Raw genomic sequence first — 56,396 nt, 5'->3', positions numbered from 1 at the left:
TGGCAGTACGTCACCCGCGGGACACCGTCGTAGTCGATCGGAACGACCTTCAGACCGGCCAGACGCTCCGCCACCAGGATGCCCTCGGCGAAGCCGACGTGCGCGAGCTGGAGGGTCGGGACGAGGTCACCGACGGCGGAGATGGTCGGGACGTTGGTCCGCATGTACTCGTCGACCAGGACGTAGCCCCGGTCCATGGCGACACCCTGCTCCTCGTAGCCGAGGCCCTGGGAGACCGGGCCGCGGCCGACGGCGACGAGGAGGACCTCGGCCTCGAACTCCTTGCCGTCGGCCAGGGTGACCTTGACGCCGTCCTGCGTGTACTCGGCCTTCTGGAAGAAGGTGCCGAGGTTGAACTTGATGCCGCGCTTGCGGAACGCGCGCTCAAGAAGCTTGGAGCTGTTCTCGTCCTCGACCGGGACGAGGTGCTTCAGGCCCTCGATGACGGTGACGTCGGCACCGAAGGACTTCCACACGGAGGCGAACTCGACGCCGATGACACCGCCGCCCAGGATGATCGCGGACTTCGGCACGCGGTCCAGGACGAGGGCGTGGTCGGAGGAGATGATCCGGTCGCCGTCGATCTCCAGGCCCGGCAGCGACTTCGGCACGGAGCCGGTCGCCAGCAGGACGTGGCGGCCCTGGATGCGCTGGCCGTTCACATCGACGGAGGTCGGGGAGGACAGCCGGCCCTCGCCCTCGATGTACGTCACCTTGCGGGACGCGATCAGACCCTGCAGACCCTTGTAGAGGCCGGCGACCACACCGTCCTTGTACTTGTGGACGGCCGGGACGTCGATGCCCTCGAGGGTGGCCTTGACGCCGAACTGCTCGCTCTCGCGGGCCTGGTCGGCGATCTCGCCCGCGTGCAGCAGGGCCTTGGTGGGGATGCAACCCCGGTGCAGGCAGGTGCCGCCGACCTTGTCCTTCTCGATCAGGGCGACGTCCAGGCCCAGCTGCGCCCCGCGCAGGGCCGCGGCGTAACCACCGCTACCACCGCCGAGGATCACTAGGTCGAAAACGGTGCTGGCGTCGTTCGCCACGTCACGTCCTCCATGCATGTGCGCCTTGCGCCGATCTCCGATGACCGGCGGGCGGCTGGTGTCCGGCCGCTTGATGCTTCGGCCCTTCGGTGGGGGCCCTGTCCTGCCGGGCTCCATCTTTGCACTTGTTGGAGGTGTACGAGTCGCCGGGCCGGTGTGTGAGACGTCCCACGTTCCCGGGAAACGTACGGGAACGCGTGGACGGAACGCGCACGGAAAGCGGACGGAAAAGGGGCGCGGGAGACCGCGTGGGCGGTCTCCCGCGCCCCTTTTGCCGGGGCCGCGAGCCGTGCGACCGGGCCGGTGGGCGGGCGTCAGCCCAGGTCACCCTCGGCCGTCAGCTCCGCGAGGCGGACCAGGGTGCGCACCGCGGTGCCCGTGCCGCCCTTCGGCGTGTAGCCGAAGGGGCCGCCCTCGTTGAACGCCGGGCCGGCGATGTCGAGGTGCGCCCAGGCGATGCCCTCGCCCACGAACTCGCGCAGGAAGACACCGGCGAGCAGTCCGCCGCCCCACCGCTCGCCGACGTTGGTCATGTCGGCGACCTGGGACTCCAGGCCCTTGGCCAGGTGCTCCGGCATCGGCATCGGCCACGCCGGCTCGCCGACCTCCTCGGCGGCCTCGTACACCGTGGTGCGGAACGCGTCGTCGTTGGCCATGACGCCCAGCGTCCGGGTGCCCAGCGCCACCATCATCGCGCCGGTCAGCGTGGCGACGTCCACGATCGCGTCCGGCTCCTCCAGGGAGGCCGCCCACAGCGCGTCCGCGAGCACCAGCCGGCCCTCGGCGTCGGTGTTGAGCACCTCCACCGTCTTGCCGCTGTACATGCGCAGCACGTCACCGGGGCGCACCGCCGAGCCGGACGGCATGTTCTCGGCCAGCGCCAGCCAGCCGGTGACGTTGGCCTCCAGGCCGAGCCGGGCCGCGGCGACGACGGCGGCGAACACGGCGGCGGCGCCGGCCATGTCGCACTTCATCGTCTCGTTGTGACCGGCCGGCTTCAGGGAGATGCCGCCCGAGTCGTAGGTGATGCCCTTGCCGACGAAGGCGAGGTGCCGCTCCGCGTTCGGGTGCGTGTAGGCCACCTTGACCAGGCGCGGAGCCGACGCGGAGCCGCCGCCGACGCCGAGGATGCCGCCGTAGCCGCCCTTGGTCAGCGCCTTCTCGTCGAGCACCTGCACCTTCAGGCCGTGCTCCTTGGCCGCGGCCTGCACGATCTGGGCGAAGGCCTGCGGGTTGAGGTCGTTCGGCGGGGTGTTGACCAGGTCGCGGGCGCGGTTCAGCTCCTCGGAGACCGCGACGGCGCGGGCGACGGCACCCTTGTGGGCGGCGTCGCGCGGCTTGCCGCCGAGCAGCGCGGCCTCGGCCAGCGGGGCCTTGCCGTTCCTGGCGCGGGCGCCCTTGGCCCCGCCGTTCTCCTTGTACGCGTCGAAGGAGTACGCGCCGAGGAGCGCGCCCTCGCCGATCGCCTCGATGGCACCGGGGCCGTCGACGGGCAGGGCGAACGCGGCCTTCTTGCGGCCGGCGAGCGCACGGGCGGCCGTACCGGCGGCCCTGCGCAGCGTCTCGGCGTCGAAGCCGGGCTCGTCGTCCTCGGCGTCCGGCTCCGCGCCCAGGCCCACCGCCACCAGGAGCGGGGCCTTGAAGCCCGCCGGGGCGGGCAGCTTCGTCAGCTCGCCCTCGGCACCCGAGGCGCCCAGGGTCTCCAGGACGCCGGCCAGCTTGCCGTCGTACGCCTGGTCCACGGCTTCGGCGCCCGGCGCGACGACGGGTCCCTTGGCGCCCTTGGCGACACCGATCACGATCGCGTCGGCCCGCAGGCCGGGCGCCGCGGCGGTGCTGAGAGTCAGAGCAGTCACGGTGGTGAATTCTCGCTTCCGATGTGAAGTTGCTGTGGCCGAAATGGTGTGGGTCGACCGGGCCCGAGAGCCGACCCTAGGTCCAGGCCTGGGGACACATGGCATCCGGGGTCTTCACCCTGTCGGCGAACACCCGGCACGAGGTTACGCGTGTGCGCCCGATTGCTCACGCCTGAGGGTGTTTCGGATGTCCGGCCGATGGCGTCGCCGAGCGGTCAGGGCGCGAAGGCCAGCACCACCAGTGCCGTCGTCGCGGCCGTCTCCGCGAGGGCGCCGAACACGTCTCCGGTGAGCCCGCCGAAACGCCGTACACAGCGGCGCAGCAGGAGTTCGGCGGCGGCGAGGGCGAGCAGCACGGCGGCCGCGGCGCGCCAGCCGCCGTGCGGGCCGAGGGCGGCCCCCCAGCCGGCCGCGGCGGCCGTGCACAGCGCCGTGAGCGCCAGCGCGCCCGGCACCGGCACCACCCCGGCGACCGCCGCGCCGAGCCCCTCCGGCCGGGCGGCCGGCACCCCGGTGCGGGCGGCCAGGGTGAGCGCGAGCCGGGCGGCCACCGCGGAGGTCACCGCGGCCGCCGCGCCCCGCGCCCACGAGTCGCCGAACAGCTGTGCCAGCACGGCGACTTGGGCGAGCAGCACCAGGACCAGGGTGAGCACCCCGAACGGGCCGATGTCCGACTGCTTCATGATGCGCAGCGCGTCCGCGGCGGGCTTGCCGCTGCCCAGCCCGTCGGCGGTGTCGGCGAGCCCGTCCAGGTGCAGTCCCCGGGTCAGCGCGGCGGGGACGGCGACCGAGCCGACGGCGGCGAGCAGCGGGCCCGCGCCGAGGAACAGCAGGACCAGTCCGAGGGCCGCCGCGAGGGCGCCCACGACCAGGCCGACGGCGGCGGCGGCGAGCATGCCCCCGCGTGCCGCCCCGCGGTCCCAGCGGTGCACCCGCACGGGGAGCACGGTCAGGGTGCCGAAGGCGAAACGGAGACCGTCGAACGGGGAGGACGTGCGCATCGGCGCAGGTTACCCGGCGGCCGCGGGCCGCCCGGGGCGAGGCACCGGGGATAAAGTGCGCACATGGGGCACTGGTGGGTGCGGAACATCGTCGAACCGGGCAAGCTTCCGCTGCTGCTCGCCCTCGCCGCCTTCGTCCTGACCTTCGCCGTCACCCGGGCGATCACCCGTCTGATCCGGGCGGGCAGGGGACCGTTCCGCAACGTCAGCGCGGGCGGCCTGCACATCCACCACGCCGTCTTCGGGGTGGTGCTCGTCGTCGTGGGCGGCTTCGGCGCGTTCGCCGGCGACCGGCACGGCGCGGGCGAGGCGATCGCCGCCGTGGTGTTCGGTGCCGGCGCGGGACTGGTCCTGGACGAGTTCGCGCTGATCCTGCACCTGGACGACGTGTACTGGACCGAGGAGGGCCGCAAGAGCGTCGAGGCGGTGGTGCTCACCGCGGCCCTCGTGGCCCTGCTGCTCGCCGGGTTCGCGCCGTTCGGCGTCAACGACCTCACCGCGCGGGAACTCGCCGACCGGGGCACCGTCATCGCCAACATCTGCGCCAACTTCGTGCTCTCGCTGATCGCCCTGAGCAAGGGCAAGGCCCGGCTCGCGGTGTTCGGCGCGATCGTCCCGCTGGTCGCGCTGTTCGGCGCGGTCCGGCTGGCCCGCCCGTACTCCCCGTGGGCCCGCCGCTGCTACGGCCGCCGCCCCCGCGCCCGTGCCCGCGCCACCCTGCGCGCCTACCGCCACGACCGCCGCTGGTCCCGCCCCGGCCGCGCCCTGGAGGACTGGATCGGCGGCCGCCCCGACCCGAAGACGCCCCGGCCGCCCGAAGAGCTCCGCTGAGGCCGTCGTACCCGCGCCGCTCAGGACCCGATCGGTGGCGGCCCGGCGTCGGCGCGGGGCCGGCCGGGCGGGGGCTGCCGCCTCGGCAGGCCGGGGCGGGCGCGGCGGGCCGCCACCGCCAGGCACAGCGAGCCCACGGCCATCAGGGCGGCCAGGTGCTCCTTGCCTGCCAGGTTCTCCTTCAGCAGCACCTCGGCGACCATCGCCACGGTCACCGCGCCCGCCGTGTGATAGGCGCCGTGGCGCCAGGCCACGAACACCGCGAGGCCCACCACGGCCGCCGACGGGCCGGTGTCCACCACCTGCGCGTCCGTCCACGGCAGCCCGAACGGGGCGTGCGCGCCCAGCGCGATGCCGATGCGCGCGTACAGGGTCCCGGCGAGCGTGGCGAGGTAGGCGATGACCAGCGTCCGCCACCAGCCCAGGCACAGCTCGGCGATCCCGAACACCAGCAGGATCTGCGCCAGCGCGCCCCACACCGGCAGGTCGAGGGCGGGCACGAACAGCGACAGCGGGGTGCGCAGCAGCCCCAGCCACAGCGGGTCCTCGGCCCGCACCGCGCCGAGGTCCTGCACCAGCCGGAACCCCCACGGCCGGTTCTGCGCGAACTGGAGCAGCGCCGTCAGCGACACCGCCGCGGCGGTCACCGGCATCGCCCGCGGGCGCGGCCCCGGCAGGGGCCCGCGTACGGTGCCGTACAGCGGTCCCCACTCGGCGCGGGCCCAGCGGGCGAACGATCCCATGCGGTCTTCCCTACCCCGGTACGGTCATCGACGGCCGCCCAGCTGCCTGCGGTGCAGCCACCTGGGCAGCCCCGGCGCCTCCAGGAAGCCCTCCGCGCGGGCCGAGGCGAGGCCGATGCGCGGCAGGTCCGCGCTCTTCTCGAAGAGCAGGAACCGCGGCTCCCAGATGGGCCGGTACTTGGCGTTGGCGCGGTACAGCGACTCGATCTGCCACCAGCGGGAGAAGAAGCTGAGCAGCGACCGCCACAGCCTGAGCACCGGTCCGGCACCCAGGCGCGCCCCCCGTTCGAAGACCGAGCGGAACATCGCGAAGTTCAGCGAGACCTGTGTGACCCCGATCTCCGGGGCGCGCCGCAGCAGTTCGATGACCATGAACTCCATCAGCCCGTTCTCGGCGTCCCGGTCGCGCCGCATCAGGTCCAGCGACAGCCCGTTCGGTCCCCAGGGCACGAACGACAGCAGCGCCCGCGGCCGGCCCCGGGCGTCCGTGCACTCCAGCATCACGCAGCGCCCGTCCTCGGGGTCCCCGAGCCGGCCGAGGGCCATGCTGAACCCGCGCTCGGTCGCGCCGTCCCGCCAGTCGTCCGCGCGCTGGACGAGCAGCGCCATCTCGTGCGCCGGGATGTCCTCGTGGCGCCGGACGCGCACCTCGTACCCCGCGCGCTTCACCCGGTTGTAGGCCTGCCGCACGGTGCGCATCGCCCGCCCCTCCAGGGTGAAGTCGGCGACCTCCACGATCGCCTCGTCCCCGAGTTCCAGCGCGTCCAGGCCGTGCCGGGCGTACACGGTGCCCGCCTCCTCGCTCGCCCCCATCACCGCCGGGATCCAGCCGTGCGCCCGCGCCTTCGCGAGCCACGGCACGATCGCCCCGGGCCAGGCCTCCGGATCGCCCAGCGGGTCCCCGGAGGCGAGGCTCACCCCGCCGACGACCCGGTAGGCGACGGCCGCCTTGCCGGTCGGCGACCACACCACGCTCTTCTCCCGGCGCAGCGCGAAGTAGCCCAGCGAGTCACGCTCGCCGTGCCGCTCCAGCAGCGCCCGCAGCCGTTTCTCGTCGTCCGCGGTGAGCGGGTCCACGGCCCGCCGGGAGCGGAAGGCGGCGTAGAAGACGGCGAGCACCAGGGCCGTACTGAGCACGTTGATCGCGACATTGGCCCAGTTGGGCGGGGCGATGCCGGGGAAGTGGTGCTCGTCGGCGGAGACCGAGACCAGCCGCAGGGCGCCGAAGTGCCAGCGCTCGAAGAAGGTCGAACGGGCCGCGTCCGGCGCCTCGTTGGTGACCGTCACCAGCAGCCCGGCCAGCAGGGAGGCGGCCGCCCCGCCGCAGACGGCGACCGTGGCCGCGAGCCGGGGGTTGGCGCGGTCGCCCTTGGCGTAGAACTCCCGCCGCCCCACGAGCAGCGCCCCGACGAACGCGGCCGTCAGCACCAGCGAGACCCAGTTCTGCGCGTACCGGTGGATCTCCGGGAACGCCATGGCGAACGCGAACAGCGCGAGGAAGGCGCCGCTGAGCACCAGGTTGAGGATCCACGCGGCGCGCTTGCGGCGCCGCATCGTGATCGCCAGGAACGCGGTGAACACCCCGGAGGCGAAGCCGGCGGTCAGCAGGTACGGCGTGAAGAAGTCGTCCTGGTTGTGCCGGCGCACGTCCTGGTAGAGCGAGACCCACACCGCGGTGAGGAAGTTGACGAAGGCGACGGTGCGCAGGTACCAGACGGCGAAGGCGGCGGCCCGCCGGGAGGCCCCGCCGCCCCGCCGCTCCTCCTCGACCGAACCCCCCGCCTCCACGCGCTGCGACACGGCAATCCGGGCATCTCCCATAGCCAAGGATCTTATGGGGGGCTGCCGTGGCGAACCGGACTTATCCGGTGAACCGCTTGTAAAACCGGCCAGTTGGGCGGGGGTGGCGCGCCCTACTCCGCGGACCCCTGCGGCCGCTCGCCGGCCTCCGGCTCCTGCTCGCCGTCGGCGTCCTTCCCGTCCTCGGCCTCCTGCTCGTCGTCCGGCCTCTCCGGCAGCTCCGCGGCCAGCGCCGCCGCGGCCTGGACCAGCGGCAGGGCCAGCAGCGCGCCCAGGCCCTCGCCGGTCTTCACGCCCTGCGCCAGCAGCGGCTCCAGCGCCATCCGGTCCAGGGCCTTCGCCTGCCCCGGCTCCCCGCTGTCGTGCCCGGCCAGCCACCAGTCCGGCGCCCGGAAGGCGACCCGCTGCGCGACCAGCGCGCACGCGGTGGTCACCACCCCGTCAAGGATCACCGGAAGCTTCCGCACCGCGCACTGGAGCAGGAACCCGGTCATCGCCGCGAGGTCCGCCCCGCCCACCGCCGCCAGCAGCTGCAACTGGTCCCCGAGCACCGGCCGCGCCCGGCGCAGCGCGTCCCGGATCGCGGCGCACTTGCGCATCCACGTCAGGTCGTCGATCGCGTGCCCGCCCCGCCCGGTCACCACCGACGCGTCGGTCCCGCACAGCGCCGCGACCAGCACCGCGGCCGCCGTGGTGCCGCCCACGCTGACGTCGCCGAGCACCACCAGGTCCGTGCCGGAGTCCGCCTCCTCGTCGGCCACGGCCATGCCCGCCCGCACCGCGGCCTCCGCCTCGTCCAGGGTGAGCGCGTCCTCGATGTCGATACGGCCGCTGCCGCGCCGCACCCGGTGCCGGGTGACCTCCTCGGGGAAGGCGCCCGGGTCGCAGTCCAGGGCCATGTCCACGACCCGTACCGGCACCCGGAGCCGGCGCGCGAGCACCGCGGCGGGGCTCGCGCCCTCCAGCACGTCCCGCACCAGCCGCTCGGCGCCGCCCGCGGGCCGCGCCGAGACGTCCAGCGCGGCGATGCCGTGGTCACCCGCGAAGAGGACCAGCCGGGGCCGCTCGACGGGCCGTACCGGTACGGCGTTCTGCGCGGCGGAGAGCCACTCGCCCAGCTCGTCCAGGCGCCCCAGCGCCCCGGCCGGCACGATCTGGCGCTCCCGCCGGGCCTCGGCGTCGCGGCGCACGCCCCCGTCCGGGCGCTCGATCAGATCGGTGAAGTCGTCCAGATCAATCCTGCTCATTCGCCGAACAGTACCGCCCGGGAGCGAACGTCCCGGCGCCACATCGGCGCGATGTCATTGCGTCCTGGATCGGCATCCCATACGTTCCGTTTTGCAGCGAAATGTCGCACAGGGAGTCGCCGTCCATGCCGACCTTCCACGAACGCCGCACGGAACAGCTCCGGCACCGGCTCACCGCCCGCGCCCTGTCCGCGCTGCCGGAGCCGGAGAGCTGGCTGGACGTGGACACCGGCGACGGCCGCTTCCCCGAGGCGGCGAGGAAGCACTTCCCCTACACGAGCTTCGACGGGCTGGACCCGACGGACGGCCTGGAGCGGGCCCTGGCGGCGGACCGGATCGAGGAGGCGTACCGCGGCCGGCTCACGACCCCGGGACTGACCGACCGCCTCCGCTCCCGCTACGACGTCGTCACCATCCTGCGCCCCCCGTCCGACGCCCCCGACGCCGAACTGCGGGCCGCCCTCGCCGTCCTGCGCCCCGGCGGCCACGTCGTCCTGCACCGCGGCTGGGCCCGGATCGCCGCGGGCACCCCCTCGTGCACGGTCCTGCCGCCCACCTGGCGGCTGCCCTTCCTCGGCCGCCCGGGACCCGCGCCCGGCGGTGCCGTCCCCTACCCGCGCAGCACCATCGCCTGCCCGGCGACCACCAGCAGCACCTGCTCGCACTCCGCGCCGAACGCCGCGTTCAGCCGGCCCAGTTCGTCGCGGTAGCGGCGGCCCGACGCCGTCGCCGGCACGATCCCCGAGCCGACCTCGTTCGACACCGCGACCACGGTACGGCGGGTGCGGCGGACCGCCTCCGTGAGCGAGCGCACCCGCTCCCGCAGCGCCTTCTCGCCCCCGCCCGCCCACTCCGCGTCGTCCCACGCCCCGACCTCGTCCATGACATCGGTCAGCCACAGCGACAGGCAGTCGATCAGCACCGGCGGCCCGTCCTCGCGGAGCACCGGCTCCAGGTCAGTCGTCTCCGCCGTGCGCCACGACCCCGGCCGCCGCTCCCGGTGCGCGGCCACCCGCGCCGCCCACTCGGTGTCCCCGCCCCGGGTGCCGCCGGTCGCCACGTACAGCACGTCCGGGAAGGACTCCAGCCGCCGCTCGGCCTCCACCGACTTGCCCGAGCGCGCCCCGCCGAGCACCAGCGTCCGCCGCGGCACGTCCGGCACCTCCTCGTACGCCCCGACCACCAGCGTCGTACCGTCGGGCACGGCACGCGCCCCCGCCGCGGCCAGCCGCCGCCGCAACTCCGCCCCCGGCGGCACGTCGTGGTCCAGGTGGACCGCGACGACGTCCGTGGTCGGCCCCGCGGAGCCCACCGCGCGCAGCCGGGCCAGCGCGTCCGGGCGGCCCACCACGTCCGCGAGGACCAGGTGGTACGACTCCGCCGTCCCCGTCTCCAGACCCGCCGGCGCCCCACCGGGCGGCAGGTACAGCAGCCGCTGCCCGTCCGGACCGGTCACCGCGTACCCGGTGCCGCCCGCGTCCATCGCCACCGCCCGCACCCGGTGCCCCGTCAGCAGCGCCAGCTCCCGCCCGTCCGGCACCCGCCCCGGCTGCGGCAGCCCGGCCGGCACCTCCACCGGGGGCCCGTCGTGCGGATGGGACAGGAGCACCTGGCGCACACCGGCCAGCGAGTGCCCGGCCCGGGCCGCCGCGAAGGCCGCGCCCGGCGTGAGGTCAAGCAGCAGTGCGCCGTCCACCAGCAGCGCGGTGGCCGCCCGCGCGTCCGGCCCCAGCGCCGTCGCGCAGGCGGCACAGGGGCAGTCGGGGCGGGGCAGTCCGGCGGGGGCGCCGGTACCGAGCAGAGTCACTTCCACGGAACGATTTTCGCCTGTCCGATCGGGTATTGCGCTTCCGTCTACTCTTCCAGCACGCGTCGGAGCACAAGGAGGCCCACATGACGGCATGGACGTGGCGGTTCGAGAAGGCCGACGGGACGGAGGTCCAGCCCGCGGTCCAGCCCGAGGAGTTCGGCACCCAGGGGGACGCCGAGTCCTGGGTGGGGGAGCACTGGAAGGCGCTGCTGGAGGGCGGCGCGGACCAGGTGCGGCTGTTCGAGGACGGCACCGAGGTCTACGGGCCGATGAGCCTGCACGCCGACGCCGCCTGACCCGTGGTGAGGAGGGGCGCGCCCCCGGAGCCGCACTCCGGCGCCGTACCCCTCCTCACTGCTCGCCCAGCGTCACCTGGGCCGTCCGCCGCGTCCCGTCCCGCAGATAGGTCACCGGCGTGCGCCCGCCGGGCCGGCCCGCGGCCAGGGCCTCCTGGAGGGAGGTGATGGTGGTGACGGACCGGTCGCCGACCCGGGTGATGATGTCGCCGACCCGCAGCCCGGCCCGGTCCGCGGGGCCGCCGCTCTGCACGGTGACGACGGCCACCCCGGCCGGCTGGAGCCGGTCGTCCACCACGGTCCGCCCGGTGATGCCGAGCGCGGCCCGCCCCGAGTCCACCACCCGGCCCTCGCGCACGATCTGCCCGGCGATGGTCCGTGCCATCGACGCCGGGATGGCGAAACCGATCCCGGCCGCCGCGCTGCCGAGGCTGGGGTCGGCCGCGGCGAGCGTCGGGATGCCGATGACCTGCCCGTCCAGGTTGACCAGGGCGCCGCCGCTGTTGCCCGGATTGATGGCCGCCGACGTCTGCACCATGTTGGCGATCGTGGCGCCGGTGCCCCCGCCGCCGCTGCCCTCGCTCACCGTCCGCCCGGTCGCCGAGACGATCCCCTGGGTCACGCTGGACGACAGCCCGAGCGGCGACCCCATGGCCAGCACGATCTGGCCGACCTCCACCTTCTCGCTGTCGCCGAACACCGCGGGCCGCAGCCCGTCCGGCACCCGGTCCAGCTTGATCACCGCCAGGTCCTGCTGGGGGTAGGAGTACACGAGGGTCGCCGTCAGCGGCTCCTCGCTGCCCGCCGTCGTCACCCGGAAGGTCTTCTCGTCGCCGACCACGTGCGCGTTGGTGACGATGTGCCCCCGGTCGTCGTACACGATCCCGGAACCGAGGTCACGGCTCGCCTCGATCTGCACGACCGACGGCAGCGCCTGCCGGATGACCCGCTGGTACGCGCTCTGGAGATCGCCCGCCGCCATCGGTACGGCCGCCGGGCTCCCCGTCGCCGCGTCGTGCCGCGCGCCCGGTGCGGCCGGACCCTCGCAGCCGGTGAGCGCCGTGCCGCACACCAGCAGCAGAACCGTGATCACCCGGCGCAGGACAGGAGTACGGGAAGCGTCCATGCCCCGAGTCTGGCCGCGCGGTGATCAGCGGGCCCGTCGTGTTGCCCCGAACGGGCTCAGCCCCGTACCCCGCACAGATGCAGCAGTGCCGCGACCCCCCGGTAGGGGTCCGTGCGGCCGGCCCGCTCCTCGACCGCGAGCAGCGTCTCCAGATCGGCCGGCGGGGCCGCGTCGTCCGCCGCCGTGTCCGTGAAGACCCGGACGCCGTACCAGGCGTGCAGCGGGGCGGCGATGCCGGCGAGGGTGCCGGTCAGTTCGGCCAGCCGGTCCGCCCGCACGTTCAGGCCCAGGCGGTTGGTGTAGGCGGTGGTGTCGAAGGCGGCCAGGGCACCCGCCCAGTCGCCGGTCAGGCCGGGCCGCATGGCGAGCCCGTCGCCGTTGCGCACCAGCAGGGAGAGCAGCCCGCCGGGCGCCAGCATCCGGGCCAGGCCGGCCACCAGCGGGTCGGGCTCCTCGACGTACATCAGCACGCCGTGGCAGAGCACCAGGTCGAAGCTGCCCGGCAGGAAGTGCACCCCGGTGTCCCGGCCGTCGCCCTGCACCAGCCGGACCCGCTCCCGTATGCCCTCCGGTTCCCGGTCCAGCGCCTCGCGCGCGGCGGCGATCATCACCGGGTCCTGCTCGACGCCGGTCACCTGATGGCCGAGCCGGGCCAGCCGCAGGGCCTGCGTGCCCTGGCCGATCCCCACGTCGAGCACCCGCAGCCGCCGCCCGACCGGGAACCGCCCGGCTATCTGCTCGTCGAGCTGCCGCGCCACCAGTTCCTGGCGCACGACGTCGCGCAGCCCGCCCACCTTGTCCAGCCAGGAGTGGGCCGCACCTGAGGTGAAAGCGTCTGCGCTCAGGGCCGCTCTCCGCGCTTGACCTGCGGCTTCGGCAGCCGGAGCCGGCGCATCTGGAGGGAGCGCATCAGGGCGTACGCCACCGCGCCACGGGTGTTGCCGTCCGGGAAGCGCTCCTTGAGCCGCTTCTTCAGCCGGAAGCCGCTGACCGCCGCGTCCAGCACGATCAGGACGATCACCACGGCCCACAGCAGCAGCGCGATGTTCTGCAGCGCGGGCACCCGCACGACGCTGAGCACGAGGATCACGATGGCGAGCGGCAGGAAGAACTCGGCCACGTTGAACCGGGAGTCCACCCAGTCACGGGCGAACCTGCGCACGGGCCCCTTGTCCCGGGCCGGCAGATAGCGCTCGTCGCCGCTGGCCAGCGCCTGGCGCTGCCTCTCCAGCGCCTGCCGGCGCTCCTCGCGCGACCGCTTGGCGGCGTCCTTGCGGTTCGTCGGGGTGTGGGCGACGCTGCGGCGCTGGGACTGGGCCTCACTGCGCTTGGGAGTGGGCCTGCCCTTGGGGGCCTGCGGGTCGCGGGGCTGCTTGGAGAAGTTCACCGGCTTGTCGGCCTGGGGCTTCTCATCCTTGGCACGGCTACGGAACACAAAGACCAAGGGTAAGGGCTCCGGCGGCATGGACCGCAGCCCGAACGGGAACGATCCCGCAACACCGAGCGTCTGTACGACGCAGAGGGGACGTTCCCGTGGATGCGAGAAGCAGCCGGACGGGGCCCGATCCGGGCCCGGCTCGGGGGTCGTCTCCTCCCTGCGCCGGAGCGGCACTCTCCGCAGTCGTTCTTGGGGATGAGCGCATCACGCCCCGGACAGTGCGGTAATGGAGGCAGGGCCCGTACTGTGGGTCTTGTCGCAGGATCGGTGAGCTGGAGTCCGTCAGAAGGGGGCGCGCGAAGCCCATGAGCGGTGTCATGAAGCGTATGGGGATGATCTTCCGCGCGAAGGCGAACAAGGCCCTTGACCGGGCCGAGGACCCGCGCGAAACCCTCGATTACTCGTACCAGAAGCAGCTCGAACTGCTCCAGAAGGTGCGCCGCGGCGTCGCCGACGTGGCGACCAGCCGCAAGCGCCTGGAACTCCAGCTCAACCAGTTGCAGCAGCAGTCCGGCAAGCTGGAGGACCAGGGCCGCAAGGCGCTGGCGCTCGGCCGCGAGGACCTGGCCCGCGAGGCGCTGTCCCGGCGCGCCGCGCTCCAGCAGCAGGTGACCGACCTGGAGACGCAGCACGCCACCCTCCAGGGCGAGGAGGAGAAGCTCACCCTGGCGGCCCAGCGCCTCCAGGCCAAGGTGGACGCCTTCCGCACCAAGAAGGAGACCATCAAGGCCACCTACACCGCCGCCCAGGCCCAGACCCGGATCGGCGAGGCCTTCTCCGGCATCTCCGAGGAGATGGGCGACGTCGGCCTCGCGATCCAGCGCGCCGAGGACAAGACCCAGCAGCTCCAGGCCCGCGCCGGCGCCATCGACGAACTGCTCGCTTCCGGCGCCCTGGACGACCCGACCGGCATGGCCAAGGACGACATCGCCGCCGAGCTGGACCGGCTCTCCGGTGGTAGTGATGTAGAGCTGGAGCTTCAGCGCATGAAGGCCGAGCTGGCCGGAGGCACCCAGCAGCAGGCCATCGAGGGCGGCACCGGACAGGGGCAGTCCCAGGGCCGGCAGCAGCCGCAGGACACCCCGCGCTTCGACAAGCAGTAGGTCCTCCGACCAGCGGCAGGACGGCGCCGGGACGAGCCGAGGAGGCCGACGTGATCGTACGGATCATGGGGGAGGGCCAGGTCAGGCTGGACGACTCCCACTTCGCCGAGCTGAACGAGCTGGACGACGAACTGCTGGCCGAGATGGAGGGTGGCGACGAGGAGGGCTTCCGCCGCACCCTCGCCACCCTCCTCGACGCCGTACGACGGCTCGGGGCGCCGCTCGGCGCCGACGAGCTGGAGCCCTCCGACCTGATCCTCCCGGCACCGGACGCGTCGCTGGAGGAGGTCCGTACGATGCTCGGCGAGAACGGACTGATCCCGGACTGATCCCGGATCGCGGTGAGGGCACCCGCACCTCCGCGGCCCGGCCCCCGCTCGCCGTACTGTTCCTCAGGTGACCCCTCTGGAACGCGCCCGCCGCGAGCTGAAAGCCCACCCCCTCGCCCTGGACGCGGGCCTGGCGGCGGGCGTCCTCGTGTGCATGGTCGCCGGTTCCTTCGCGCTGCCGCACGGCACCGACGGCGTCACCTGGGGCATCCGCACCCCCGCCCCGCTCAGCCTCCTGCTGATGCTGCTCGCCGCCGCCGCCCTCGTCCCGCGCCGCCGCGCCCCGCGCACGGTCCTCGCGCTCACCTGCACCCTCTCCGTCGCGGAATGCGTCACCGGCGACCCCCGCGCCCCCGTCGCGATGTCCGCCGTCATCGCCCTGTACACCGTCGCCTCGACCACCGACCGCACCACCACCTTCCGCGTCGGCCTGCTCACCATGACCGTGCTGACCGCCGCCGCGATGCTCTTCGGCCCGCTGCCCTGGTACGCGCAGGAGAACCTGGGCGTGCTCGCCTGGACCGGCATCGGCGCCACCGCGGGCGACGCGGTCCGCAGCCGCCGTGCGGTCGTGCGGGCCATGCGGGAACGCGCCGAGCGCGCGGAGCGCACCCGCGAGGAGGAGGCCCGCCGCCGCGTCGCCGAGGAGCGGCTGCGCATCGCCCGCGACCTGCACGACGTCGTCGCCCACCACATCGCCCTGGTCAATGTGCAGGCCGGCGTCGCCGCGCACGTCATGGACAAGCGTCCCGACCAGGCCAAGGAGGCGCTCGCCCACGTCCGCGCGGCCGGCCGCAGCGCGCTCAGCGAACTGCGGGCGACCGTCGGACTGCTGCGCCAGTCCGGCGACCCGGAGGCCCCCACCGAGCCCGCCCCCGGACTGAGCCTGCTGGAGGAGCTGGCCGGCACCTTCCGCAGCGCCGGGCTCCCGGTGGAGGTGGCCCGCGCCGACCAGGGCACCCGGCTGCCGGCGGCCGTGGACCTCGCCGCCTACCGGATCGTCCAGGAGGCGCTGACCAACGTGCGCAAGCACGCGGGCGCCGGTGCCAGGGCCGAGGTGAGCGTCGTCCGCGTCGGACCGCACATCGAGGTCACCGTGGTGGACAACGGTTCCGGCGAGAGCGCTCCCGGGAACACCGCCCCCGAGGCCGGCGGCGGCCACGGACTGCTCGGCATGCGCGAACGCGTCGGCGCCCTGGGCGGCACCCTCACCACCGGACCCCGCTACGGCGGCGGTTTCCGCGTGCATGCGATCCTGCCCGTCAGCACCACCGACAACCGCATCGAAGGCGGTACGACGGCACCGGGGGAGCCCGTATGACGATCCGTGTCCTGCTCGCCGACGACCAGGCACTGCTGCGCAGCGCGTTCCGGGTGCTGGTCGACTCCGAGCCCGACATGGAGGTGGTGGGGGAGGCGTCCGACGGCGCGCAGGCGGTCCGGCTCGCCAGGGAGCGGCGCCCCGACGTCGTCCTCATGGACATCCGGATGCCCGGCACCGACGGCCTCGCCGCCACCCGGCTGATCGGCGAGGACCCCGAGCTGGCCCAGGTCAAGGTGGTCATCCTGACCACCTTCGAGGTGGACGACTACGTGGTCCAGTCGCTGCGCGCGGGTGCCTCCGGCTTCCTCGGCAAGGGCAGCGAGCCCGAGGAGCTGCTCAACGCCATCCGGGTCGCCGCGGCCGGCGACGCCCTGCTGTCCCCGTCCGCCACGAAGGGCCTGATCGCCCGCTTCCTCGCCCAGGGCGGCGGGGACGACGGCCGCGCCCCGGCCGGCTGCGAGCGGCTCGACGCGCTCACCGGCCGTGAGCGCGAGGTGCTCGTGCAGGTCGCGGGCGGGCACTCCAACGACGAGATCGCCGAACGCCTCGCGGTCAGCCCGCTGACCGTGAAGACGCACGTCAACCGGGCCATGGCCAAGCTGGGCGCGCGCGACCGGGCGCAGCTCGTGGTGATCGCGTACGAGTCGGGGCTGGTCCGTCCGCGGATGGAGTGATCTCCACCCGCGTGTACTGCGCGCGGAGTAGGGGCCCGCCGGGGAAATGGAACCGGGGGCCTACGGTCCGGCCGTCCCGGATGGACCAGGGTGGTGACGTGGACGCTCCTGTACGTCCCGTCGCCGCTTCCTGTGCGTCCTTTGTGAACGGAAGCGCCCTGCCGCTCACAGAAGAGAGACCCCGACCCATGTCCTGGCTGTCCAGATTCAGCCTCGCCCAACGGGCCCTCATCGGGCTCGTGTCGATCGTCGCCCTGGTCTTCGGGCTGATCGCGATACCCCAGATCAAGCAGCAGCTGCTGCCCACCATCGACCTGCCCATGGTCTCGGTGATCGCGCCGTACCAGGGCGCCGCGCCCGACGCGGTCGAGAAGCAGGTGGTCGAGCCGATCGAGAACAGCCTCCAGGGCGTCGACGGCGTCACCTCGGTCACCTCCACCGCGGGCGAGGGCAACGCCGTGATCATGGCGTCCTTCGACTACGGCAACGACACCAAGCAGATCGTCGGCGATGTGCAGCAGGCCGTGAACCGGGCCCGCAACCAGCTGCCGTCCGAGGTCGACCCGCAGGTGATCTCCGGTTCCACCGACGACATGCCGACCGTGGTGCTCGCCGCCACCTCCGACAAGGATCAGCAGGCCCTCGCCGACCAGCTCGACAAGACGGTCGTACCGGCCCTGAAGGACATCGACGGCGTCGGCCGCGTCCAGGTCACCGGCGTCCGCGACCTCCAGGTCACCGTCACCCCCGACGAGGGCAAGCTGGCGAGGAACGGCCTGACCACCGCCGCCCTCGCCCAGGCCCTCCAGGCGGGCGGCGTCGGCGTCCCGGCCGGCTCCTTCGACGAGGACGGCGCCAACCGCAGCGTCCAGGTCGGCGCCGGCTTCACGACGCTGGAGCAGATCAGGGACCTCGGCCTCACCGGCGAGGGCGCCCGCAAGCCCGTACGCCTCGGTGACGTGGCCACCGTCAAGGAGCAGCCGGCCCCGGCCGACTCCCTCACCCGCACCGACGGCCGGCCGAGCCTCGCCGTCAACGTGACCATGGACCACGACGGCAGCGCGGTCACCATCTCCAACGCGGTCAAGGACAAGCTGCCCGACCTGCGCGAACAGCTCGGCTCCGGCGCCCGGCTGACGGTCGTCAGCGATCAGGGCCCGGCCGTCTCCAAGTCCATCAAGGGCCTGACCACCGAGGGCGCGCTCGGCCTGCTCTTCGCGGTGCTGGTCATCCTGCTCTTCCTCGGGTCGCTGCGTTCCACGCTGGTCACCGCCGTCTCCATCCCGCTGTCCGTGGTGCTCACGCTGATCGTGCTGTGGGTCGACGGACTGTCCCTGAACATGCTCACGCTGGGCGCGCTGACCATCGCCATCGGCCGGGTCGTGGACGACTCGATCGTGGTCCTGGAGAACATCAAGCGGCACCTCGGCTACGGCGAGGAGCGCCGGGCGGCGATCGTCGAGGCGGTGCGCGAGGTGGCCGGCGCGGTCACCTCCTCCACCCTCACCACGGTCGCGGTGTTCCTGCCGATCGGCCTGGTCGGCGGCATGGTGGGCGCCCTGTTCGGCTCGTTCAGCATCACGGTGACGGCGGCCCTGCTGGCCTCGCTGCTGGTCTCGCTGACGGTGGTGCCCGTCCTGTCGTACTGGTTCCTGCGCGCCCCCAAGGGCACCCCCGAGGACGCGGCGGAGGCCCGCCGCCGGGCCGAGGAGAAGGAGGCGGGCAGCCGCCTCCAGCGCGCCTACGTCCCCGTGCTCCGGTTCGCCACCCGCCGCCGCCTCACCAGCGTGCTGATCGCGATCGTCGTCCTGGTCGTCACCTTCGGCATGTCCGGCCTGCTCAAGACGAACTTCTTCGACCAGGGCGAGCAGGAGGTCCTCACGATCAAGCAGGAGCTGAAGCCCGGCACCAGCCTGGCGGCGACCGACGCGCAGGCGAAGAAGGTCGAGAAGCTGCTCGCCGCCACCGACGGCGTCAAGGACTACCAGGTCACCGTGGGCTCCTCCGGCTTCATGGCGGCCTTCGGCGGCGGCACCGACACCAACCAGGCGTCCTACCAGGTGATGCTGGAGGACTCGAAGTCCTCCGACGCGGTGCAGCGCCACCTGGAGGACGGGCTTCGCAAGCTCAAGGGCATCGGCACGACCCAGGTGTCCGCCGGCGGCGGCTTCGGCAGCCAGAACCTCAGCGTCGTGGTGAAGGCCGCCGACCCGGTGGCGCTGCGCACGGCCGCCGAGCAGGTCCGCTCCGCCGTGGCCGGCCTGGACGGCGTCACCGACGTCACCAGCGACCTCGCCACCAGCGTGCCCCGGATCTCGGTGACCGCCGGGGCCAAGGCGGCGGCGGCCGGTTTCGACAACCAGAAACTGGGCGCCGCGGTGGCCCAGGCGGTGCGCGGTACGACGGCCGCGAAGGCGACGCTGGACGACACCGAGCGCGACGTCGTCATCAGGTCCGCCGAGCCGGCCACCACCCTGGCCCAGCTGCGGAACCTGCGCCTCGGCCCGGTGAAGCTCGGCGACATCGCCACGGTGAAGCTGGTGGACGGCCCGGTCTCGCTGACCCGCATCGACGGCCGGCGCGCCGCCACGATCACGGCCAAGCCGACCGGTGACAACACGGGCGCGGTCAGCACCGCGCTCCAGTCGAAGATCAAGGCCCTGAAGCTTCCCGCGGGCGCCACGGCGCAGATCGGCGGTGTCACCTCCGACCAGAACGACGCGTTCAAGAACCTCGGCCTGGCCATGCTGGCGGCCATCGCGATCGTCTTCATGCTGCTGGTCGCGACCTTCCGCTCGCTGGCCCAGCCGCTGATCCTGCTGGTCTCCATCCCGTTCGCGGCCACCGGCGCCATCGGTCTGCTGATCCTGACCGGCACCCCGATGGGCGTCCCCGCGATGATCGGCATGCTGATGCTCATCGGCATCGTGGTCACCAACGCGATCGTCCTGATCGACCTGATCAACCAGTACCGGTCCCAGGGGTACGGCGTCGTCGAAGCCGTGGTCGAGGGCGGCCGGCACCGGCTCCGGCCCATCCTGATGACCGCTCTGGCCACGATCTTCGCCCTGCTGCCGATGGCCCTGGGCGTCACCGGCGAGGGCGGCTTCATCGCCCAGCCGCTGGCGGTCGTGGTGATCGGCGGTCTGATCACGTCCACCCTGCTGACCCTGCTGCTGGTCCCGACGCTCTACGCGATGCTGGAACTCCGCAAGGAGCGCCGGGCCGGGAAGAAGGCGGCCAAGGAGCAGCGGACGGCCGCGGCCGAGCCGGACCTGGCCCAGGTCTGAGCACCAGTCGGGCACGGACCCGCGACGGCGCGACGCCCCGCACCCGGTGAGGAACCGGGTGCGGGGCGTCGTCGTACGGGGATGCCGGTGGCTACGGAAGCGCCAGCATCCGCTCCAGCGCCAGCTTGGCGAACGCCTCGGTCTCCTTGTCGACCTGGATGTGGTTGACCAGGTTGCCCTCCGCGAGGGACTCCAGGGTCCACACCAGGTGGGGGAGGTCGATGCGGTTCATGGTGGAGCAGAAGCAGACCGTGCGGTCGAGGAAGACGATCTCCTTGCCCTCCGGAGCGAAACGGTTCGCCAGACGGCGGACCAGGTTCAGCTCCGTGCCGATGGCCCACTTGGAGCCGGCCGGGGCGGCCTCCAGGGCCTTGATGATGTATTCGGTCGAGCCGACGTAGTCCGCCGCGGCGACGACCTCGTGCTTGCACTCCGGGTGGACCAGGACGTTCACACCGGGGATGCGGGCGCGCACGTCGTTCACCGAGTCGAGGCTGAAGCGGCCGTGCACCGAGCAGTGGCCGCGCCACAGGATCATCTTCGCGGCGCGCAGCTCCTCCGCGGTCAGCCCGCCGTCGGGCTTGTGCGGGTTGTAGACCACGCAGTCGTCCAGGGACATCCCCATGTCACGGACGGCGGTGTTGCGGCCGAGGTGCTGGTCCGGCAGGAAGAGCACCTTCTCGCCCTGCTCGAACGCCCAGTCCAGCGCGCGCTTGGCGTTGGAGGAGGTGCAGATCGTGCCGCCGTGCTTGCCGGTGAAGGCCTTGATGTCGGCGGAGGAGTTCATGTACGAGACGGGGACCACCTGCTCGGCGATCCCGGCCTCGGTCAGCACGTCCCAGCACTCCGCGACCTGCTCCGCCGTCGCCATGTCGGCCATGGAGCAGCCGGCCGCGAGGTCCGGCAGGACGACCTTCTGGTCGTCGGAGGTGAGGATGTCCGCCGACTCGGCCATGAAGTGCACACCGCAGAAGACGATGTACTCGGCCTCCGGGCGCGCGGCCGCGTCCCGGGCGAGCTTGAAGGAGTCGCCCGTGACGTCGGCGAACTGGATCACCTCGTCGCGCTGGTAGTGGTGACCGAGCACGAACACCTTGTCGCCGAGCTTCTCCTTGGCGGCACGGGCGCGCTCCACCAGGGCGGGGTCGGACGGCGAGGGCAGATCGCCGGGACACTCGACACCCCGCTCGCTCTTCGGGTCGGCCTCACGGCCGAGCAGCAGCAGGGCGAGCGGAGTCGGCTGCACGTCGAGCTCCGGGGTCTGGGCGGTGGTCACGGCACGCACCCTTTCTACTTTTCGTCTATCTGACGTTATCTATCATAACCGCTTCACGTCAGTTTGACGATGGTCATCGCGTCCATGTGACGTGAATCCCTGAGGGGCGTCCCGGAGGTGTCCCGGATCCCTCGTCGGGCCGCTGTCCGCGCGGGCGGGCATGTGCGAGCATGAAGAGTCAGAAGGCAAAATCGCGACCACGTGACGCCCGGCCCGGAATGAATCCTCGGAAGCGCCGGTTGCACTCGTCGGCAAGCAGTCTCCGTACAACCCGGGAGAGATGTAGATGTCCGTATCGGACGAGACCAAAACCGTCAGCGACGGCATCATCCTGACCGACGCCGCCGCGGCCAAGGTCAAGGCCCTGCTCGACCAGGAAGGCCGTGACGACCTCGCGCTGCGTGTCGCCGTCCAGCCCGGCGGCTGCTCCGGTCTGCGGTACCAGCTGTTCTTCGACGAGCGCTCGCTCGACGGCGACGTGGAGAAGGACTTCGGCGGGGTCAAGGTCGTCACCGACCGGATGAGCGCCCCGTACCTGGGCGGCGCCACCGTCGACTTCGTGGACACGATCGAGAAGCAGGGCTTCACGATCGACAACCCGAACGCGACCGGCTCCTGCGCCTGCGGCGACTCCTTCAGCTGAGCCGGCCCGACGGCCTGATGCACGAGGCGGCGGCCCCCATGCCGGGGGGCCGCCGCCTTCGTCGTCGGCTAACGGGTCTGCGTCTGCGGCCGCAGCGCGCCCGGCTTCGCGCGGGGGATCGTCCGCCCGTCGGCGCCGACCACCGTCCGGCCGTCCAGCGGCGCCTTGAGCCGTACGGTGCGCACCAGCTCCTTGGCGATCATCGGGCACACCCTGCCCTCCTGCCGGTGCTCGGTGACCGTGACCTCCACCCGGTCGCCGCTCTCCCGGGCCGCCGCCGTGTAGTCGGCGCACACTCCGCCGTAGAAGCCGACGGTGAGGGACCGGTCGTCGGCCGTGTAGCCGTTCACCTTCACCGAGCCGGCGGGCGAGGACGTCGGCCGGCCGGGGTCCACCGCCGGGTACGACACCGTCCCCGAGCCGCGGGTCTCGAACAGCCAGGACGGTACGAGGGTCTGACGGCCGCCGACCGGGTAGGCGGCCAGGCCGAACACCGCCTTCTCCACCGTGACCGGCCCGGCCGTCCCCGGGTCCGCGCCGCACGGCTGCTCCAGCCGCGTCGCGAACCGCCCCGGACCCGCACAGCCGCCGGGGCCCATCCGGTGGTCGCCCTTCGGCGCCGCGTTCATCCGGGCGAGGGTCTTCTCCGCGCTCAGCACGGGGTACGTCGCCCCCTTCACCGGCGTCGCCAGCAGGCCGTGCCCGCCGACCACGTCGCCCCGCACGCCGATCGTCAGCCCGGTGGTCCAGCCGGTGGTGGGCAGCCCGCCCACCACCGGATCGGCGGTCACCACCCGCTGGAGCCCCATGACCTGGCTCGCGTCGGTCCGCGCGCCGTCCAGACCGGCCGCCCTCAGCACCGGCGCCGCCGCCTTCCGGGCCGCCGCCGCGCCGACCGGCGCCCCCGTGGGACCGACCGGGCCGGGGTTGCACCGCGGGCCCTTGCGGCAGTCGTCGGTGCCGGGCGCGTAGCGGCTGAAGGTCCAGTCGCCCGGCGCGTCCCGGTTCACCCGCAGCGTCGGACCCGAGCCGTCCTTGCCGCCGATCCGCCAGAACCGCCCCTCGGCCACGGGCGTCCCGGTCACCCCGAGCGCCTTCGCCAGCCGGACCACCCGGTCCGCGCCGACCTCGGCCCCCGGGCCGTACACCGGCGCGGCGGCGGGGCCGTCCGGCAGAGCGCCGCGCGCCACGTAGTGGGCGCCGTAGGGGTCCGGCTGTTCGTCCAGGGCGAGCGGCGGGGGAGGGGTGGCGTCCCGCCCGGACGCCGCCGGGGCGGCACGGTGGTCCGGGCCGTCGCTCGCCGCCACGTACGCGCCGCCGCCGCCGACCAGCAGCACCGCGGCCGCCACGGACAGGACGACGGCGCGCGGGCCGCGCCGCCCGGTCCGTCCCGCCTCGTCCCGCGCCGCCTGCTCGTGCGCCACCTCGGGGGCGTCTCCGTTCCCGCAGTTCCCGGGCCGCTCCGTGTTCACCGCATCGCTCCTCGCCGTGTCCTGTCCCGTGTCTCCCGCCGGGGGACGGCCATGGGACGAAGCGGGGGAGCGCCGGGTTCCCGGACTGGGCCGTACGGGTGAGCCGGACCGGTCAGTCGCCGTAGTCGGACATGCCGTCCAGCAGTCGCGCGGACCGCTCCGGCACCGCGACCCGGTGGATGCGGGACGGGGACACCGGCCGGGGCTCGGTGCGCTCGGGGGCGGGCCAGCGCGGGGCCATCCGGGCGCAGTCGCCGCGCAGCGTGTCGAGGCCGCCCTCCAGGTCGCCGGGGGCGGGCGGTTCGGTGGTGGCAGGGCCCTTGGGGTTCGTCATGACGGAACCGTAGGCATGTGGGCGCCTGCGAAGAAAGATCTACTATCGGGTAGTTTCGCCAGCTTCAGTGGGCGCGCCCGACCGGGTAGCGTGAACTGTCAACCTGCCCTCCCGTCTCAGTCCGCAGGAGATTCCCCGTCGTGCGCATCGCAGTCACCGGCTCCATCGCCACCGACCACCTCATGACCTTCCCGGGTCGGTTCGCCGACCAGCTCGTCGCGGACCAGCTGCACACGGTTTCGCTCTCCTTCCTCGTCGACAACCTCGACGTGCGCCGCGGCGGCGTCGCCGCGAACATCGCCTTCGGCATGGGCCAGCTCGGCACCCGGCCGATCCTGGCCGGCGCGGCCGGCTTCGACTTCGACGAGTACCGGGCCTGGCTCGACCGGCACGGCGTCGACACCGAGTCCGTCCGGATCTCCGACACCCTGCACACCGCCCGCTTCGTGTGCACCACCGACGCCGACCACAACCAGATCGGCTCCTTCTACACCGGCGCCATGAGCGAGGCCCGGCTGATCGAGCTGAAGACGGTCGCCGACCGGGTGGGCGGCCTCGACCTGGTGCTGATCGGCGCGGACGACCCGGAGGCGATGCTCCGCCACACCGAGGAGTGCCGCTCCCGCTCGATCCCGTTCGCGGCCGACTTCTCCCAGCAGATCGCCCGCATGGAGGGCGAGGAGATCCGGATACTGCTGGACGGCGCGACGTACCTGTTCTCCAACGAGTACGAGAAGGGCCTCATCCAGACCAAGACCGGTCTGACCGACGAGGAGATCCTCGCCAGGGTCGGCCACCGCGTCACCACGCTCGGGTCGCGGGGCGTGCGGATCGAGCGGGTCGGCGAGGACCCGATCGAGGTCGGCTGCCCGGAGGAGGAGCGCAAGGCCGACCCCACCGGCGTCGGCGACGCCTTCCGCGCGGGCTTCCTGTCCGGCCTGGCCTGGGGCGTCTCGCTGGAGCGGGCCGCGCAGGTGGGCTGCATGCTGGCGACCCTGGTCATCGAGACCGTGGGCACGCAGGAGTACCAGCTGCGGCGCGCGCACTTCATGGAGCGGTTCACCAAGGCGTACGGGGACGAGGCGGCCGAGGAGGTCCGGTCCCACCTGCGCTGACGGCCCCGCCGGCCCAGGAGCGCCCGGGCCCGCCGCGCCGGCGGCCCGGACGCCTCAGCCGAGCCGGCGCACCAGGTACGCCGTACCGCCGTCCGCCGGCTCCTCGCCCAGGTACTCCTGGCCCCGCATCTCGCACCACGCCGGAATGTCCAGGCGGGCCGCCTCGTCGTCCGAGAGGACGCGGACGGTGCCGCCCACCGGCACCCCGGGAAACGCCTTCGCCAGTTCGATGACCGGGATGGGGCAGCGCCTGCCGAGGGCGTCCACCACCAGGACGTCCTCCTCGGCGACCACCGCGGCGGAGGGCGCCCCCAGCTTCTCCCGCACCCCCGCCACCACGCCCGGCAGCACGTCAAGGAACCGTTCCACGTCCTGCCCGGCCGTGCCCGGCGGCAGCGACACGCGCACATTGCCCTCGCTGAGCACGCCCATCGCCTTCAGCACATGGCTGGGCGTCAGCGTGCTGCTGGTGCACGAGGAGCCGGAGGACACCGCGAAGCCCTCCCGGTCCAGCTCGTGCAGCAGGGTCTCTCCGTCGACATAGAGACACGAGAAGGTGACGATGCCCGGCAGCCGCCGCCGCGGATCGCCCACCACCTCCACGTCCGGCACCAGCCGCGGCACCCGTGTCCTGATCCGCTCCGTCAGCTCCCGCAGCCGCGACGCCTCCTGGGCCGCCTCGGCCCGCACCGCGCGCAGGGACGCCACGGCCGCCACGACGGCCGGAATGTTCTCGAAGCCCGGTGCCCGCCCCGACTCCCGCTCGTCCGCAGGCCCTTGGGGCGCGAACCGGACCCCCTTGCGCACGACGAGCAGCCCGACCCCCGAGGGCCCGCCCCACTTGTGCGCGCTGGCGGCGAGCAGCGACCAGCCGCCCTCGACCGGCCCCCAGCCCAGCGACTGGGCCGCGTCCACCAGCAGCGGCACCCCGGCCGTCCGGCACACCTCCGCCACCTCGGCCACCGGCTGCACGGTGCCGACCTCGTGGTTGGCCGACTGGAGCACGGCCAGCGCGGTGTCCGCGCGCAGGGCGGCCTCGTAACCCGCGGGGGCCACCGCGCCCGTCCGGTCCACCGGCACCCGTGTCACCTCGCCCCCCTCGGCCTCGAACACCTCCGCCGAATGGAGGACAGAGGAGTGTTCGACCGCTGACACGATCAGGTGGCGTCCGACCCGGCGCCTTCCGGCCAACGCCCCCGCGACGCCCGTATGTACGGCACGGGTCCCCGACGGTGTGAACACCAGCTCGTCCGCCCGGCACCCGACCGCCTCGGCCGCCGCCTCCCGCGCCGCGTCCAGCAGCATCCGCGCCTTGCGCCCCTCCCGGTACAGCCGCGCGGGATCGGCCCACCCGTCGTCCAGGGAGGCCAACAGGGCCTGGCGGGCTACCGGATGGAGAGGTGCGGCCGATGCGGCGTCGAAGTAGGGCACAGGTCAACGGTAGAACCCCCGGCGGCGCGGGACACGGGGGCGGGGCCCTTCCGTCCGAGGTCGCGGGGGGTGGGCGCGACCAGCGAAGAGTCACCCGTGACCGCCCCCAAAACGCCACAACCCGAGCTAATAGGCGCCCGTTCCCACCCCAACCGAGTGACAGGCAACGCGTATGCCCCCCTCCCCGCGAACCCCCGGAGGGCGTCGGCTAGGGTTTGGTCCGCATAAACATCCAAACCCCTGCCCGACGCAGGGCGGCGACCGACCAGCGAGAAGGCCGCAGCCGACCGCGCGGGCGAGACTCTCGGGAAGGCGCTACGTGAGTCCCAACGGCTCCGACCGCTCGCCGCGGCGCCCGATGCGGCGGAAGCTGCTGCAGGCACTGACCGCGGGCCTGGTCCTGGCGACCGCAACCGGTTGCACATACAAGGACTTCCCCCGCCTTGGCATGCCCACCCCGACCACGGAAGAGGCTCCGCGGATCCTCTCCCTGTGGCAGGGTTCCTGGGCTGCCGCGCTCGCCGTCGGCGTGCTGGTGTGGGGCCTGATCCTGTGGAGCGCCATGTTCCACCGGCGCAGCCGCACCAAGGTCGAGGTACCTCCGCAGACCCGGTACAACATGCCGATCGAGGCCCTGTACACGGTGGTCCCGATCATCATCATCTCGGTGCTGTTCTACTTCACGGCCCGGGACGAGACGAAGCTCATGAGCCTCGACAAGAAGCCCGACGTCACGGTCAACGTGGTCGGCTTCCAGTGGAGCTGGGGCTTCAACTACATCGAGAACGTCCCCGGAGTCTCCGGCGACGCCAAGACGGACACCAACCTGTCCGCGATTCCGGACCGGTTCAAGGCCGCCTTCCCGGCGAACGCCGGCGGCGTCTACGACGTCGGCACCCCGGGTACGCGCAACCCGCAGACCGGTAACCCTGGTCCGACGCTCTGGCTCCCCAAGGGCAAGACGGTCCGCTTCGTTCTGACCTCGCGTGACGTCATCCACTCCTTCTGGGTGGTGCCGTTCCTGATGAAGCAGGACGTCATCCCGGGCCACACCAACGCCTTCCAGGTGACCCCCAACAAGGAGGGCACCTTCCTCGGCAAGTGCGCCGAGCTCTGCGGCGTCGACCACTCGCGGATGCTGTTCAACGTGAAGGTCGTCTCCCCGGCGGCGTACGAGCAGCACCTCAAGGACCTCGCCAAGAAGGGGCAGACCGGTTACATTCCCGCCGGCATCGCGCAGACGAGCCACGAGAAGAACCGGGAGACGAACAACCTGTGAGCATCCTCAACGAACCCCAGGGTGCCGCGGCCGCTGAAGGCTCGTACGTGGACGAGCTGCCGGTTCGGCGTAAGCAGCCCGGCAATGCCGTGGTGAAGTGGCTGACGACCACCGACCACAAGACGATCGGGACGATGTACCTCGTCACGTCGTTCGCGTTCTTCCTGATCGGCGGCGTGATGGCGCTGCTCATGCGCGCCGAGCTGGCCCGTCCGGGCCTGCAGATCATGTCGAACGAGCAGTTCAACCAGGCGTTCACGATGCACGGCACGATCATGCTGCTGATGTTCGCGACGCCGCTGTTCGCGGGCTTCGCGAACTGGATCATGCCGCTGCAGATCGGCGCGCCGGACGTCGCGTTCCCGCGGCTGAACATGTTCGCCTACTGGCTGTACCTGTTCGGCTCGCTCATCGCGGTGGGTGGCTTCCTCACCCCCGAGGGCGCGGCCGACTTCGGCTGGTTCGCCTACTCCCCGCTGTCGGACGCGGTCCGCTCGCCGGGCGCCGGCGCCGACATGTGGATCATGGGTCTGGCCATGTCCGGCTTCGGCACCATCCTCGGCTCGGTCAACTTCATCACCACGATCATCTGCATGCGCGCTCCGGGCATGACGATGTTCCGCATGCCGATCTTCGTGTGGAACGTGCTGCTGACCGGTGTGCTCGTCCTGCTGGCCTTCCCGGTGCTGGCCGCCGCGCTGTTCGCCCTGGAGGCGGACCGCAAATTCGGTGCGCATGTGTTCGACGCGGCCAATGGCGGCGCATTGCTCTGGCAACACCTCTTCTGGTTCTTCGGCCACCCAGAGGTGTACATCATCGCCCTGCCGTTCTTCGGCATCATCTCGGAGATCATTCCGGTCTTCTCCCGCAAGCCGATGTTCGGTTACATGGGCCTGATCGCCGCGACCATCGCGATCGCCGGTCTGTCCGTGACGGTGTGGGCGCACCACATGTACGTCACCGGCGGTGTGCTGCTGCCGTTCTTCTCCTTCATGACCTTCCTGATCGCGGTACCGACCGGTGTGAAGTTCTTCAACTGGATCGGCACCATGTGGAAGGGCTCACTGTCCTTCGAGACGCCGATGCTCTGGGCGACCGGCTTCCTGATCACCTTCACGTTCGGTGGTCTGACCGGTGTCATCCTGGCCTCGCCGCCCATGGACTTCCACATCTCCGACTCGTACTTCGTGGTGGCCCACTTCCACTACGTGGTCTTCGGTACGGTCGTCTTCGCCATGTTCGCCGGCTTCCACTTCTGGTGGCCGAAGTTCACCGGCAAGATGCTGGACGAGCGCCTCGGCAAGATCACCTTCTGGACGCTGTTCATCGGCTTCCACACCACCTTCCTGGTGCAGCACTGGCTGGGTGCCGAGGGCATGCCGCGTCGTTACGCCGACTACCTGGCGGCCGACGGCTTCACCGCGCTGAACACGGTGTCCACCATCGGTTCGTTCGTTCTCGGCCTCTCCTTCCTGCCGTTCCTCTACAACGTCTGGAAGACCGCCAAGTACGGCAAGAAGGTCGAGGTGGACGACCCGTGGGGCTACGGCCGCTCCCTGGAGTGGGCGACCTCCTGCCCGCCGCCGCGGCACAACTTCACCACCCTGCCGCGGATCCGCAGCGAATCCCCGGCGTTCGACCTGCACCACCCCGAGATCGCCGCGCTCGAGCAGCTTGAGCACGCCGGTCACGCGACCGCCGTCGCGGGCAGCAGCAAGGAGGCCGGCAAGTGAAGATCCAGGGCCGGATGTTCATCTGGCTGAGCTTCTTCATCCTGATCATGGCCGTCGTGTACGGCGTGTGGTCGAAGGAGCCGGCCGGTACCACGGCGCTCTTCCTGGCCTTCGGCCTGTCGATCATGATCGGCTTCTACCTGGGCTTCACCGCCCGCCGGGTGGACGCCGGTGCGCAGGACGACAAGGAGGCCGACGTCGCGGACGACGCGGGCGAGCTGGGCTTCTTCAGCCCGCACAGCTGGCAGCCGCTCATGCTGGGCTTCGGCGGTGCGATCGCCTTCCTCAGCATCGCGGTCGGCTGGTGGCTGATCTACTTCTCCGCGCCGTTCATCGTGATCGGTCTGTTCGGCTGGGTGTTCGAGTACTACCACGGTGAGAACCGCACCCAGTAAGCAGGACGAAAAGCACCACCGGGAGCCCGGACCCTCCGTCAGGAGAGTCCGGGCTCCCGGCTTTCCGCGTTCCGGTGTTTTTCAGGGTGTTTTCGCGATCCGCGCGGCGAGACGGTCGTCTGCCGGTGTGTCGTCCCTCGTATGGGTTACGTGCCGCGCCAGTAATGGGTTCATCTCATAGCGTGATCGTATGAATTACTCTCCGCGGACCCGTACCGTCGTCAGCTGCGCTGTGCTGGTGACCGCCCTGGGCGCGGGCACCAGCGCCTGCGGTTCGGACGGCGACCCCCTGTCGGCCAAGCCGTATGACGCGGCGGGCCTGATCTCCTTCAACGCCCCCACCGACGTGGGCAAGCGGGCCGACCCCGACAAGCCCCTTGAGGTCACGGTCAAGGACGAGGGGCGCATCACCGACGTCACCGCCCAGGACTCCACAGGCCGCTACGTGGCGGGCGAACTCACCGCCGACGGCAGCCGCTGGCACAGCACCTCCCCGCTGGCCGCGAGCGCCCATTACACGGTCACCGTGAGCACCGAGGACGACGAGGGGGCACCCGGCCGCAAGGTCCTCGCCTTCGATACCACCAAGCCCACCGACCAGAAGCGGCTGGGCGTCACCTTCGGGCCCGACGCGGGCGAGTACGGCGTCGGACAGGTCATCACCGCCCAACTCAGCCAGGCGGTCGACGACAAGGCCCAGCGGGCCGTCGTGGAGCGCGGCCTGCGGGTGGACTCCGTGCCCGCCGTGACCGGCTCCTGGTACTGGGTGAGCGGCAAGGAACTCCACTACCGCCCCAAGGACTACTGGCCGGCCCACGCGACGATCCAGGTGCACAGCAACCTGGACGGCGTCAAGATCAGCGACCGGCTGCGGGGCGACAGGACGAAGGCGCTCAAGCTCACCACGGGCGACCGCGTCGAGGCCGTCACGGACGCCGCGGCGCACGAGATGACGGTGTACAAGGACGGCGCCGTGATCAATTCCATTCCGGTCACCACCGGCAAGCCGGGCTACGAGACCCGCAACGGCGTCAAGGTGGTCCTGGAGAAGCAGTACTTCGTACGCATGCGCGGGATCACCGTCGGCATCGCCGAGGGCAGCCGGGACTCGTACGACCTGCCGGTCTACTACGCCACCCGGGTGACCTGGTCCGGCGAATACGTGCACGCGGCGCCCTGGTCGGTGGGCTCGCAGGGCTACGCCAACGTCAGCCACGGCTGCACCGGGATGAGCACGGCCAACGCCCGCTGGTTCTTCGAGACCGTCCACGAGGGCGACGTGGTGAAGGTCGTCAACTCCAACGGCCAGGCGATGGAACCCTTCGGCAACGGGTTCGGCGACTGGAACGTCGACTGGAAGAAGTGGCGTACGGGCTCCGCCCTCAACGGCCTGCCCAACGGCGGCCAGACCGCGCCGGACACGGTCCGCCTCCAGCCGGCAGCCGTGTGAGCAGCGCCCTGGAGGGGCGCGGGGAACCCTGCGACGGGCCGCCCGCCGGCGGCCGCCCCAGAACCCCGCGCCCCGGGCCGCTAGGCGCTCGCCAGGCTCCTGCGGCGCAGCACGGCGGCCAGCGAGGCGGCGAACTCCACCGGGTCCACCGGCAGCGTCACCGCGGCGTCGGCCCGGCTCCACGTGGCCAGCCAGGCGTCCTGGGGGCGGCCGATGAGCAGCAGCACGGGCGGGCAGCGGAACACCTCGTCCTTGATCTGCCGGCACATCCCCATGCCCCCCATGGGCACGGCCTCGCCGTCGAGCACGCACACGTCGATGCCCCCACGGTCCAGCTCCCGCAGCACCGCCGCGGGTGTCGCGCACTCCACGAACTCCACCTGGGGCACGTCCGGGGCGGGCCGGCGCCCTGCGGCCAGCCGTACCTGCTCACGGGTGTTGGAGTCGTCGCTGTAGACCAGCACGGTGGCGGTCGGCTGCATTGTTCCTCCGGATCGTCGGCGTCGTACGGACTGGACGGACAGGACGGACGGGGCCGTTTGGGCGGATGTTACTCCCATGAACACCACGTCAACACCGGTTCGCAGGGCTGCAACACTCCGAACGGCACCCCCCGGAGTGAGGGCGAGATAAGCGACCGACATAATGTCGGTCGTGGCGACAGCAACGACAGTAGAAACCGGGCACGCGCACCCGTCGGTCAACCGGCCGAACCTCACCAGCGTCGGAACCATCATCTGGCTGAGTTCCGAGCTGATGTTCTTCGCGGCCCTCTTCGCGATGTACTTCACCCTCCGGTCGGTGACCGGACCGGCTCACTGGAAGCACATGGCCTCAGCGCTCAATGTGCCTTTCTCCGCGACGAACACCACGATCCTGGTGCTCTCGTCCCTCACCTGCCAGCTCGGCGTCTTCGCTGCCGAGCGCGGCGACGTGAAGAAGCTCCGTGGCTGGTTCATCCTCACCTTCATCATGGGTGCGATCTTCATCGGCGGTCAGATCTACGAGTACACGAGCCTGGTGAAGGAAGAGGGCCTCTCGCTCTCCTCCGACCCGTACGGCTCGGTGTTCTACCTGACCACCGGCTTCCACGGCCTGCACGTGACGGGCGGTCTCATCGCCTTCCTGCTGGTCCTCGGCCGCACCTACATGGCCAAGAGGTTCACCCACGAGCAGGCGACCGCCGCCATCGTCGTGTCCTACTACTGGCACTTCGTCGATGTCGTCTGGATCGGCCTCTTCGCCACGATCTATTTGATCAAGTAGCCGGGACCGCTCCCGCTAAGTCCAGAAGCACCGACGCAGAAGATCCTGACACCGGGGTAATCCGTGAAAAAGCTCTCCGCACGACGACGCCATCCGCTGGCGGCGGTCGTCGTCCTACTCCTCGCGCTGGCGGCCACTGGGGGGCTGTACGCCGCGTTCGCGCCCGCGGGCAAGGCGCAGGCCGATGAAACCTCCCAGTCCCTGACCATCAAGGAGGGTAGGAAGCTCTACGAGGTCGGCTGCGCCAGCTGCCACGGCACCGGTGGGCAGGGCTCCTCCGACGGGCCGAGCCTGGTCGGCGTGGGCTCCGCGGCCGTCGACTTCCAGGTCGGCACCGGCCGTATGCCGGCCGCGACCTCGCAGGGCGCCCAGGTCCCGCGCAAGAAGCCTGTGTACACGCAGACTCAGATCGACCAGCTCGCCGCGTACATCGCGTCGCTGGGCGCCGGTCCGGTCGTGCCGACCAAGCAGCAGTACGGTCCGGCCGGCGCGGACATCGCCAAGGGTGGCGAGCTGTTCCGCACCAACTGCGCGCAGTGCCACAACTTCACCGGCAAGGGCGGTGCCCTGACCAAGGGCAAGTTCGCGCCCACGCTGGAGGGCGTCGACCCGAAGCACATCTACGAGGCCATGCAGACGGGCCCGCAGAACATGCCGTCCTTCCCGGACACGACGCTGTCCTCGAAGAACAAGAAGGACATCATCGCGTACCTGCACGCGGTCGACAGCAGCGAGACGACGAACCCGGGCGGTCTGGAGCTGGGCGGCCTCGGGCCGGTCAGTGAGGGCCTGTTCGCCTGGATCTTCGGTCTCGGCGCGCTGATCGCCGTCGCCGTCTGGGTCGCCGCTCGGACCGCAAAGGCCAAGAAGTCATGAGTAGCCAAGACATTCCTGAAGAGAACCTGCCCGCAGAGCAGGACCACGCGCACGGCGCGGTAGGGGTCGCGGACGAGGAGAACCCGTTCGCCGACCCGGGGCTGCCGCCCCACGAGCACCGGATCCAGGACATCGACGAGCGGGCCGCCAAGCGGTCCGAGCGTGTCGTCGCCCTGCTGTTCACGGTGTCGATGCTGGCCACCGTCGGCTTCATCGTCTCGTACGTGACCATCCCGCACGACAAGAACATCTTCGTCTTCCCGATCGGGCACATCAGCGCGCTGAACTTCGCGCTGGGCCTGACCCTGGGCGTGGCGCTGTTCTGCATCGGCGCGGGCGCGGTCCACTGGGCCCGCACCCTGATGTCCGACGTCGAGGTCGCCGACGAGCGTCACCCGATCGAGGCCGCTCCCGAGGTCCGGGCCAAGGTCCACGCGGACTTCCGCCAGGGCGCCAAGGAGTCGGCGCTCGGCCGCCGCAAGCTGATCCGCAACACGATGTTCGGCGCGCTGGCCCTGGTGCCGCTCTCCGGTGTCATGCTGCTGCGCGACCTCGGTCCGCTGCCCGGCACGTCCCTTCGCCACACCCTGTGGGCCAAGGGCAAGCGTCTGGTCAACATGAACACCAACCAGCCGCTGCGTCCCGAGGACGTCGCCGTCGGCTCCCTGACCTTCGCCAAGCCGGACGGCCTGGAGGAGACGGACGAGGAGTTCCAGACGGAGCTGGCCAAGGCGGCTCTGATGATCGTCCGGCTCCAGCCGGACAACATCAAGGACAAGCGCGAGCTGAACTGGTCGCACGACGGCATCGTCGCGTTCTCCAAGATCTGCACCCACGTCGGCTGCCCGATCTCGCTGTACGAGCAGCAGACGCACCACGTGCTGTGCCCGTGCCACCAGTCCACCTTCGACCTCTCCGACGGTGCCCGAGTGATCTTCGGTCCCGCCGGCCACGCCCTGCCGCAGCTGCGCATCGGTGTGGACAGTGAGGGTTACCTCCAGGCGCTCGGCGACTTCGAGGAGCCCGTCGGTCCTGCATTCTGGGAGCGCGGATGAGTACTGCAGCGAACGAGACCGCCCGCTCTCGCGGGAAGGCTCCGGCCGGCGAGCGCATCGCCGACTGGGCCGACGGCCGGCTCGGGATCTACTCCCTGGCCAAGGCCAACATGCGCAAGATCTTCCCCGACCACTGGTCGTTCATGTTGGGCGAAGTGTGCATGTACAGCTTCATCATCATCATCCTGACGGGTGTCTATCTGACGCTGTTCTTCCACCCGTCGATGAACGAGGTCGTCTACCACGGCAGCTATGTCCCGCTCCAGGGGCAGATGATGTCGGAGGCCTTCAACTCGACCCTGCACATCTCCTTCGACGTGCGCGGTGGTCTGCTCATCCGGCAGATCCACCACTGGGCCGCGCTGATCTTCCTCGCCGGCATGTTCGTGCACATGATGCGCGTGTTCTTCACCGGCGCGTTCCGCAAGCCGCGTGAGATCAACTGGCTGTTCGGCTTCCTGCTGTTCGTCCTCGGCATGTTCACCGGCTTCACCGGTTACTCGCTCCCCGACGACCTGCTCTCCGGCACCGGTGTCCGCTTCATGGAGGGCGCGATCCTGTCCGTGCCGATCATCGGCACGTACCTGTCGTACTTCCTCTTCGGCGGGCAGTTCCCCGGCCACGACTTCGTCGCCCGGTTCTACTCGATCCACATCCTGCTGCTGCCGGGCATCATGCTCGGCCTGATGGTGGCGCACCTGATCCTGGTCTTCTACCACAAGCACACGCAGTTCGCGGGTCCGGGCAAGTCGAACAACAACGTCGTCGGCATGCCGCTGCTGCCGGTCTACATGGCCAAGGCCGGAGGCTTCTTCTTCCTGGTCTTCGGTGTCATCGCGGCCATCGCCGCGGTCGCGCAGATCAACCCGATCTGGGCCATCGGCCCCTACCGGGTGGACCAGGTCTCCACCGGCGCCCAGCCCGACTGGTACATGGGCTTCGCCGAGGGTCTGATCCGCTTCATGCCGGGCTGGGAGATCAACTTCTGGGGCCACACGCTCGTCCTGGGCGTGTTCATCCCGCTGGTGCTCTTCCCGCTGGTCCTGGCGGCCATCGCGGTCTACCCGTTCATCGAGTCCTGGGTCACCGGCGACAAGCGCGAGCACCACATCCTGGACCGCCCGCGCAACGCCCCGACCCGTACCGCGTTCGGTGTCGCCTGGGTGACGATCTACATGGTCACCCTGGTCGGCGGTGGCAACGACCTGTGGGCCACCCACTTCCACCTGTCGATCAACGCCGTGACCTGGTTCGTCCGGATCTTCTTCTTCGTCGGCCCGGTCATCGCGTTCCTGGTCACCAAGCGGATCTGCCTCGGCCTCCAGCGCCGCGACCGCGACAAGGTGCTGCACGGTCGCGAGACCGGCATCATCAAGCGGCTGCCGCACGGTGAGTTCATCGAGGTGCACGAGCCGCTCAGCCAGGAGCAGCTGCACACGCTCACCGCGCACGACCAGTACCAGCCGGCCGAGATCGGCCCGACGGTCGACGAGAACGGTGTCGAGCGCAAGGTGAAGGCCTCGGAGCGACTCCGGGTCAAGCTGTCCAACGCCTACTACGGCGAGGACAACCAGATCCCGAAGCCGTCCGTCGAGGAGTACAGGGAGATCACGAGCGGCCACGGCCACCACTGATCCCGCGTCGCCACGCCACCGAAGGGCCCCGTCCGCACCGCGGACGGGGCCCTTCCCCGTGTCCCGGCTCGATAGGGTGGGGTACGTAGGACCACCACTGTGTACGAGGAGCGGCTGATGATCGCTGTGACCCCCGCTGGAGGCGACACCGCGGCGGGCCGCTCCTGGCCCGCCCTGCTGAACGGCCTGCTGACCGGCCAGGACCTGTCCGCCGACGACACGGCCTGGGCGATGGACCTGATCATGCGCGGCGAGGCGACCGACGCCCAGATCGCCGGGTTCATGGTCGCGCTGCGCGCCAAGGGCGAGACGGTGGAGGAGATCTCCGGCCTGGTGCGCACCATGTACGAGCACGCCAACGTGATCGAGGTGCCGGGGCCCGCCGTCGACATCGTCGGCACCGGCGGCGACGGCGCCAAGACCGTCAACATCTCCACCATGTCCTCGATCGTCGTCGCGGGCACCGGCGCCAAGGTCGTCAAGCACGGCAACCGCGCCGCCTCCTCCGCCTCCGGCTCCTCCGACGTGCTGGAGAAGCTGGGCATCAACCTCCAGCTGACCCCGAAGCGGGTGGCCGAGGTCGCCGAGGAGGCCGGCATCACCATCTGCTTCGCGGTGAAGTTCCACCCCTCGCTGCGTCATGTGGCCGCCGCGCGCGGGCAGTTGGGCATCCGCACCACCTTCAACGTGCTCGGCCCGCTGACCAACCCGGCCAAGGTGCGCGCGCAGGCGGTGGGCGTCGCCGATCCGCGCATGGCGCCCGTGGTGGCCGGCGTCTTCGCCGAACGGGGCAACTCCGCGCTGGTCTTCCGGGGCGACGACGGCCTGGACGAGCTGACGGTCACCGACACCTCCCGGGTGTGGGTGGTGCGGGACGGCAAGGTCACCGAGGAGGTCTTCGACCCCCGGGACGTCGGCATCGACCTCGTCCCGGTGGACGCCCTGCGCGGCGCGGACGCCTCCTACAACGCGGAGGTGGCCCGCCGGGTGCTCGACGGCGAGCGGGGCGCGGTGCGCGACGCGGTGCTGCTGAACTCGGCGGCGGCCCTGGTCGCCCTGGAGCCGTCCGACGCCTCGCTCACCGAGCAGCTGCGCGCCCAGATGGCCCGGGCGGCCGAGTCCATCGACTCGGGCGCGGCCAAGCGGACGCTGGAGCGCTGGGTGGCGGCCAGCAACGCCTGAGACGCGGGGGTGATCGTCCCGCGATCCGGACACGGGTTGCGGGGCGATCACCCCTTCGCGTAATTTCCGTGGCAGGTCATGAGTGACAGTCATGAGGCCCCGGCCGACTGTCCGGCAACCCTCCGTCCGTGGCGGGGTGCCCCGGGTGAGGACCAGGTCGTAGGCAGCGAGGTCTACGGCAAGCGCGGACCCCTCGAACCCAGGGGTCCTGGTCGTACGAGGGAGCCTTCCGTGAGCAAGCGAATGCGCTAGGGCCGCAGAGCCCCGCCTCCGCGTACCCCTTTCACCTTTTTCCCGTACGTCCCTTCGGCGTACGTCCTCACGGGAGTCACCCCATGTCTCACTCCAGCGTTGTCGCCGACCCGTCGATTTGCTCCCCGCTGCCCGTTCTGGGACGAGATGTCACCGTCCCGCTCGTCACGGGCGGCGAAGTCACCTACGCGGCCCTCGACTACGCGGCCAGCGCCCCCGCCCTCCAGCGCGTCTGGGACGACGTCGCCGCCTACGCGCCCTACTACGGCAGCGTCCACCGGGGCGCCGGCTACCTCTCCCAGCTCTCCACCGACCTGTTCGAGAACGCCCGCCGCACGGTCGCCGGCTTCCTCGGCTGCCGGGCCGACGACCAGGTGGTCTTCACCCGCTCGACCACCGACTCGCTGAACCTGCTGGCCCGGGCGCTCCCGGCCGACTGCCGCGTCTTCGTCTTCGAGACCGAGCACCACGCCTCCCTGCTCCCCTGGCAGGACTCCCGGGTCACCTACCTCGACGCACCGCGCACCCCGCAGCAGGCGGTGCGGACCCTGGAGCGGGCCCTGGCCGACCGCGACCCGTACGGCCCGGCCCTGGTCTGCGTCACCGGCGCCTCCAACGTCACCGGCGAGCTGTGGCCGGTGCGCGAGCTGGCCGCCGCCGCGCACGCACACGGCGCCCGGATCGTCCTGGACGCCGCCCAGCTGGCCCCGCACCACCCCGTGGACATCGCCGACCTGGACGTCGACTGGGTCGCCCTGTCCGGGCACAAGCTGTACGCCCCCTTCGGCGCGGGCGTGCTGGCCGGCCGCGCCGACTGGCTGCGGGCCGCCGAGCCGTACCTCGCGGGCGGCGGCGCCAGCCGCAGGGTCACCCGGCGCGCCGACGGGGGAGTGGACGTGGAGTGGCACGAGAGTGCCGCCCGGCACGAGGCGGGCTCCCCGAACGTCATCGGCGCCTACGCCGTCGCCTCGGCCTGCAAGGCGCTCACCGAGGCCGGCTGGGCGGACCTGGTCGCGCGCGAGCAGCGGCTGATCGACCGGGTCCGCACGGGCCTCGCCGGGATTCCGCAGGTCAGGGTGTTGTCCCTGTTCGGGGACGACGCCCCGCGGGTCGGCGTGATCTCCTTCGTGGTGGAGGGCTGGAACAGCTCCCACTTCGCGGCGGCCCTGTCCGCCGAGTACGGCATCGGCGTCCGCGACGGCCTCTTCTGCGCCCACCCGCTGGTGCGCACCCTGCTCGGCACCGATCCGCAGACCCAGGGCGAGTGCGGCGCCCCCGAGGCCGCCCCCGGCGAGAAGTCCCTCAACGCCATCCGCGTGAGCTTCGGCGCGGGCACCCCCGACGAGCACGTCGAGCGCTTCCTGACGGCGGTGCGGGAGCTGGTGACCGAGGGTGCCAAGTGGACGTACCGCACCGAGGACGGCCGCTGCGTCCCCGCCGTGTGAGGACCGGGCGGGGCGGCTTTCAGGCGGTCAGGAGTCCAGCCCGATCGCGAAGGCCGCCTCCAGGTCGTGCTGGGAGTACGTACGGAACGCCACGTGGGTGTCGGTCCCCTCGACACCGGGGATCTTGCTGATCCGGCCGGGGATCACCTCGGCCAGGTCGTCGTGGCGCCGCACCCGCACCATGGCGATCAGGTCGTACGTGCCGGTCACGGAGAACACCTCGCTCACCGACTCCAGCGCGGCGATCTGCTCGGCGATCTCGGGGATCCGGTCCACGCTGGTCTTGATGAGGACGATCGCGGTGATCACGGCTGGTTCTCTCCCTCGGGTGCCGGAGCGGGTGCGGTTTTCACTCTAGCCCGCCCGTCTCCCGCCGCCGCCCTCCCGAGACCGCCCTCGCGGTCCCGCCGACCCCCGTACCGCACCCACGCGTAACCGAATCCCACGCCGAACCCCACCAGGTGCGCCAGGTACGCCACCCCCGGCCCCTGCACCGACCGTCCCGCCGCCACCCACTGCAACGCCACCCAGAACGGCAGTACGACCCACGCCGGGAACCGCAGCGGCAGGAAGAACAGGAACGGCAGGAGACTGGTGACACGGGCGCGCGGGAACAGGAAGAGAAACGCACCGAGCACCGCCGAGATCGCCCCCGACGCGCCCACCAGCGACTGCTCGGAGGTGGCGTTGGCCGCCGCGTACCCCAGCAGCGCCAGGTAGCCGCAGCCGACGTAGAAGAGGGTGAACTCCACGCGGCCCATCCGCTCCTCGGTCAGCACGCCGAAGACGAGGAGGAAGAGCATGTTGCCCAGCAGATGCACCCAGTTGCCGTGCAGGAACAGGGCGGTGACCGGGGAGAGCGCGTGTGCCGCGGGGGCGGCGAACAGCTCCGCCGGGACCACCCCCCAGTGGCGGAAGTACACCCGCTCCGTGTCGAGCAGCGCATACCCGGAGCCGTATCCGGGGACGATCCCGGACGCCGGGCCCAGTACGAAGATCAGGCAGCACAGGGCGATGAGGCCGTACGTCGTCGGCGCGGCCCTGAGCGCCCTGAAGGTCCTGCCGGCCGCCGTGCTCCACTCGCTGATCATGAATACAGAGCATGACGTAACGGACGCAAGCTGACATACCGCCTCGCCGCCGTGAACGGACGGGCGGCGAGCACCCGCCAGGCCGTAGGGTTACGAGCCACACGCGTCGGCCGCCGGCGCGGTCCGACCCGAGAAGGAAGCGAACAGGCACGATGACGGTTCCCCTGCCGACCGCCACGACGCGATGGCGCTGCACCCTCTGCGGAAACCTCACCCGCTTCGACGTCACCCGCTCGTCCAAGGTCGTGGAGTACGTCCACCTCGACCTGGCCGGCGAGCCGACGGTGGAGGAGCGCCAGGTGGTCAGTGAGACCATCGAGTCGGTGCGCTGCCGCTGGTGCAACGCGGTGGACCAGGTGGAACTCGTGGACAGGCCGGGCACCGGCTCCTGACGGAGCGGGCCCGCCAGGGGATGTCGGCAATCGGTAGTGGGGTGTGACGGATGGTGGAGAGCGCAGGCGGGGGGCCGGGCGACGGCACCGCTGAGGTGCTTGACCGTCCGCTGCCCGACGGGGTGCGCCGCAGGGTCGTGGGGATCGTCTCGGACGGCTTCGGCCAGTTGACGGTGACCGAACTGCCCGCCCAGTTGCGGCAGTACGCCCGGTTCGCCCCGAACCGCCGGGTGAAGTTCGCCGGGAACGCGATGGCGGCGGCGCTGGAGACCGACACGCTGTTCAGACAGCGGATCGGCGAGAAGTTCCGCGAGGCCCAGCCGGAGCTGGCCGGCGCCCTCGACTCCGGCTCGGCGCCCCCGGCCGCCGATCCGCTGGACGTGGCGGCGGCGGCCTATGTGCTGCGCCCGGCGGGCTGGGTGAAGCTGATCACCGCGGCCGGCGAGGAGGCCCAGCGCGCCGACGCCGAGCGGGCCGGCGAGGAGAGCCGGGCCGAGCTGGAGCGGTTGCGCGTCGAACTGGACCACGCCCGCGAGCACACCCGGTCCGAGACCGAACGGCTGCGCGCGGAGCTGGAGTCGGCGAAGCGGGACGCGGAGTCGCTGCACCGCAAGCTGCGCGCCGCGCTGAGCGACGTGCGCCGCGGCGAGGCCGCGCTGCGCAAGGCGCAGGCCGAGATGGACGCCGTCCGTGCCGAGGCGCAGCTCCAGGTGTCGGCCGCGGAGAGCGAGTCCCGGCGGCTCAAGGCGCGCCTCGGCGAGGCGGAGGCGGCCCTGGAGGCCACCCGCAAGGCCGCCCGCGAGGGCCGCAGCGTGGAGGACATGCGGGTACGGCTGCTGCTGGACACCCTGCTGGAGGCCACCCAGGGCCTGCGGCGGGAGCTGGCGCTGCCGCCGGTGTCCGTGCGCCCGGCCGAGACGGTCGACGCGGTGGAGCCGGGCCGCATGACCCCGAAGGACATCGCGGCGCGCGCCCTGTCCGAGCACGACCCCGCGATCCTCGACCAGTTGCTCGCGCTGCCGCAGGCGCATCTGGTGGTCGACGGCTACAACGTCACCAAGACCGGCTATCCGCAGATGCCGCTGGAGAAGCAGCGGCTGCGGCTGCTCGGGCAGTTGTCCGCGCTCGCCGCGCAGACCGGCGCCGAGGTGACCTGCGTCTTCGACGGTGCCGAACTGGCCGCGCCGGTACTGCTCGCGCCGCCGCGCGGGGTGCGGGTGCTGTTCTCCAAGCCGGGCGTCACCGCGGACGAGCTGATCCGCCAGCTGGTGCGCGCGGAACCGCCGGGTCGTCCGGTCATCGTGGCGTCCACCGACCGCGAGGTGGCCGACGGGGTGGCGCGGGCGGGTGCCCGGCCGGTGGCGTCTGCGATGCTTCTGAAGCGACTGTCCTGAAAGGCCCGACGAGCGTACGCAATGCCCGAATTGGGCGCACCGTGACGCGACATAGGGTCAATCGCGCATCACTGCTCGTGTGTTGTGTGCAAAAAATACATTGCGTCACGGCATTTTTTGTCGTGAGGATTTGAATGATCACAACTGTGTCACTAGGGTCTGGGCTCGAACCTCCGAACGGGTGAACACTCACAAGAAGGAGTTCGTCCTCCGTGGCGTCCCACCGTCGACCCAAACAGCAGAGCCGCGCACGCGTGACCGTGCTGACCACCGCAGCCGCCGCTGCCGTCGTGCTCAGCGCCAACGCCGCGAACGCCGCGCCGAGTCCGAAGCTCAGCAAGGACCAGGTCAAGTCCAAGGTCGACAAGCTGTACGAGGAGGCCGAGCAGGCCACCGAGAAGTACAACGGCGCCAAGGAGAAGCAGCAGAAGCTGCAGAAGGAGATATCCACGATCCAGGACAACGTCGCGCGGGGTCAGGAAGACCTCAACAAGCTGCGCGACGGCCTGGGTTCGCTGGCGACCGCGCAGTACCGCGACGGCGGTATCGACCCCTCGGTCCAGCTCTTCCTCTCCTCCAACCCGGACGACTACCTCGACAAGGCGTCCACCCTCGACCAGCTGAGCGGCCAGCAGGTCGACGCGCTGCGCAAGATCCAGGACAAGCAGCGCGAACTCGCCCAGGAGCGTTCCGAGGCCACCGAGAAGCTCAAGGACCTCTCGGCCACCCGGACCGAACTGGGCAACAAGAAGAAGGAAGTCCAGGCCAAGCTGGCCGAGGCCCAGAAGATCCTCAACAGCCTCACCGCCAAGGAGAAGGCGGACCTGGCCGCACAGCAGCAGCGCGCCGACCGCTCCTCCAGCCAGCGCGTGAACCTCGGCGACGCCCCGCCCGCCTCCGGCCGGGCCGCGGCCGCCTTCGCCGCCGCCCAGGGCCAGATCGGCAAGCCGTACGTCTACGGCGCCACCGGCCCCTCCTCCTTCGACTGCTCGGGTCTGACCTCCTACGCCTACGCGCAGGCCGGCGTCTCCATCCCGCGCACCTCCGAGGAGCAGGCCACCATCGGTACCCGGATCTACAACCAGAGCGACCTCAAGGTCGGCGACCTGGTGTTCTTCTACGGCGACATCCACCACGTCGGCCTGTACGCGGGCAACGGCCAGGTGCTGCACGCCCCGCACACCGGTGCCGTGGTGCGCTACGAGGCGATGTCCGACATGCCGTTCCAGTTCGGCGTGCGGGTCTGAGACCCGCCGCAAACCTCACGAGGGCGCCCGAACGGGCGAACCCGTGGGACGAGGGTTGACTCCACGCCCCGCCGGTGACCTGCGTCAGCGGCGGGGCGTCACTCTTTGTCGCCGTCGAGGTCTTTGGCCGCGACCCTTCCGCACGGCTACTGTCTGCCGCGTTTCCCCGGCGCCCGGGCCTCCCCGTCCCCGGCGCCGGGGGACGTCCTTTGTCAGCCAGTGGAAGGGGTTCGGCAACCCGTGGGGTCCCATCGCCGCCTTGCACCGTCCGGCCGCGACCGTGCACCGTCCGGTCACCGCCGGGCACCGTCCGGACTCGCCCTGGGCGCCGCCGCCCTGTGCGCGCTGTCGGCCGCCGCCGCGCTCGGCGCCGCACCCGCGCACGCCGCGCCGCACGCCGACGCCCGCGCCGAGGTGGACCGGCTCTACACGGAGGCCGAGCAGGCGACCCAGGCCTACGACGAGGCCGAGGAGCGCGCGGACGGCCTGCGCCGCGAGGTCCGGTACGCCCAGGACCGGATCGCCCGCCGCCAGCAGGAGGTCAACACCCTGCGCGAGGAGCTGGGTTCGCTGGCCGGGGCGCAGTACCGCTCGGGCGGCATCGACCCGGCCGTCGCCCTGCTGTTCTCCGCCGACCCCGACGACTACCTGGACAAGGCCGCCACCCTCGACCGCATCGGCGCCGAGCAGTCCGGGCGGCTGCGGGAGCTGCGGTCCGCGCTGCGCGAACTCGACCAGGAGCGTGCGGAGACGGCCGGGAAACTCGCCGAACTGGACCGCAGCCGCCGGGCCGTCGCCGCGCACAAGCGGACGGTGGAACGCAAGCTCGCCCGGGCGCGGCAGCTGCTGGACTCCCTGTCCGCGGCCGACCGCGCCGCCTACGAGCGCTCCTCCCGCTCGGCCGGGCCCGACCGCCTCGGGCTGCCGGGACCGGCCGGTGCGTCGATCGCCCCCGACGGGCGGGCCGCCGCCGCCCTGGCCGCCGCCCGCTCCGCCCTCGGCCGCCCCTATGTGTGGGGCGCCAACGGGCCCGCGGGCTTCGACTGTTCGGGCCTGATGCAGTGGTCGTACGCGCACGCCGGCGTCCATCTGCCCCGCACCTCCCAGGAGCAGCGCTTCGCCGGCCGGCACGTCCCGCTCTCCCAGGCCCGCCCCGGTGACCTGGTCGTCTACCGCTCCGACGCCAGCCATGTGGCGATGTACGTCGGCGGTGGCCGGGTCATCCACGCGCCCCACCCGGGGGCGGCGGTGCGCTACGACCCGGTCGGGATGATGCCCATCTCCTCGGTCACCCGGCCCTGACGCCCGCGCGACGCGCCGTACGATCGTCGGATGGCCGGTGACGGGAGGGTGAGACGGGTCGGGGCGGTGGCCCTGTGCCTGCTGCTGCCGCTGGCCGGCTGTGCCGGACGGACGGCGGCCGACTCCGCCCGGAGCGAGGTGCAGCGCCTGCTGGACATGCGCTCGGCGGCGCTGCTGCGGCACGACGAGGGGGCGTACGACGCGACCGGCGCCCGCGCCGAGTACACCAGGCTGCGCGCCCTGCCGCTGGCCTCCTGGGCCTACCGGGTCACCGGGCTGCGCCGCACCGCCGCGGGCGCCACCGCCGACGCCGAGCTGACGTACCGGGTCGCCGGCTACGACCGGGCCCCCGTCGACACCCGGCGCACCGTCACCCTGTCCCGGACGGCCCAGGGCACCTGGTACGTCACCGCCGACCGGCCCGCCGGGGGGGCCGGGCAGCAGCTGTGGGACCAGGGCACGGTGACCGCCGTGCCGGGCGCGCACAGCCTGGTCCTGGGCGCCGGCCAGTCCCCGGCCGACCTGGGGGCCTACGCCCGGATGGCCGACCGGGCGGTCCCGGCGGTCTCGGCGGAGTGGGGCACGGACTGGACCCGCAAGGTGGTGGTCGTGGTGCCGAAGTCCCTGGACGGCATGGCGGGCCTGCTCGGCTCACCGGCCGCCGACTACCGGGGCATCGCCGCCGTCACCACCGGCGAGGCGGGCGGCGCGGGCCGGACCCCGGCCGACCGGGTGGTGATCAACCCCGACGCCTACGCCGCCCTGGGCACCCTGGGCAAGCAGGTCGTCCTCACCCACGAGACGACCCACGTGGCCACCCGCACCCGCACCACCTCCGCCACCCCCCTGTGGCTCTCCGAGGGGTACGCGGACTGGATCGGCTACCTGGGCACCGACCGCACCCCCACCGAGGCCGCCCCGGAACTGGCCCGCGCCGTCCAGGGCGGCCGGGTCCCCGCCGCCCTGCCCACCGACAAGGACTTCGGCTTCACCAGCGACCCCACCGAGCTGGCCCAGGCCTACGAGGGAGGCTGGCTGGCCTGCCGCATGATCGCCGACCGCTGGGGCCCCGCCCGCCTCACCGCCTTCTACCGCTCGCTCGGCGCCCACCCCGCCCACCCCGCCGCCCTCACCGACGCCCTGCGCACCGTCCTCGGCACCACCCCGCGGGCCTTCACCGCCGCGTGGCGGCAGTACCTGGACGACCAACTGCGCTGAGCACCCCGACGGCCTCCCGCAACCACTCCCGCTCGGCTGCGCCCGTGGCCCGTGCGACCCGCAGCATCCCCGCCCGGAACAGATCCCCGGCCTCCTCGGCCTGCACCGGCTCCCCGTCCCGGTAGAAGAAGCTCGACGGCGTCTCGAGGAACTCCAGTCGGCGGCGCAGTACTTCGGCCTGCGCGGCAGGCTCGGGCAGGTGGCGCAGGAAGGACAGCACGGTGTTGAACCGGACCTGATCGGTGATCTCCACCTGCTTCGGACGGCGCAGCCGCGCCAGCAGCTCGGCGCGGCCCGCATCGGTCAGGGAGAGCACCCGGCGCGGCGCGGCGCTCGCGCCCTGCTCGGTGTGCCGGTCGATCAGTCCGGCGGCGAGCAGCCGGTTGATGGCGGGGTAGAGCGCGCCGTCGCTGACCGGACGGATGTGCCCGGTGAGCGCCTTGATGCGGTCCTTCAGCTCGTATCCGTGCAGTGGTCCCTCGGCGAGGAAGCCGAGGATCGACAACTCCAGCACGCCAACTCCTCCTTGCGACAGGCCCGTTCGCCATGCTAGCTCTTTTCGAGCTACCTCGAATCGAGGTAGCTCGTTTCGAGATACCCGGAGCCCTGGTGAACGCCCACCGTGCCCAGCTCGTCTCGCTCGCCCGCCCCGTCTACCTGTCCCTGCTGACCTCGGTCGCCTCCGGAATCGTCAACACCGTCTGGGTCTCCCGGCTCGGCGGTGCCGCCGTCGCCGCCGTGGCCGTGGCCACCAACACCGAGAACGTGCTGCTCGGCGTGGCCCTGGTCTTCGCCTCCGGCGCGACCGTGCTGGTGGCGCACGCACGGGGCGCCCGCGACCCGGCCGCCGTACGGGCCGCGGCGCGCGGCGGCACCGTGCTGTGGGCGCTGGTGACCCCGCCGGTCGCGGTGGGCGGCCTGCTGCTGCGCGAGCCGCTGGCCCGCCTGGTGCTGGGCGGCTCCGACCCCGCGGCCCTGCGCCTGGCCGCCGCCTACTTCGCGGTCTCCCTGCCCGGCATGGCCGTCTTCTTCGCCCAGCAACTCGTCGACGGCCTCCTCAAGGGCGCCGGCGACACCCGGACCCCCATGCGCCTCGCGCTGCTCGCCAACGGGCTGATCCTGGTCTGCGACCCGCTCCTCATCCACCTCCACGGCGTCCGGGGCGCCGCCGTCTCCACCGTGCTGTGCCGGGGCGCCGCCCTCGTGGCGGGCCTCGCCGTCGTCCGCCGCGACAACCTGCTGCGCAAGGCCGCCCGGGTACGTCCGGCCGAACGGCTGCGGACCTCCGTGCGGCGCACCCTCACCACCGGACTGCCCATGTCCGCCGACTTCACCGTCCGGCAGAGCGGGGCGCTGGTGCTGGTCGCGATCGTCGGCCGACTCGGTGTCACCGAGGTGGCCGCCTACGCGATCGCCTACAAGGTGCTCTACCTCGCCACCATGGCCTTCTACGCCGTACGGCAGGCCGCCGCGATCCACACCGCGCACACCAGGGGTGCGGGGACGGACGCCCGCCGGGACATCGCCCGGCAGACGGTGCTGGTCTCCGGGGCGGCCGGCCTCGCAGCGGCCGTCCTGTTCGCGTTCACCGCCCCGTGGCTCATGGCCGCGTTCGGCGCCGGGCCCGCCGTCGCCCACCAGGGCGTGCTCTTCCTCCGCTGGGTCGGCCCCTACCTGCTGCTGATGGCCGGGTTCATCGCGCTCGGCGGGGTCTTCGAAGGCAGCGGGGGAGCGCCCGCGCTGTTGCGGATCACCCTGCTCGGCACCGCCGTGCAGCTCCCGCTCGCCGCCGTCCTGTCGGGCCTCGGGCTGCCCGGCGTCGTGCTTGCGCTCGTGTGTTCCATGGCCGTGCAGTGCGGGGCCGTGGCGGTGCTGCTGCGGCGGGTGCGGGGGCCGCGGGCCCTGTCGGCCGAGGCCCGCTGAGTCCGTCTAGGAGGGCACCGAGGTCCTGGTCGGGTGCAGTGGGTGCAGGGGTGTGGGGGCCGGGGCGGCGGTGGCGCGCCACAGGCGGTGGGCGCACAGGAGGGCGGCGGTGGCGAGGAGGGCGTTGCGGAGCAGGAGGAGGGTGGTGCCGTACCAGTCGCTCGCCACCACGTGGGCGAAGCCGACGGGGAATTCCAGGACGGTGAGGAACGAGGCCGCGAGGACGAGCAGGGCCGGGGGCGTCATCCGGGAGGCGCGGTGGGTCAGGCAGACGGCGGCCGTGCCGATCAGCCAGACCAGGTACTGGGGGCTGATCACCCGGCTGGTCACGGTGAACAGGAGGACCGCGGTGAACGCCGCGTCCGCCAGGGTGCAGGGGGTGAAGCGGCGGGCCCGCAGGCGCCACAGGAGGAGCCAGCCGAACGCGGCCGCGGTCAGGGCCAGCGCCGCCGTGCTCACCTCGGCCACGTACGGGCCGAGGAATTCGATCGAGCCGTAGTTCAAGAGCACCTCGCCCCTCCAGCCGAAGTGCCGGGCCACATGGAAGACCAGGCCGCCCAGCGACTCCACCTCCGTGCCCCGCTCCCGCTGGAAGGTGAGGAACGCGAACGCGCCCGGCATCGACACCGCGAACACCGCCGCGAGCCCCGCCCCCGTCACCGCCGCCGACACCCACGCCCGCCGTCGCACCGCCCCGGCGAGCAGCAGGGCCGGCCACACCTTCAGCAGCGCCCCGAAGGCCGCCAGCGCGCCCATCAGCCGCGGGTGCCGCGCCCCCGCCACCAGCGCCGCCACCGCCACCGCGGTCACCATCACGTCGTAGCGGGCGTACACCGTCGGGCCGAGCAGCGGGACGCCCGCCACCCACACCCACGCCCCGCGCCGCGACCCGCCCGGACGCCCCGAGCGCCACAGCAGCAACGCCAGCACCACCAGGTCCGCGAGGAACGCCAGGACGAAGAAGGCGTGCGCGTACGACAGGAAGGGCAGCAGGGCCGGGGAGAGGATCGCCAGCGCGGCGGCCGGGGGGTACTGCCAGGTGACGTCGTCCAGCGGGAACGTCCCGCCGCGCAGCACCTCGTACCAGCCCCGGTAGATCACCGACACGTCCGAGGTGACGTCCGGGCCCGGGAAGACGTACACCCCGAAGACGAAGAGCAGCAGCACCGCACGGGTGACGCCCCAGGTCGCGAGCAGGCACGCCGGCGACCGCCGGGCGTCCTTGGTCTCCACGTGATCCCCTGCCGTTCGATTGCGCTTCGAGTCCCGCCGTCGCGGCACCATGATGTCCCGACCGCCCGCGGCCGTGCCAACGCGGCCGCCCGTATCCGGGCCGTACGGCCGATTCGGTAGGGTCGGCCACGATGCACAAGACCCTGATCGTGACCAACGACTTCCCGCCCCGGCCGGGCGGCATCCAGGCCTTCCTGCACAACATGGCCCTCCGGCTGGACCCCGGGCAGCTGGTCGTCTACGCCTCCACCTGGAAGCGGAGCCGGGAGGGCGTCCTGGCCACCGCGGCCTTCGACGCCGAGCAGCCCTTCACCGTCGTACGCGACCGCACCACGATGCTGCTGCCCACCCCCGGGGCGACCGGGCGGGCCACCGCGCTGCTGCGCGAGCACGGCTGCACCTCGGTGTGGTTCGGGGCCGCGGCACCGCTCGGCCTGATGGCGCCCGCGCTGCGCCGCGCCGGGGCCGAGCGGCTGGTGGCCACCACCCACGGGCACGAGGCCGGCTGGGCCCAGCTGCCCGCGGCCCGGCAGCTGCTGCGCCGGATCGGCGAATCCACGGACACGATCACCTATCTGGGCGAGTACACCCGCTCCCGCATCGCCGCCGCGCTCACCCCCGAGGCGGCCGGCCGGATGGTGCAACTGCCGCCCGGCGTCGACGAGAAGACCTTCCACCCGGACTCCGGCGGGGACGAGGTCCGCGCCCGCCTCGGCCTCACCGACCGCCCGGTCGTCGTCTGCGTCTCCCGGCTGGTGCCGCGCAAGGGCCAGGACACGCTGATCCGGGCCCTGCCCCGGATCCTCGCCGCCGAGCCGGACACCGTGCTGCTGATCGTCGGCGGCGGCCCCTACGAGCAGGACCTGCGCCGGCTCGCCCGGGAGACCGGCGTCGCCGCCTCGGTCCGCTTCACCGGTGCCGTCCCCTGGTCCGAGCTGCCCGCCCACTACGGCGCCGGCGACGTCTTCGCCATGCCCTGCCGCACCCGGCGCGGCGGCCTCGACGTCGAGGGCCTCGGCATCGTCTACCTGGAGGCCTCCGCGACGGGCCTGCCGGTCGTCGCCGGCGACTCCGGCGGCGCGCCCGACGCCGTGCTCGACGGCGAGACGGGCTGGGTGGTCCGGGGCGGCGCCCCGCAGGAGGCCGCCGACCGGATCACCGCGCTGCTCCAGGACGCCGCCCTGCGGCGGCGGATGGGGGAGCGGGGCCGCCGGTGGGTGGAGGAGAAGTGGCGGTGGGACCTGCTGGCGGAGCGCCTGCGGACACTGCTCTGACGCGTGTTCCGCGCGTTCCCCAAGAGCCCCGCCGGGCAGGTCACTTGGCGTAGATCGCCTCGATGTCGTCCGCGAAGTCCTTCGCGACCACGTTCCGCTTCAGCTTCAGCGACGGCGTCAGATGACCGGAGTCCTCGGTGAACTGGCCCGGCAGGACACGGAACTTGCGCACCGACTCCGCCTTGGACACCGCCGCGTTGCCGTCGTCCACGGCCTCCTGGATCGCGGCGTTCAGCTCGGGGTCGTCCCGCAGCGAGGCCACCGTGGAGCCGGCCGGCTTGCCGTGCTCCGCGGCCCAGCGCCCCAGGAACTCCTCGTCCAGGGTGATGAGGGCGCCCACGAACGGCCGCCCGTCGCCGACCACCATGCACTCCGCGACCAGCGCGTGCGCCCGGATGCGGTCCTCGATCACGGCCGGCGCCACGTTCTTGCCGCCCGCGGTGACGATGATCTCCTTCTTGCGGCCGGTGATCCGGAGGTACCCGTCCTCGTCCAGGGTGCCGATGTCCCCGGTGTGGAACCAGCCGTCGGCCAGCGCCTCGGCCGTCGCGGCCGGGTTGTTCCAGTACTCCTTGAACAGGTGCTCGCCGTGCAGCAGCACCTCGCCGTCGTCCGCTATCCGCACCACCGAGCCCGGCAGCGGCTGCCCCACCGTGCCGATCTTCTGCCGGTCCCACGGGTTGAACGCGGTCGCCGCGCAGGACTCGGTCAGGCCGTAGCCCTCCAGCACCGAGAAGCCGATGCCGCGGAAGAAGTGGCCGAGCCGCTCGCCCAGCGGGGCGCCGCCGGAGATGGCGTACTCGCCCCGGCCGCCGAGGACCGCGCGCAGCTTGCCGTAGACCAGCTTGTCGAAGACCTTGTGCTTGAGCTTCAGCCCGAACGACGGCCCGGACGGCGAGTCCAGGGCCTTGCTGTAGGCGATCGCGGTGGCCGCCGCCTTGTCGAAGACGGCACCCTTGCCGTCCGCCTGCGCCTTGGCGCGCGCCGCGTTGTAGACCTTCTCGAAGACGCGCGGCACACCGAGGATCAACGTCGGCCGGAACGCGGCGAGTTCGTCGGTCAGGTGCTTGATGTCCGGTACGCAGCCCAGCTTGATGGGCGCCATCATCGGCGCGATCTGCACCAGGCGCCCGAAGACGTGCGCCAGCGGGAGGAAGAGCAGCACCGAGCACTCGCCGGTGCGGAACAGCGGACGCAGCCGCTCCACGATGTTGCCGCACTCGGCGAAGAAGCTGCGGTGGGTGAGGACACAGCCCTTGGGGCGGCCCGTGGTGCCGCTGGTGTAGACGATGGTCGCCGGGTCGTCGGCGCGGGCGAGCGAGGAGCGCTCCTCCACCGTCGCGTCCGACACGTCCTGCCCCAGCCGGCCCAGTTCCTCGACGGCGCCGGCCTCGATCTGCCAGACGTTCTTCAGCGCGGGCAGCGTGTCGCGCACCGTCTCCACGGCCGCCGCGTGCGTGTCCAGCTCCACCACGCACGCCGTCGCGCCCGAGTCGGACAGGATCCACTGCACCTGCTCCGGGGAGCTGGTCTCGTACACCGGCACGGTGACCGCGCCCGCGCTCCAGATCGCGAAGTCGAGGAGCGTCCACTCGTAGCGCGTCCGGGACATCAGGCCCACGCGGTCGCCCGGCTGCACCCCGGCGGCGATCAGGCCCTTGGCGGCCGCGTGCACCTCGGCGAGGAACTCCCGGGCCGTCACGTCCTGCCACACCCCGCCCACCTTGCGGGCGATGACGGCGACGTCGGGATGCTGCGCGGCGTTTCTGCGGACGATGTCGGTCAGATTTCCGTCCGCAGGGACCTCGTACAAAGCCGGAAGGCTGAACTCGCGCAAGACTGCTGCTCCTCATAGGGCGCCGGCGCCACGACGTTGTGTGATGCGACGGTGCGGTCCAAGGCTCGGGCTGGTGCTCGGGTTCGCGGTGGCCGAAACCCTGAGCACGACTGGACTGCCCGGACGTTACCCGCCGGTATGGCGTTCCCGACAGGGGGTCCCGGGGAGATGTTCCTTGTGTCACACAGGTGGGCGTTCCTTCGCGCACAGTAGTCCACGGCCACTCCGACCGGCGAGTAACCGCAGGCCAAGACCTGCACTGTTCACGTGCACCGCACACGCCTACGCTTGATCGCCATGGCATCCACACCACCTCGAAGCGCCCCCACCCGCGTCCACGTGGTCAGCGATGTGCACGGCAACGCCCGGGACCTGGCGCGGGCCGGCGAGGGTGCCGACGCCCTGATCTGCCTCGGTGACCTCGTCCTCTTCCTCGACTACGCCGACCACTCGCGCGGCATCTTCCCCGACCTGTTCGGCGAGGAGAACGCGGACCGCATCGTGGAACTGCGCACCGCCCGGCGCTTCGAGGAGGCCCGCGCGTTCGGGGCCCGGCTGTGGTCCGGCATCGACGGGGACCGGTACGCGGCCATCGAGAAGGCGGTGCGCAAGCAGTACGCCGAACTGTTCGCCGCGTTCCCCACGCCGACGTACGCCACCTACGGCAATGTCGACATGCCGCCGTTGTGGCGGGAGTACGCCCGCGCGGGCACCACCGTGCTGGACGGGGAGCGGGTGGAGATCGGCGGCCGGACCTTCGGCTTCGTCGGCGGGGGGCTGCGCACGCCGATGCGGACGCCGTACGAGATCGACGACGAGGAGTACGCCGCGAAGATCGAGGCGGTCGGGGAGGTCGACGTGCTGTGCACGCACATCCCCCCGGAAGTGCCGGAACTGGTCTACGACACGGTCGCGCGCCGCTTCGAACGGGGGAGCCGGGCCCTGCTGGACGCCATTCGCCGCACCCGGCCCCGCTATGCGCTTTTCGGCCATGTTCACCAGCCGCTGGCACGGCGGATGCGGGTCGGCTCCACCGAGTGCGTGAACGTGGGCCACTTCGCGGCGACGGGGAGGCCCTGGGTCCTGGAGTGGTGACGGGCGGCGAGCGGCGACGGGGTGAAGGGGGCAGGTCGGGCGCACGGTAGCCTTCACGCTGCACACACGTGCGCAGCGAGCGCACGCAAGAGTCTCTTCGGTCCGCATCTGGAGGAGCCACGGCGATGGCGGAACACACCAGTTCGAGCATCACGATCGAGGCGGCTCCGGCCGACGTCATGGCGGTGATCGCCGACTTCGCGCGCTACCCGGACTGGACCGGCGAGGTCAAGGAGGCGGAGGTCCTCAAGACCGACGAGCGCGGGCGTGCCGAGCAGGTGCGGCTCGTCATGGACGCGGGCGCGATCAAGGACGACCAGACGCTGGCGTACACCTGGAGCGGGGAGAACGAGGTCTCCTGGACGCTGGTGAAGTCCCAGATGCTGCGCTCCCTCGACGGGTCCTACCTGCTGAAGCCGGCGGGCGCGGGCGCCACGGAGGTCACCTACCGGCTCACCGTCGACGTCAAGATCCCCATGCTCGGCATGATCAAGCGCAAGGCCGAGAAGGTCGTCATCGACCGCGCCCTGGCGGGTCTGAAGAAGCGCGTCGAGTCGGCCTGACCTTCCCCGTCCGCGAACGGGACGCACGGGGCCGCGGAGCGCCCCCGTGCTCCCGGGCGGCCGGACCGAACCGCCGCGCGGGGGCTTTCCGTTACGGTTCAGCCTCATGCGTACCATCCTGATCACCGGGCCGGGCGGCAGCGGCCGTACGACCGTCGCCGCCGGGACCGCGCTGCGGGCCGCCCGGGAGGGCTGCCGGACGTTGCTGCTGAGCGCCGACCGCACCGACACCCCGGGCGCGGTGCTGGGCACGGAGACGGGTGCCGCTCCCGTCGAGGTCCGGCCGGGCCTCACCGCCTGGCGTCCGGACGCCGCCGCCGGTTTCCGGCAGGACCTCGCCGACTTCCAGGCCCGCGCCGCGAGCGTCCTCGACCTGCTCGGCGCGTCACGGCTGGACGCCGAGGAGGTCACCCCGCTGCCCGGCGCCGAGGAGCTGACCTTCCTGCGCGCGCTGCGGGACGCCGCGCTGTCCGAGGACCACGACCTCCTCGTCGTCGACCTGCCGGCCCTGCCCGAGGCCCTCGCGCTGCTCGCCCTTCCCGAGGAACTGCGCCGCTACCTGCGCCGCCTGCTGCCGCCCGAGCGCCAGGCCGCCCGCGCGCTGCGCCCCGTCCTCGGCCGACTGGCCGGCGTGCCCATGCCCGCCGACTGGCTGTACGAGACGGCCGCCCGCTGGGACACGGAACTCGCCGCCGTCGAGGCCGTGCTCAACGACCGGCACACCGCCGTGCGGCTCGTCGCCGAGCCCGGCCCGGCCGGAGCCGCCGCGCTGCGCACCGCCCGCCTCGGCCTCGCACTGCGCGGACTGCGCACCGAGGCGCTGATCGCCAACCGCACCCTGCCCGACGCCGCCCCCGGCTCCTGGCTCGCCGGACTCCTCGCCCAGCAGCGCGAGGCCCTCGAGGAGTGGCGGGACACGTACGACGTCCACCCCGTGCCGCACCTCGGCCGCGACCCGCGGGGCACCGACGACCTCACCGCCCTCGCGGTCCCCGCCGCCGGGCCCGCCCGCGCACCCGTCGAGTGGACCGTCGCCGACCGGATCGCCGAGGACGGGGTGCTGGTCTGGCACATCCCGCTGCCCGGCGCGATACGGGAGGAACTCGACCTGATCCGGCGCGGCGACGAACTGGTGATCACCACCGGCCCCTTCCGCCGGATCGTTGCGCTGCCCTCCGCCCTGCGCCGCTGCACCGTCTCCGGGGCCGGGCTGCGCGAGGGCGAGCTGCGGGTGCGCTTCGCCCCCGACCCCGGTCTGTGGCCCGCCGCGGCACGGTGAACCGGGGCCGCCCGTTCGGGTAACGTCGTAAGGGCGAACCGCAGTCAGGAGGCCGCCATGAGCGAAGAGCGCCCCGCAGAACCGCACGAGGAGCCGCGGCTGAGCGACGCCGACGCCTGGGCCACGGCCTGCGCCGAGGACCTGGAGGCCGAGAAGGCCCGCCGGCGTATCACCTACGGCCCGCCGCCCGGCTCCGCCGCCGAGGAGCTGAAGAGGCTCGTGGACACGGTGGCCGACAAGCTGTCCGGCCTCCAGTCCCCCCTGCTCGGCCTCGCCGGTCCGGCCGCCCAGCAGATGGTGAGGCAGGCCGTCCAGCAGGCGAAGGCGGCCGTCGAGCCCGTCATGGAGCGCAACCCCGACGTCTTCGACCACCTCGCGGCCGCGGGCGGCGAACTGCTGGCCGCCTACCGCTCCGCCGTCCGGTCCCAGGAGCACCGCTGGACGTCCGGCACGTCCGGCCCCGCGGACGAATGGCGCCCGGACCGGCCGGGCGACGGCGGCGACCGGGGCGAGGGCACCGGGTCCTCGGAGCGCATCGACCTGGACTGAAGCCCTCGTCGGCAAGGGCCTCGGGTACGGTTGGCCGTAGCGGGGCTCGACCGAAACTGAGGGATTCATGGGACTCACCATCGGCGTCGACATCGGCGGCACAAAGATCGCGGCCGGCGTGGTCGACGAGGAAGGCAACATCCTCTCGACCTTCAAGGTGCCGACCCCCACCACGCCCGAGGCCATCGTGGACGCCATCGCCTCCGCGGTGGAGGGCGCGCGTGCCGGGCACGAGATCGTCGGCGTGGGCATCGGTGCGGCCGGTTACGTCGACCGGCAGCGCTCCACCGTCTACTTCGCGCCCAACATCGACTGGCGCAACGAGCCGCTGAAGGAAAAGGTCGAGGCGCGCACCGGCCTGCCCGTCGTGGTCGAGAACGACGCCAACGCCGCCGCCTGGGGCGAGTACAGGTTCGGCGCCGGCAAGGGCCACCGCAACGTCATCTGCATCACGCTCGGCACCGGCCTCGGCGGCGGCATCATCATCGGCAACAAGCTGCGCCGCGGTCACTTCGGCGTGGCCGCCGAGTTCGGCCACATCCGGATGGTGCCGGACGGCCTGCTGTGCGGCTGCGGCTCGCAGGGCTGCTGGGAGCAGTACGCCTCCGGCCGCGCCCTGGTCCGCTACGCCAAGCAGCGCGCCAACGCCACCCCCGAGCGGGCCGAACTGCTGCTCTCGCTCGGCGACGGCACCCCGGACGGCATCGAGGGCAAGCACATCTCCATGGCCGCCCGCCAGGGCGACAAGGTCGCGGTGGACTCCTACCGCGAGCTGGCCCGCTGGGCCGGCGCCGGCCTCGCCGACCTCGCCTCCCTCTTCGACCCCTCCGCCTTCATCGTCGGCGGCGGCCTCTCCGACGAGGGCGACCTGGTGCTCGACCCGATCCGCAAGTCGTACAAGCGGTGGCTGGTCGGCGGGAACTGGCGGCCGGTCGCCGATGTGATCGCCGCGCAGCTGGGCAACAAGGCGGGCATGGTCGGCGCGGCCGACCTGGCCCGTGAGCCCGACCCGGTCATGTAAGGAGCCACCCGGCTCGGCGGCGGGGCCGTATCCCGGTACGGCCCCCCGCCCCGGGGCGCCCTCCGTCGCCCGCGCCGGAGGGCGCGGCGTACATTGATCCACATGGCGCCGCTCCCCAACTCCCACACCGAACCCGACGGTTCAGCAGTCATCCGCGTCCTGAGCTACAACATCCGCTCACTGCGCGACGACACCGACGCCCTCGCGAGGGTGATCACCGCCTGCGCCC

53 protein-coding genes and 1 riboswitch (2 of these 54 cut by a window edge) are annotated in these 56,396 nt (G+C 72.2%); of the genes, 33 read left to right on the top strand and 20 right to left on the bottom strand.

The window, feature by feature from the left end; all coding sequences use genetic code 11:
- The 3 genes from lpdA to BLW85_RS12785 all read right to left on the bottom strand — a co-directional run.
- A protein-coding gene (gene lpdA, locus BLW85_RS12795) for a dihydrolipoyl dehydrogenase (RefSeq protein WP_070028667.1) crosses the window boundary here: on the bottom strand, positions 1-1,043 show its 5' portion. The gene continues 346 nt to the left of window position 1, outside the view; only the first 1,043 of its 1,389 coding nucleotides appear in the window; it begins with the start codon at positions 1,041-1,043; its stop codon lies beyond the left edge, outside the window.
- Positions 1,044-1,357: 314 nt separating this feature from the next.
- Positions 1,358-2,899, bottom strand: coding sequence for a leucyl aminopeptidase (locus BLW85_RS12790; RefSeq protein WP_070028666.1), 1,542 nt, complete (start codon positions 2,897-2,899; stop codon positions 1,358-1,360).
- A 215-nt stretch (positions 2,900-3,114) separates the two neighbouring features.
- Positions 3,115-3,900 (bottom strand): adenosylcobinamide-GDP ribazoletransferase, encoded by a 786-nt coding sequence (locus BLW85_RS12785; protein WP_074992100.1) that lies wholly within the window; start codon positions 3,898-3,900, stop codon positions 3,115-3,117.
- Between the two features lie 63 nt (positions 3,901-3,963).
- Between BLW85_RS12785 and BLW85_RS12780 the strand changes: the two genes are divergently transcribed.
- Positions 3,964-4,731: a hypothetical protein gene (locus BLW85_RS12780; protein WP_074992099.1), complete on the top strand. Its 768-nt coding sequence runs from the start codon at positions 3,964-3,966 to the stop codon at positions 4,729-4,731.
- Between the two features lie 20 nt (positions 4,732-4,751).
- Here the strand turns inward: BLW85_RS12780 and BLW85_RS39775 are convergent, their stop codons facing one another.
- From BLW85_RS39775 to cobT, 3 genes are all read right to left on the bottom strand, one after another.
- Complete coding sequence (locus BLW85_RS39775) at positions 4,752-5,474, bottom strand: hypothetical protein (protein WP_074992098.1); 723 nt, start codon at positions 5,472-5,474, stop codon at positions 4,752-4,754.
- 24 nt (positions 5,475-5,498) lie between these two features.
- Positions 5,499-7,295: a phosphatidylglycerol lysyltransferase domain-containing protein gene (locus BLW85_RS12770; protein WP_074992097.1), complete on the bottom strand. Its 1,797-nt coding sequence runs from the start codon at positions 7,293-7,295 to the stop codon at positions 5,499-5,501.
- A gap of 92 nt (positions 7,296-7,387) precedes the next feature.
- Entirely contained in the window at positions 7,388-8,521 is a 1,134-nt protein-coding gene (cobT, locus tag BLW85_RS12765; RefSeq protein WP_074992096.1) for a nicotinate-nucleotide--dimethylbenzimidazole phosphoribosyltransferase, read from the bottom strand.
- A 125-nt stretch (positions 8,522-8,646) separates the two neighbouring features.
- Here cobT and BLW85_RS39770 point away from each other — a divergent pair, with 125 nt between their 5' ends.
- A complete protein-coding gene (locus tag BLW85_RS39770; protein ID WP_208624834.1) occupies positions 8,647-9,231 on the top strand; it encodes a methyltransferase domain-containing protein in 585 nt (194 codons plus the stop codon).
- On the opposite strand, the gene BLW85_RS12755 is transcribed toward BLW85_RS39770, so the two are convergent.
- Positions 9,132-10,334, bottom strand: coding sequence for a bifunctional adenosylcobinamide kinase/adenosylcobinamide-phosphate guanylyltransferase (locus BLW85_RS12755; protein ID WP_070028660.1), 1,203 nt, complete (start codon positions 10,332-10,334; stop codon positions 9,132-9,134). The two genes, BLW85_RS39770 and BLW85_RS12755, sit on opposite strands and share 100 nt — an antisense overlap.
- Before the next feature lie 80 nt (positions 10,335-10,414).
- On the opposite strand from BLW85_RS12755, the gene BLW85_RS12750 reads away from it, so the two are divergent.
- Positions 10,415-10,627: a hypothetical protein gene (locus BLW85_RS12750; protein ID WP_070028659.1), complete on the top strand. Its 213-nt coding sequence runs from the start codon at positions 10,415-10,417 to the stop codon at positions 10,625-10,627.
- Positions 10,628-10,682: 55 nt separating this feature from the next.
- Here BLW85_RS12750 and BLW85_RS12745 read toward each other — a convergent pair whose 3' ends face one another.
- The 3 genes from BLW85_RS12745 to BLW85_RS12735 all read right to left on the bottom strand — a co-directional run bounded on the left by BLW85_RS12745 (position 10,683) and on the right by BLW85_RS12735 (position 13,218).
- Positions 10,683-11,753, bottom strand: a complete 1,071-nt coding sequence (locus tag BLW85_RS12745) for a S1C family serine protease (protein ID WP_074992095.1) — start codon at positions 11,751-11,753, stop codon at positions 10,683-10,685.
- A gap of 56 nt (positions 11,754-11,809) precedes the next feature.
- A complete protein-coding gene (locus tag BLW85_RS12740; RefSeq protein ID WP_074996053.1) occupies positions 11,810-12,511 on the bottom strand; it encodes a class I SAM-dependent methyltransferase in 702 nt (233 codons plus the stop codon).
- Positions 12,512-12,594: 83 nt separating this feature from the next.
- Positions 12,595-13,218 (bottom strand): DUF3043 domain-containing protein, encoded by a 624-nt coding sequence (locus BLW85_RS12735; RefSeq protein ID WP_107409111.1) that lies wholly within the window; start codon positions 13,216-13,218, stop codon positions 12,595-12,597.
- Positions 13,219-13,496: 278 nt separating this feature from the next.
- Between BLW85_RS12735 and BLW85_RS12730 the strand changes: the two genes are divergently transcribed.
- The 5 genes from BLW85_RS12730 to BLW85_RS12710 all read left to right on the top strand — a co-directional run bounded on the left by BLW85_RS12730 (position 13,497) and on the right by BLW85_RS12710 (position 19,911).
- Positions 13,497-14,294, top strand: coding sequence for a PspA/IM30 family protein (locus BLW85_RS12730; RefSeq protein WP_070028656.1), 798 nt, complete (start codon positions 13,497-13,499; stop codon positions 14,292-14,294).
- 50 nt (positions 14,295-14,344) lie between these two features.
- Positions 14,345-14,623: a PspA-associated protein PspAA gene (pspAA, locus tag BLW85_RS12725; protein ID WP_070028655.1), complete on the top strand. Its 279-nt coding sequence runs from the start codon at positions 14,345-14,347 to the stop codon at positions 14,621-14,623.
- 67 nt (positions 14,624-14,690) lie between these two features.
- Entirely contained in the window at positions 14,691-15,944 is a 1,254-nt protein-coding gene (locus BLW85_RS12720) for a sensor histidine kinase (RefSeq protein ID WP_074992094.1), read from the top strand.
- On the top strand, positions 15,941-16,621 hold the full coding sequence (locus BLW85_RS12715) for a response regulator transcription factor (protein WP_070028653.1): 681 nt from the start codon (positions 15,941-15,943) through the stop codon (positions 16,619-16,621). Before BLW85_RS12720 ends, BLW85_RS12715 begins: the two co-directional genes overlap by 4 nt.
- Before the next feature lie 188 nt (positions 16,622-16,809).
- Positions 16,810-19,911, top strand: a complete 3,102-nt coding sequence (locus BLW85_RS12710; protein ID WP_070028652.1) for an efflux RND transporter permease subunit — start codon at positions 16,810-16,812, stop codon at positions 19,909-19,911.
- Positions 19,912-20,002: 91 nt separating this feature from the next.
- Here BLW85_RS12710 and nadA read toward each other — a convergent pair whose 3' ends face one another.
- Entirely contained in the window at positions 20,003-21,187 is a 1,185-nt protein-coding gene (gene nadA, locus BLW85_RS12705) for a quinolinate synthase NadA (RefSeq protein ID WP_070028651.1), read from the bottom strand.
- Between the two features lie 286 nt (positions 21,188-21,473).
- On the opposite strand from nadA, the gene BLW85_RS12700 reads away from it, so the two are divergent.
- Complete coding sequence (locus BLW85_RS12700; protein WP_070028650.1) at positions 21,474-21,830, top strand: iron-sulfur cluster assembly accessory protein; 357 nt, start codon at positions 21,474-21,476, stop codon at positions 21,828-21,830.
- Between the two features lie 68 nt (positions 21,831-21,898).
- Here the strand turns inward: BLW85_RS12700 and BLW85_RS12695 are convergent, their stop codons facing one another.
- Together BLW85_RS12695 and BLW85_RS12690 are read right to left on the bottom strand one after the other, a co-directional pair.
- A complete protein-coding gene (locus BLW85_RS12695; protein ID WP_074992093.1) occupies positions 21,899-23,302 on the bottom strand; it encodes a hypothetical protein in 1,404 nt (467 codons plus the stop codon).
- A 112-nt stretch (positions 23,303-23,414) separates the two neighbouring features.
- Positions 23,415-23,636, bottom strand: a complete 222-nt coding sequence (locus tag BLW85_RS12690; RefSeq protein ID WP_074992092.1) for a hypothetical protein — start codon at positions 23,634-23,636, stop codon at positions 23,415-23,417.
- A 140-nt stretch (positions 23,637-23,776) separates the two neighbouring features.
- On the opposite strand from BLW85_RS12690, the gene BLW85_RS12685 reads away from it, so the two are divergent.
- A complete protein-coding gene (locus BLW85_RS12685; protein WP_074992091.1) occupies positions 23,777-24,751 on the top strand; it encodes a carbohydrate kinase family protein in 975 nt (324 codons plus the stop codon).
- 54 nt (positions 24,752-24,805) lie between these two features.
- Here the strand turns inward: BLW85_RS12685 and BLW85_RS12680 are convergent, their stop codons facing one another.
- Positions 24,806-26,182: a cysteine desulfurase/sulfurtransferase TusA family protein gene (locus tag BLW85_RS12680; RefSeq protein WP_074992090.1), complete on the bottom strand. Its 1,377-nt coding sequence runs from the start codon at positions 26,180-26,182 to the stop codon at positions 24,806-24,808.
- A 319-nt stretch (positions 26,183-26,501) separates the two neighbouring features.
- Between BLW85_RS12680 and ctaC the strand changes: the two genes are divergently transcribed.
- The 4 genes from ctaC (at position 26,502) to BLW85_RS12660 (ending at position 31,039) form a co-directional block, all read left to right on the top strand.
- Positions 26,502-27,461 (top strand): aa3-type cytochrome oxidase subunit II, encoded by a 960-nt coding sequence (ctaC, locus tag BLW85_RS12675; protein WP_070028645.1) that lies wholly within the window; start codon positions 26,502-26,504, stop codon positions 27,459-27,461.
- Positions 27,458-29,194 (top strand): aa3-type cytochrome oxidase subunit I, encoded by a 1,737-nt coding sequence (ctaD, locus tag BLW85_RS12670; RefSeq protein WP_070028644.1) that lies wholly within the window; start codon positions 27,458-27,460, stop codon positions 29,192-29,194. The genes ctaC and ctaD overlap by 4 nt, the downstream gene beginning before the upstream one ends.
- Positions 29,191-29,589 carry a cytochrome c oxidase subunit 4 gene (locus BLW85_RS12665; protein WP_046421283.1) on the top strand — a complete coding sequence of 133 codons (399 nt, stop codon included), beginning with the start codon at positions 29,191-29,193 and terminating at the stop codon, positions 29,587-29,589. The genes ctaD and BLW85_RS12665 overlap by 4 nt, the downstream gene beginning before the upstream one ends.
- A gap of 190 nt (positions 29,590-29,779) precedes the next feature.
- Positions 29,780-31,039 (top strand): L,D-transpeptidase, encoded by a 1,260-nt coding sequence (locus tag BLW85_RS12660; protein ID WP_070028643.1) that lies wholly within the window; start codon positions 29,780-29,782, stop codon positions 31,037-31,039.
- A gap of 80 nt (positions 31,040-31,119) precedes the next feature.
- Here BLW85_RS12660 and BLW85_RS12655 read toward each other — a convergent pair whose 3' ends face one another.
- The gene (locus BLW85_RS12655) at positions 31,120-31,521 is read right to left on the bottom strand and encodes a response regulator (protein WP_074992089.1); all 402 of its coding nucleotides are present in this window, start codon (positions 31,519-31,521) and stop codon (positions 31,120-31,122) included.
- 163 nt (positions 31,522-31,684) lie between these two features.
- Here BLW85_RS12655 and ctaE point away from each other — a divergent pair, with 163 nt between their 5' ends.
- The 6 genes from ctaE to BLW85_RS12625 all read left to right on the top strand — a co-directional run bounded on the left by ctaE (position 31,685) and on the right by BLW85_RS12625 (position 38,749).
- Positions 31,685-32,305 carry an aa3-type cytochrome oxidase subunit III gene (ctaE, locus tag BLW85_RS12650; RefSeq protein ID WP_070028641.1) on the top strand — a complete coding sequence of 207 codons (621 nt, stop codon included), beginning with the start codon at positions 31,685-31,687 and terminating at the stop codon, positions 32,303-32,305.
- A 63-nt stretch (positions 32,306-32,368) separates the two neighbouring features.
- Positions 32,369-33,181, top strand: coding sequence for a cytochrome bc1 complex diheme cytochrome c subunit (qcrC, locus tag BLW85_RS12645; RefSeq protein WP_070028640.1), 813 nt, complete (start codon positions 32,369-32,371; stop codon positions 33,179-33,181).
- The gene (gene qcrA / locus BLW85_RS12640; RefSeq protein ID WP_070028639.1) at positions 33,178-34,236 is read left to right on the top strand and encodes a cytochrome bc1 complex Rieske iron-sulfur subunit; all 1,059 of its coding nucleotides are present in this window, start codon (positions 33,178-33,180) and stop codon (positions 34,234-34,236) included. The genes qcrC and qcrA overlap by 4 nt, the downstream gene beginning before the upstream one ends.
- Positions 34,233-35,870 carry a cytochrome bc1 complex cytochrome b subunit gene (qcrB, locus tag BLW85_RS12635; RefSeq protein WP_074992088.1) on the top strand — a complete coding sequence of 546 codons (1,638 nt, stop codon included), beginning with the start codon at positions 34,233-34,235 and terminating at the stop codon, positions 35,868-35,870. Before qcrA ends, qcrB begins: the two co-directional genes overlap by 4 nt.
- Positions 35,871-35,987: 117 nt before the next feature.
- Positions 35,988-37,052, top strand: a complete 1,065-nt coding sequence (gene trpD / locus BLW85_RS12630; protein ID WP_070028719.1) for an anthranilate phosphoribosyltransferase — start codon at positions 35,988-35,990, stop codon at positions 37,050-37,052.
- A 74-nt stretch (positions 37,053-37,126) separates the two neighbouring features.
- A riboswitch (SAM riboswitch) is annotated at positions 37,127-37,243 on the top strand.
- Between the two features lie 144 nt (positions 37,244-37,387).
- The gene (locus BLW85_RS12625; protein WP_070028637.1) at positions 37,388-38,749 is read left to right on the top strand and encodes an aminotransferase class V-fold PLP-dependent enzyme; all 1,362 of its coding nucleotides are present in this window, start codon (positions 37,388-37,390) and stop codon (positions 38,747-38,749) included.
- 27 nt (positions 38,750-38,776) lie between these two features.
- Here the strand turns inward: BLW85_RS12625 and BLW85_RS12620 are convergent, their stop codons facing one another.
- Both BLW85_RS12620 and BLW85_RS12615 read right to left on the bottom strand, forming a co-directional pair.
- A complete protein-coding gene (locus BLW85_RS12620) occupies positions 38,777-39,058 on the bottom strand; it encodes an Lrp/AsnC family transcriptional regulator (RefSeq protein WP_070028636.1) in 282 nt (93 codons plus the stop codon).
- The gene (locus BLW85_RS12615) at positions 39,055-39,840 is read right to left on the bottom strand and encodes a rhomboid family intramembrane serine protease (RefSeq protein ID WP_070028635.1); all 786 of its coding nucleotides are present in this window, start codon (positions 39,838-39,840) and stop codon (positions 39,055-39,057) included. The genes BLW85_RS12620 and BLW85_RS12615 overlap by 4 nt, the downstream gene beginning before the upstream one ends.
- A 152-nt stretch (positions 39,841-39,992) precedes the next feature.
- Between BLW85_RS12615 and BLW85_RS12610 the strand changes: the two genes are divergently transcribed.
- The 5 genes from BLW85_RS12610 to BLW85_RS12590 all read left to right on the top strand — a co-directional run bounded on the left by BLW85_RS12610 (position 39,993) and on the right by BLW85_RS12590 (position 45,393).
- On the top strand, positions 39,993-40,232 hold the full coding sequence (locus BLW85_RS12610; RefSeq protein WP_070028634.1) for a hypothetical protein: 240 nt from the start codon (positions 39,993-39,995) through the stop codon (positions 40,230-40,232).
- A 50-nt stretch (positions 40,233-40,282) separates the two neighbouring features.
- Positions 40,283-41,626 (top strand): NYN domain-containing protein, encoded by a 1,344-nt coding sequence (locus BLW85_RS12605; RefSeq protein WP_070028633.1) that lies wholly within the window; start codon positions 40,283-40,285, stop codon positions 41,624-41,626.
- 212 nt (positions 41,627-41,838) lie between these two features.
- Complete coding sequence (locus BLW85_RS12600) at positions 41,839-42,873, top strand: C40 family peptidase (protein WP_070028632.1); 1,035 nt, start codon at positions 41,839-41,841, stop codon at positions 42,871-42,873.
- Positions 42,874-43,113: 240 nt separating this feature from the next.
- Positions 43,114-44,175, top strand: coding sequence for a C40 family peptidase (locus BLW85_RS12595; RefSeq protein ID WP_079172324.1), 1,062 nt, complete (start codon positions 43,114-43,116; stop codon positions 44,173-44,175).
- A gap of 30 nt (positions 44,176-44,205) precedes the next feature.
- Positions 44,206-45,393: a hypothetical protein gene (locus tag BLW85_RS12590; RefSeq protein WP_208624833.1), complete on the top strand. Its 1,188-nt coding sequence runs from the start codon at positions 44,206-44,208 to the stop codon at positions 45,391-45,393.
- On the opposite strand, the gene BLW85_RS12585 is transcribed toward BLW85_RS12590, so the two are convergent.
- Positions 45,350-45,907, bottom strand: a complete 558-nt coding sequence (locus tag BLW85_RS12585) for a PadR family transcriptional regulator (RefSeq protein ID WP_074992086.1) — start codon at positions 45,905-45,907, stop codon at positions 45,350-45,352. The two genes, BLW85_RS12590 and BLW85_RS12585, sit on opposite strands and share 44 nt — an antisense overlap.
- A gap of 95 nt (positions 45,908-46,002) precedes the next feature.
- Between BLW85_RS12585 and BLW85_RS12580 the strand changes: the two genes are divergently transcribed.
- Positions 46,003-47,316: an MATE family efflux transporter gene (locus BLW85_RS12580; protein WP_074992085.1), complete on the top strand. Its 1,314-nt coding sequence runs from the start codon at positions 46,003-46,005 to the stop codon at positions 47,314-47,316.
- Positions 47,317-47,322: 6 nt separating this feature from the next.
- On the opposite strand, the gene BLW85_RS12575 is transcribed toward BLW85_RS12580, so the two are convergent.
- A complete protein-coding gene (locus tag BLW85_RS12575; protein WP_074992084.1) occupies positions 47,323-48,549 on the bottom strand; it encodes a glycosyltransferase family 87 protein in 1,227 nt (408 codons plus the stop codon).
- A 131-nt stretch (positions 48,550-48,680) separates the two neighbouring features.
- Here BLW85_RS12575 and BLW85_RS12570 point away from each other — a divergent pair, with 131 nt between their 5' ends.
- Positions 48,681-49,823: a glycosyltransferase family 4 protein gene (locus BLW85_RS12570; protein WP_070028629.1), complete on the top strand. Its 1,143-nt coding sequence runs from the start codon at positions 48,681-48,683 to the stop codon at positions 49,821-49,823.
- A 40-nt stretch (positions 49,824-49,863) separates the two neighbouring features.
- Here the strand turns inward: BLW85_RS12570 and BLW85_RS12565 are convergent, their stop codons facing one another.
- On the bottom strand, positions 49,864-51,660 hold the full coding sequence (locus BLW85_RS12565; protein ID WP_070028628.1) for an AMP-dependent synthetase/ligase: 1,797 nt from the start codon (positions 51,658-51,660) through the stop codon (positions 49,864-49,866).
- Positions 51,661-51,957: 297 nt separating this feature from the next.
- Here BLW85_RS12565 and BLW85_RS12560 point away from each other — a divergent pair, with 297 nt between their 5' ends.
- The 6 genes from BLW85_RS12560 to BLW85_RS12535 form a co-directional block, all read left to right on the top strand.
- Positions 51,958-52,755, top strand: coding sequence for a metallophosphoesterase family protein (locus BLW85_RS12560; RefSeq protein WP_070028627.1), 798 nt, complete (start codon positions 51,958-51,960; stop codon positions 52,753-52,755).
- Positions 52,756-52,880: 125 nt separating this feature from the next.
- On the top strand, positions 52,881-53,318 hold the full coding sequence (locus BLW85_RS12555; protein ID WP_070028626.1) for an SRPBCC family protein: 438 nt from the start codon (positions 52,881-52,883) through the stop codon (positions 53,316-53,318).
- 106 nt (positions 53,319-53,424) lie between these two features.
- On the top strand, positions 53,425-54,597 hold the full coding sequence (locus BLW85_RS12550; RefSeq protein WP_074992083.1) for an ArsA family ATPase: 1,173 nt from the start codon (positions 53,425-53,427) through the stop codon (positions 54,595-54,597).
- Between the two features lie 57 nt (positions 54,598-54,654).
- Entirely contained in the window at positions 54,655-55,146 is a 492-nt protein-coding gene (locus BLW85_RS12545; protein WP_074992082.1) for a DUF5304 domain-containing protein, read from the top strand.
- A 67-nt stretch (positions 55,147-55,213) separates the two neighbouring features.
- Positions 55,214-56,167: an ROK family glucokinase gene (locus tag BLW85_RS12540; protein WP_070028623.1), complete on the top strand. Its 954-nt coding sequence runs from the start codon at positions 55,214-55,216 to the stop codon at positions 56,165-56,167.
- A 102-nt stretch (positions 56,168-56,269) separates the two neighbouring features.
- Positions 56,270-56,396 carry the start of an endonuclease/exonuclease/phosphatase family protein gene (locus tag BLW85_RS12535; RefSeq protein ID WP_070028622.1) on the top strand. Its footprint extends 617 nt past the window's final position, so 127 of the gene's 744 nt are visible here — the first part of the coding sequence; the start codon lies at positions 56,270-56,272; its stop codon lies off the right edge, out of view.

It is taken from the genome of Streptomyces misionensis, from assembly GCF_900104815.1.
Taxonomy (GTDB): domain Bacteria; phylum Actinomycetota; class Actinomycetes; order Streptomycetales; family Streptomycetaceae; genus Streptomyces; species Streptomyces misionensis.
Note: the sequence above shows the minus strand (reverse complement) of the source record. Positions and strands in the feature narration are given on the sequence as shown.

What these genes read in the sequence shown, in the direction of transcription:
- BLW85_RS12785 (WP_074992100.1), bottom strand. Translation starts at nt 3,900, where the DNA reads ATGCGCACGTCCTCCCCGTTCGACGGTCTCCGTTTCGCCTTCGGCACC.
- BLW85_RS12780 (WP_074992099.1), top strand. Translation starts at nt 3,964, where the DNA reads ATGGGGCACTGGTGGGTGCGGAACATCGTCGAACCGGGCAAGCTTCCG.
- BLW85_RS39775 (WP_074992098.1), bottom strand. Translation starts at nt 5,474, where the DNA reads ATGGGATCGTTCGCCCGCTGGGCCCGCGCCGAGTGGGGACCGCTGTAC.
- BLW85_RS12770 (WP_074992097.1), bottom strand. Translation starts at nt 7,295, where the DNA reads ATGGGAGATGCCCGGATTGCCGTGTCGCAGCGCGTGGAGGCGGGGGGT.
- cobT (WP_074992096.1), bottom strand. Translation starts at nt 8,521, where the DNA reads ATGAGCAGGATTGATCTGGACGACTTCACCGATCTGATCGAGCGCCCG.
- BLW85_RS39770 (WP_208624834.1), top strand. Translation starts at nt 8,647, where the DNA reads ATGCCGACCTTCCACGAACGCCGCACGGAACAGCTCCGGCACCGGCTC.
- BLW85_RS12750 (WP_070028659.1), top strand. Translation starts at nt 10,415, where the DNA reads ATGACGGCATGGACGTGGCGGTTCGAGAAGGCCGACGGGACGGAGGTC.
- BLW85_RS12745 (WP_074992095.1), bottom strand. Translation starts at nt 11,753, where the DNA reads ATGGACGCTTCCCGTACTCCTGTCCTGCGCCGGGTGATCACGGTTCTG.
- BLW85_RS12735 (WP_107409111.1), bottom strand. Translation starts at nt 13,218, where the DNA reads ATGCCGCCGGAGCCCTTACCCTTGGTCTTTGTGTTCCGTAGCCGTGCC.
- BLW85_RS12730 (WP_070028656.1), top strand. Translation starts at nt 13,497, where the DNA reads ATGAGCGGTGTCATGAAGCGTATGGGGATGATCTTCCGCGCGAAGGCG.
- BLW85_RS12715 (WP_070028653.1), top strand. Translation starts at nt 15,941, where the DNA reads ATGACGATCCGTGTCCTGCTCGCCGACGACCAGGCACTGCTGCGCAGC.
- BLW85_RS12710 (WP_070028652.1), top strand. Translation starts at nt 16,810, where the DNA reads ATGTCCTGGCTGTCCAGATTCAGCCTCGCCCAACGGGCCCTCATCGGG.
- BLW85_RS12700 (WP_070028650.1), top strand. Translation starts at nt 21,474, where the DNA reads ATGTCCGTATCGGACGAGACCAAAACCGTCAGCGACGGCATCATCCTG.
- BLW85_RS12690 (WP_074992092.1), bottom strand. Translation starts at nt 23,636, where the DNA reads ATGACGAACCCCAAGGGCCCTGCCACCACCGAACCGCCCGCCCCCGGC.
- BLW85_RS12660 (WP_070028643.1), top strand. Translation starts at nt 29,780, where the DNA reads ATGAATTACTCTCCGCGGACCCGTACCGTCGTCAGCTGCGCTGTGCTG.
- BLW85_RS12655 (WP_074992089.1), bottom strand. Translation starts at nt 31,521, where the DNA reads ATGCAGCCGACCGCCACCGTGCTGGTCTACAGCGACGACTCCAACACC.
- ctaE (WP_070028641.1), top strand. Translation starts at nt 31,685, where the DNA reads ATGTCGGTCGTGGCGACAGCAACGACAGTAGAAACCGGGCACGCGCAC.
- qcrA (WP_070028639.1), top strand. Translation starts at nt 33,178, where the DNA reads ATGAGTAGCCAAGACATTCCTGAAGAGAACCTGCCCGCAGAGCAGGAC.
- qcrB (WP_074992088.1), top strand. Translation starts at nt 34,233, where the DNA reads ATGAGTACTGCAGCGAACGAGACCGCCCGCTCTCGCGGGAAGGCTCCG.
- trpD (WP_070028719.1), top strand. Translation starts at nt 35,988, where the DNA reads ATGATCGCTGTGACCCCCGCTGGAGGCGACACCGCGGCGGGCCGCTCC.
- BLW85_RS12625 (WP_070028637.1), top strand. Translation starts at nt 37,388, where the DNA reads ATGTCTCACTCCAGCGTTGTCGCCGACCCGTCGATTTGCTCCCCGCTG.
- BLW85_RS12615 (WP_070028635.1), bottom strand. Translation starts at nt 39,840, where the DNA reads ATGATCAGCGAGTGGAGCACGGCGGCCGGCAGGACCTTCAGGGCGCTC.
- BLW85_RS12610 (WP_070028634.1), top strand. Translation starts at nt 39,993, where the DNA reads ATGACGGTTCCCCTGCCGACCGCCACGACGCGATGGCGCTGCACCCTC.
- BLW85_RS12605 (WP_070028633.1), top strand. Translation starts at nt 40,283, where the DNA reads ATGGTGGAGAGCGCAGGCGGGGGGCCGGGCGACGGCACCGCTGAGGTG.
- BLW85_RS12590 (WP_208624833.1), top strand. Translation starts at nt 44,206, where the DNA reads ATGGCCGGTGACGGGAGGGTGAGACGGGTCGGGGCGGTGGCCCTGTGC.
- BLW85_RS12570 (WP_070028629.1), top strand. Translation starts at nt 48,681, where the DNA reads ATGCACAAGACCCTGATCGTGACCAACGACTTCCCGCCCCGGCCGGGC.
- BLW85_RS12560 (WP_070028627.1), top strand. Translation starts at nt 51,958, where the DNA reads ATGGCATCCACACCACCTCGAAGCGCCCCCACCCGCGTCCACGTGGTC.
- BLW85_RS12555 (WP_070028626.1), top strand. Translation starts at nt 52,881, where the DNA reads ATGGCGGAACACACCAGTTCGAGCATCACGATCGAGGCGGCTCCGGCC.
- BLW85_RS12550 (WP_074992083.1), top strand. Translation starts at nt 53,425, where the DNA reads ATGCGTACCATCCTGATCACCGGGCCGGGCGGCAGCGGCCGTACGACC.
- BLW85_RS12545 (WP_074992082.1), top strand. Translation starts at nt 54,655, where the DNA reads ATGAGCGAAGAGCGCCCCGCAGAACCGCACGAGGAGCCGCGGCTGAGC.
- BLW85_RS12540 (WP_070028623.1), top strand. Translation starts at nt 55,214, where the DNA reads ATGGGACTCACCATCGGCGTCGACATCGGCGGCACAAAGATCGCGGCC.